This window comes from Cocleimonas flava, assembly GCF_004339015.1.
In the GTDB taxonomy this organism is placed as follows: domain Bacteria; phylum Pseudomonadota; class Gammaproteobacteria; order Thiotrichales; family Thiotrichaceae; genus Cocleimonas; species Cocleimonas flava.
Genome location: NZ_SMFQ01000003.1, coordinates 461,371 through 519,041 on the forward strand (window position 1 = coordinate 461,371; position 57,671 = coordinate 519,041).

Sequence of the window (57,671 nt, forward strand, 5' to 3'; positions counted from 1 at the left end):
TTTTGATGCGGGCTGCTGCTTTTTCTAAAGCCGTTCTTTGCTCTGCGGTAATATTTTCAAGTGCTTCCTGTAAGCGAGATTGTGGAATCTCTAACTCTGCAAATGAGGTTGCCTGCATGCGATCAAATTTATTGGTGTATTCAATGACTGCTTTATCACCATTAGATTTAACATCGGCCAAGATTCCGTTAACCGTTTCGATAACACTATGATCAGACTCACTATCCCATGCCAGACGCTTATCAAGCTTCTTCCAGAAATCAGTTTCGTTTGTGTTTAATCGTTGGATATCCATAATATTTCTTCTGTTTTATACGTTTCAGTATGTATTTTTACTGACTCAAGCTACGACGCTTTGCAACAGCTTCTGCTAACTCACGCAATACTGCTTCAGTCGTATCCCAATTAATACAAGCATCTGTGATGCTTTGTCCATAGGTTAGATCGTCGAGGTTTTTGCCTTCGCCGTTCTGATTACCTTCAACCAAATGACTTTCGATCATCACACCGCAGATTCCATGCTCTCCACGAGCAATTTGTCCGGCGATATTATGCGCAACCTTTGGCTGATTATTGAAGTCTTTATTGCTGTTAGCATGACTAAAATCAACCATGAGTTTTTTGCTCAGACCCGCTTTCTCTAGTTGGCCTAGTGCTTCTGAGACACTCACCTCATCATAGTTCGGACGGCGACCGCCACGTAAAATGATATGACAATCATCATTACCTTTTGTGGTAAAAATCGCTGAATGCCCTGCTTTAGTCAAAGACATGAAGTGATGCGAATGCGAAGCTGATTTAATTGCATTAATAGCAATATCTAGATTACCGTAAGTGCCATTCTTGAAACCGATTGGACAAGACATACCAGACGCTAATTCACGATGACCCTGTGATTCTGTAGTACGTGCACCGATAGCGCCCCATGAAATCAAATCCGCCACATATTGTGGTGAGATTAAATCCAGGTATTCTGTCGCAGTTGGCATACCCTGCTCTGCTAGATCTTTTAATAAACTACGCGCAACACGTAAGCCTTTATTGATATTAAATTTACCTGTTAAGTCAGGATCATTGATCAAACCTTTCCAACCGACACTGGTACGAGGCTTCTCAAAATAAACGCGCATCACAATGTGCAAATCATCGCTTAATTCTTCACGCATTTTTGCCAGGCGTGCAGCATATTCCAACGCTGCTTTAGGGTCATGTATAGAACATGGACCAACCACTACCAGAACACGATCATCTTTATCATGCAAAATATCATGAGTCATATTACGCGCGGTAAAGACTGTTTCTGCTGCTTTATCTGACAGAGGATAATCCTCTAATAATGTCGCCGGAGAATGTACTTCTGTTTCGCCCATAATACGTAAATCGTCTGTTTGGTATTTAGTTTCTGTACTCATAGTGATAGTTTCGCTTAAGTAATTTGTATGTGTGTGGTTCTGTATTCTTTGTGTATTGTTTCTGTTTCACTTGTCTTTAATTCAACGAATAATTTAACGGATATTTCAACGAAAAATTTGCTAACGCGTTTAATTAACCGCTTGTTTCAACTGATCAAGCAAAGTGCTTAATCTTTGGTGTTTGGTTTTCATCGATGCTGTATTAACAACGATTCTAGAACTGATATCAGCCATGTGCTCCAACGGCACTAAACCATTCGCTTTTAAGGTATTACCAGTATCAACAACATCCACGATAATATCTGCAAGACCAACGATCGGAGCGAGCTCCATAGAACCGTAAAGTTTGATCAACTCAATTTGACGACCTTGTTCAGCAAAATAATTACGTGTGCAATTCACAAATTTAGTAGCTACTTTTAATTGACCTTCAGGTAACGGTTTATCTGCAAAACCTGCCGTCATTAATTTACAACGCGCGATTTTTAAGTCGAGCATTTCGTATAATCCTTCACCACCGTGTTCCATTAACACGTCTTTGCCTGTAACACCTAAATCAGCGGCACCGTATTGTACATATACTGGTACATCGGTAGCTCTGATAATGACTAACTTCACATCATCATGATTGGTATCCAGAATCAGCTTACGGCTTGTTTCCGGGTCATCCAGTGCTTGTATACCAGCGGCTTCTAAAAGAGGCATAGTCTCTTTAAAAATACGGCCTTTGGATAGTGCTATTGTTAAGGTTTCTTTCATGAGATGAATTATATCTATCTAAATTTAAATAAAGGTTACTAACTTCGCTTGATCTTGGCGCCGATCTTGGTCAACTTTTCTTCAATCTTTTCATAACCACGATCCGTATGATAAATACGATCAACGATGGTTATGCCTTTAGCCGCCAAACCTGCAAGAATTAAACAGGCAGATGCACGAAGGTCAGTAGCCATTACCGGAGCGCCTCTTAATGAAGGCATGCCTGCAACTATTGCCGTATTTCCTTCAAGGCGAATATTTGCCCCCATACGCATAAGCTCTGCAACGTGCATCATTCGGTTTTCGAAGATGGTTTCTACTACCACTCCAATTCCTTCTGATACACAATTCATTGCCATGAACTGTGCTTGCATATCGGTAGGAAATGCCGGATGTGGTTCAGTTCGAATGTCTACAGCTTTTAATTTGCGGCCGCGCATGTCTAATTCAACCCAGTCTTTTCCGACTTCGACACTTGCGCCACATTCTCTAAACTTTTGTAAAACAGCATCCAGTGTTTCAGGCGCTGCATTAACACATCTAACTTTGCCACCAGTAATGGCTGCAGCTGCCAGATAAGTACCTGTTTCAATTCTATCTGGCAGTACCGAATACTCGATACCTTTTAATTTCTTTACGCCTGTTACTGTAATAGTATTTGTGCCAGCGCCAGATATTTTAGCGCCCATGGCGATCAAACAATTGGCGAGATCTACAACTTCTGGCTCACGAGCTGCATTTTCAAGAATAGTCGTACCTTCTGCGAATACTGCAGCCATCAACAAGTTTTCAGTACCTGTTACGGTAACGGCTTCCATCACAATGGTTGCGCCTGTTAGCTTATCCGCTTTAGCACGGATGAAACCTTCATCGACAGTGATCTCAACACCCATAGCCTCTAAACCAGTCAAATGGATATTGACCGGACGACTTCCGATGGCACAACCACCTGGGAGAGATACTTCAGCGTAACCGTATTTAGCAACGAGTGGTCCAAGTACCAAAATAGAAGCTCGCATGGTTCTGACGAGTTCATAAGGAGCAACCTGGTTTTTAATCGTAGACGTATCAGTGGTGATATTATTGTCTTTGTCGATATTGACCGTGACGCCCATACCTTCAAGCAAAGATGCCAATGTAGCAACATCCTTTAGACGCGGAACATTTCGAATTGTCATCTTGCCATCGGCTAATAATGCAGCTGCCTGTAAAGGCAAAACAGCATTCTTTGCACCTGAGATTACAACTTCACCTTCTAACGGTGTACCACCTTCAATCTGGAAAACCTGCATGAACGTATCAGCCCTAAAACCAAAAGGGTGCATAATAACGAATTATGTACATTAAATGCACCTTTAATACGTGATTAATGCGTTAAAATCCGTTATTAAATAGAGGTAATTTAAATTCTGAGTATTGTAGGGAACTGTTTTGGCGAAATGCCAGGAGATATTCTATTGAAGTAGTTTTTCCAAACGGTAAGTTTCGACCAATGATTTGGCCTGATCTGGGAGATTTGTCAGTGAAAACTGCTTATTATTCTGATCACAGGTTCTTTTCCATTCGACTAACAAGGCTATACCCGCGCTATCAATACGTGTCACTTCCGAGCAGTCAAAATTAAAACTTGTTGCTTCATTTTTAAACTGGCTTTTCATTAAGCGCATACTTTTTTCTAGTAATGAAGAAGCACTTGAATAAACAAGTGCTCCTGTAATTTTGAAACCATTATCGCTGCTTACTATTTCTGATACTTTTTCTGATACTTTTTCTGATGATTTGGTATCTATAGATCGATTATTTTGACTATTCATAGCTCGTTTATTTTTTCGTATTCAGAAAATAATAACTAAAATGATTTTTAGCTACCGCTTTTTTCGATTCTAGCAATAAGTGATTCTAAACCTTTAGTACTGGCTTCACGTGTAAAGTTTGTACGGAAATTAGTGATTAAATTAATACCCGCAATTTCTACATTATACGCTTTCCAGATACCATCCACTTTACGTACGCTGTAATCAGCCTTAATTGGAGCAGCTCCTTTAGGCGTTACCACGGTACGCACAAGCACGTAACCAGGTTTACTATTTGGCACAGAGTTTACACCCTTAATAGCGGCACCTTTGTATTTAAGCATCGACTTGGCATAGCTCTTTACTAGCATTTCACGAAACGCATTTATAAAACGCTGACGTTGTTGTGGTGTTGCCGTTCTCCAGTGTTGACCAAGCGTTAACTTAGACATCGCTTCGAAATCGATTAAAGGTAAAATTTCTGTTCTTACCATCGCATTCAGCGCATTGATATCACGGCTGTATTGTGCGTCGTTGACTTCGAGCAAATGAACAATTTTACTTGTTACATCAACCACTTTTTTCTCAGCCACATCAACATCATTCGCCCATACTGAGGTCGTGAAAGTGACAAGCATTAGCAACATTGTTATTTTCTTGGTTTGTGCCATAACTTGCTTAGCGATTACATTAATCATTAAATTTTTCCTATTTATATTCGGTACTTATTAGTTTCTATACAGAGACTAAAGTTCACCAATTATTCTTTAGTTACAAAAAGTTACATTAATTGACATTTATTTCGTTGTCAGACTAACCAGAACTTTTCCAATTATTTCTTCCAATACTACGGCTGATTGTGTCAATTGGATCACACTGCCTTCTTTTAATGATACTTCTTCAGCACCAGGCTCTAAGGAAACGTATTGCTCACCAAGTAAACCAGCGGTGTAAATACTCGCCTGTGTGTCTTCTGGCAAGTAGTCGTATTGCGGATCAATCGCCATAACTACTGTCGCTCTAAATGATTTTTTATCGTAAAAGATTTCTGTCACACGACCTACGGTAACGCCAGATAAAGTGACTTTTGCTTTGGTTTGTAACCCACCAACATTGCCAAACTTTGCGGAGACATTAAACCCCTTTTCGGCACTGAAACTGGATAAGTTACTAACATTCATTGCCAATGCAAAAAGCGCCAGAATGCCTAGTACAAACAAAGCACCTACTGTTATTTCAGCTGTTCTTGAAGAACCCATAATAAAACCTATCAATAATTATTTTTTTAAAAATTCGAAAACATTAGCGCTGTTAAAACAAAATCTAACGCTAATACTGCTAAAGCTGAATAAACCACGGAGTTTGTCGTCGCTTTACTCACACCTTCCGATGTAGGCATCGCATTATACCCCTGGAAGACCGCAATCCATGTCACTACGAATGCAAATACAACACTCTTAATAATTCCATTCACAATATCGTGTCTAAATTCTACCTTATGCTGCATCTGTGACCAGAACGATCCTTCATCAACACCTAGCCAAACGCTACCCACGAGATAACCCGAATAGATACCGACCGCCATAAAGATAATCGTTAAGATCGGTAAGGTAACCAAACCCGCAAAAAAACGTGGGGCTATAATTCTTCTCACCGGATCAACCGCCATCATTTCCATGCTGGCAAGCTGTTCAGTGGCTTTCATTAAACCAATCTCGGCGGTCAATGCTGACCCTGCTCGTCCTGAGAACAACAAGGCACTCAACACTGGGCCTAATTCACGAATTAGAGATAAAGATACTAATAATCCCAGTGACTCTTCCGCACCAAAATCTACCAGGGTAATGTAACCCAATAAACTCATTACCATCCCTACAAAAATCGCAGAAAATATAATGATGAGCATCGACAGTACACCAACCGAATAAAGCTCACGTATAAATACTTTAGGTCTGAGCAATACGTCTTTTAAACCCAGTAACACATTAAACAGAAATATCGTGGCGCGTCCAAGACTGGAAACCGTATTGATAATATGAGCGCCAAATCTTTGCAATAAATCTAACATTAGGAGTCTCCTCCCAATAAATCTTTTGTGTAATCACCCGCTGGGTAATGAAATGGCATCGGACCATCAGGTTTACCATTTACAAACTGTTGTACAAATTCAGAATCAGAGTTCATTAATTCATCAGGAGAACCGGCAGCTACTACTTTTCCTTCAGACAAAATACAAACATGATCTGCGATAGAGAAGGTCTCACCAATATCATGCGAGACAATCACGCTGGTAAGGCCGAGGGATTCGTTTAGCTCTTTAATCAACGTTACAATCGTACCAAGGGTAACAGGGTCAAGTCCGGTAAATGGTTCGTCATACATCATAAGCAATGGATCTAATACAATTGCTCTTGCCAAAGCCACACGACGTTTCATGCCACCTGATAGCTCTGAAGGCATTAAATCTCTAGCGCCTCGTAGACCTACAAGCTCGAGTTTCATCAAAACCAAATCACGTATCATCGATTCAGTGAAATCATAGTGTTCTCGAATCGGGAATGCGATGTTTTCAAAAACACTCAAATCGGTAAGTAAGGCACCAGATTGAAACAACATACCCATGCGTCTACGAGCTTTATAAAGCTGCTCTCTATTAAGCTCAGGGATTTCTTGACCAGCTACTTCGACATTACCGCTACCTGGACGTAACTGACCGCCAATCAAACGCAACAAGGTAGTTTTACCTGTGCCACTTGGTCCCATGATGGCAGTAATTTTGCCTTCTGGAATTTCCAGACTGACACCCGAATATATTTCACGGCTTGGGTTCCATGAAAAATGAACATCTCGAATGCTGACTAACGAATCTGACACAGTATATTGCCTGTTTTGACTATTTAAATAGTAGTGTTTACGTAAAACAAAAAGCCATATAAACAACTATTTATATGGCGATATCAATTTTTTCGTGAATGATACGGATATTTATCATTTTTTACCAGACAGCGTGTAATAAATATGACATTAGGCATTGAAACCATTCATTTAATACACCCCCCTACTTATAGCGACTTTTTTAAAGTACTTAAGCTCTATTCATCAAAATCTCTTTTACACCTGGCTTATTTTCAAAGATTTCTTCTTCGGTCAATCCCTGTAATTCATGCGGAAAAACGAGCCATTCTTCTGTTTCATACAAAAAATAGTCAGGAACGCGGTCGGTTTTATTGTTATTGGGCTTATACCAGGGTGTGGCAATACGTATGTCTTTAGGTGTATTACGTCTGGATTTTTTATCTAAGGTATCCACAATCGCCTGAATGCTGCTGCCTGAATCAAATACATCATCGACAAGCAATAACTGATCTTCGTAGTTGATGTTTTTAATGATGTAATCGAGACCATGCACTCTGACCTTTTTTTTCTGCTTACCAATTCCATAATAAGAAGATGTGCGGATCGCGATGTGATCAGATGGAGAACCTAAATACTCAAGCACTTCTTGAACGGCTATCCCTACTGGTGTTCCACCTCGCCAAACACCTACAATAAAATCGGGTCTGAAACCGCTATCAAAAATTTTGGCACCCAGTTTATAAGAATCCAATAAAAGTTCATCGGCGGAAATGTAATATTTACTCATGGAATTGCGGCTCGTTTAAGGCATTTGATGTTACGACAAACACGTTGTCATAGTAATTCAGGAACAAAATAGCTTAGAAAAAAGCGAATAATAAGATAAGAAAGACCAAATAGCGATTTTTAGACTGTGATATTACATAAAGAGCCAGACAGAAGGAGTTCGACTCTTTGTTTAAGGACTAAATATGAGTTGAGATGTAATAAATCACCTGCAAACATACTAAAGCATAAATACCGGCCACAATATCATCGATCATGATACCCAAACCACCTTCAACTTTTTTATCCAGAATGGATATCGGCCAAGGCTTCCAGATATCGAACAGGCGAAACAAGGCGAAACCAATGACAATCCACAACCATCCTGCGGGTGCTGCAATCATCGTCACAAAGAACCCTGCAAACTCATCCCAGACAATACCCGAGTGATCATGCACTCCCAGTAATGCAGACGATTTATCACAAATCCAGACACCAACAACACATACAACCGCCAAAATCGCCAAGTAGATGGGAAGCGATTGAGTTTGTAGTAACAAATAAAGGGGAATCGCCATTAAAGTACCAAACGTTCCTGGTGCAAAAGGCGCTAAACCACTACCAAAACCAAACGCTAAAAAATGCACAGGATTTGTCATCACTTTGCGGTTTAAAGCAGGTATTTTGGGATTTTTACTGGTCATGTACTGGTTATTGCTTCCTGTTAATTTCTCGTATCGCTGTTTATTTTGACTAAGAACCGTCATTCACATCGTCATTAAAATGATTGTATCCATTGCCACGTAGATTAAAGCCTTGTGGATCTAGAATAACACTACTCTCTTGCTTTTCATCGACAGAATTGGAAGTGATTTCTCCAATCATGGTTACACGGGTTGTTATTTTTTCACTGACTGCCTGCATAAAAGTTTCGCATTTATCGACGGGAACAGTAAACAGTAGCTCATAGTCATCGCCACCATTTAATGCATAGTGGATGGCTGTATCTTGCGGCATTTTTTGCAGACTTTCTGACAGTGGTAATTGTTTTGGATCTAAAACAGCAGACACTTTGGATTTTTTTAAAATATGCCCCAAGTCTTGCAATAAGCCATCTGAAACATCAATACATGAGGTTGCATATTCCTTAATGATTTCACTTTCTTTGAGTCGCGCCGTCGGATAATTCAATCTTGCTTCACAAATGGTTTTATCTTCGCTCGACAAGATCAGATTATCGCTATCTAAGACGCCTTGAATTGAAGCTAGACCCACAGCCGCATCTCCAGGTGTTCCTGTGACAAATATTTTGTCATCTGCCTGCGCACCACTGCGAAGTAAGGATTGATTATTTTCTATCGTACCCATGACTTGAATACTGATTGCGAGAGGACCACGGGTAGTGTCGCCACCCACCAGACTCACAGAATGTTGATTGGCTATTTTTTTTAACCCCGAGCTAAATCCCTTTAGCCATACATGATCTGTACCTGGAAGTGTTAAAGCCAGGGTAAACCATTTTGCTTTGGCACCCATCGCCGCTAAATCACTTAAATTGACCGCAAGTGCTTTATGACCAATTGCTTCTGGTGATGTTTGTTCGGGAAAATGAACACCCGATATGAGTGTATCTATAGAGGTAACTAATTGATGATTGTGTTCTAACTGAAGGACTGCCGCATCATCGCCGATACCGATTTTCACACCGTTATCTTCTACATTAGAGTTGTCACTGAAACTACCCTCTTCGCTGGCAAAATCTGATTCATTATCCCAGCGAAAATAGGTTTCAATTAGATCGAACTCACCCAAGGATTAGTTTTCCTGTTGGCGAAGTTTGTTTCCCAGCTTATCCAAAACACCATTGATAAATTTATGTGCCTGATCTGCACCAAACTTTTTGGTTAAGTTTACAGACTCGTTAACTACCACTTTATAAGGTACTTCTGGCTGATTAAGCAATTCACACGTTGCTATACGTAAAGCTGCTTTTTCTATCTGGTCGAGGTGATCTGCTTCCCTATCAAGGAAAGGACTGAACTCGCCATCCAGTTTCTCACTGTTTTCCATGGTGTATTGCACCAGAGACTGGAAATACGCCATATCTGCTTTGCGCATATCTTTTGATAGATCTTTATCTTCCTGCAAACCCAGATAAATATCTTCATACGAATTCTGAGTCATCTGCCATTGATAAACAGCGATTAGGGCTAATTTCCGTGCTACACGACGCTCAGAAATATATTGGTTTTTCTTATCAACAGGCATTATTACGACTTCATTTATTATTTAAAAGAACATATCAAAGTAAATTAGAGACTACCTTGATTACAACAGAAACATTGTAACGCACATTGTACAGAACATTGTTTACTGTATTAACTAGCCACTCTGATTGTTAAACATTCAAGAGTAACTAGCCTTTCATAAGTTTGATTTGCAGTTATTTAAACTTCTTCAGTAAAGAAGTCATTTCGATAGCAGTAACTGCGGCTTCTGCACCTTTATTACCTGCTTTGGTACCCGCACGCTCGATGGCTTGCTCGATAGAATCAGTGGTTAAAATACCATTGATAATCGGTAAACCTGTATCCAGTGCGATTGTTGCTAAACCTTTTGCTGACGCATCAGCCACAATATCGAAATGAGGTGTACTGCCTCGAATGACCGCACCTAAAGCAATCACTGATTCGTATTTTGCGCTGTTCGCCATTGCCTGAACCATTACTGGCAATTCGAATGCACCCGGCACGCGAACGATTTCAATATCTTTGTCTGCAACACCGTGGCGTTGTAAGGTATCAACTGCACCTTCGACCAGACTTTCTACGATAAACGAGTTAAAGCGTGCAACGGCAATACCAAACTTAGCTTTCCCAGGGTTGAAGTCACCGGCAAACTCTTTAATTGAACTCATATTTTTGATCCTATACTTTTATCTTATTCATTCCCTACTTCGTGCAGACTTATAATAACCTAAAAAAAGTGCCTATAAGTAGGGGGGTGTGTTTTGTTTTAGAGCGTATTCTAGCAGTTATAATAAATCTGCTTTACTCAGATACATACTCAACGATTTCTAGGCCAAATCCAGCCAGACCATGGAAATGCTTAGGCGCGCTCATTACGCGCATTTTTGTCACGCCCACATCACTTAAGATCTGTGCGCCAATACCAAAGGTTTTTAATGCGGTAGGCGATGATTCATCGTATTCAGCTTGTTGCTCATGATTGATATCGATTTCTCTTAGACGATCAAGGAAGCTCTCTGACCCCGTACCACGAAGCACAACGATTACTCCCTGCTCTTCACGTTCCATAATTTGCATCACATCGCGTAACGGCCATGAACAGCCTTCTTCCTGAAGTGAGAGCATATCGCATAAGGTATCTTCTACATGTACACGCACCAATACTGGTTCATCTTCTTTGACTTCACCTTTTACCAAGGCAAGATGTGAACGTTGGCTTGCTTCATCCTGATACCCAATAACTTTGAACTTTCCAAACTCTGTATTCAATTCTGCTTCGTGCTTACGTACGATGGTTTTTTCATTCTGCACGCGGTAACGAATGAGTTCTTCGATGGTGCCAATTTTTATATTATGCTTTTCTGAAATTTTAAAAAGATCATCGCGGCGCGCCATGCTACCGTCTTCATTCAAAATCTCAACAATGGCAGCTGCAGGTTCCAGACCGGCTAATCTCGCCAGATCAACACCGGCTTCAGTATGACCCGCGCGCGTTAACACACCGCCGGGTTGTGCCATTAATGGAAAAATATGACCAGGTTGCACAATACTCTTACTGGTAGCATCAGGTGCTACTGCTGCACGAATTGTTAAGGCACGATCGTAAGCTGATATACCGGTAGTAACGCCTTCAGCCGCTTCAATAGATACGGTAAAGTTGGTGCTGAATTCTTCATTATTTTCAGCAACCATCAACGGAAGTGCCAACTGCTTACAACGCTCTGCGGTAATAGGCATGCAGACTAAACCACGCCCATAAGTGGCGAAAAAGTTGATATCTTCCGTTCTAACTTTAGAAGCAGCCATTAAGAAGTCACCTTCGTTTTCACGATCTTCATCGTCAACGATAATGACCATTTTGCCTTCGGCAAGGTCTTCTATTATTTCTTCTATGCTATTAAAATTCATATAATTAACTTCGCGCTACAAAACCGTTTTCGGCTAAATATTCTTCTGTAATAGTTGATCCTTTTGCACTTCCTTCATTCAGCGCGCCGCCTTGTAACAAACGCTCTAAATAACGGGCAATAACATCAACTTCTAAATTAATTTTGGTGCCTGCTTGATAATCACTGATAACAGTTTCTTGCAAGGTATGTGGGACGATATTGATTTCAAAATAAACACCATCAACACGGTTCACAGTAAGGCTAACGCCATCAATGGTAATTGATCCTTTGGCGGCAATATAACGTGCCAGATCATCGGGAGCTTTGATACGAAAATGCTCAGAACGACCATCATTTCGTCGAGATTCAACTTCGCCCAGACCATCCACATGCCCACTAACCAGATGGCCACCCAAACGGGTATTCAGGGTTAATGCCTTTTCCAGATTAACTGGAGAACCTTTTGATAAACCACCCAATGAAGTCAGTGAAAGTGTCTCTCTAGAGACATCCGCCGTAAAACTATTTTCAGTCATAGCAACTGCTGTTAAACACACACCGTTGACGGCAATACTATCGCCTAACTCAACGTCGCCCATATCCAGCTTTCCGGTGTTTACAACCAGAGACACATCGCCGCCCTTAGGCTGAAGATCTGAAATAGTACCGATTGATTGAATAATGCCTGTAAACATGAGTTTATTTTTACTTCCTAAGAATGATTTCTTATGATTTAAAAAGGTTAAAAATCGCGTCAAAATGCGAGGGTGAAGTATTATCACCTAGCTAGATTAAGATAGAAAGCCCGAGAGATGACTATTTAGCAATAGAATGCCTTAAAAGTGATGCAAATTTTAATCAATGAGGTGAATTGAATTCATTTGATTAGTCAGGCTGGAAGGGAATTAGGTGACTAATAGAGGGGTTGAATAAAGCGCTAGAAGACTAAAAAACGAATTGAAAAAAGCGAAAAGAAAGAAGAACAAACAATCACTTCATTTTTTTGTAAAGATGCGGCGCCAAAGTGCGATTGAACTGCCAACCATGTCTACCCGGCTTTGCGCCTAATTTGGGTGGTTGGTAAACAGCCTTTACTCTTTTTTTATCAAAATCGGGATTGAGCACAGCATAGATCCTAAGCACATTCTTCACGTATTGCTTAGTCTCTTTATAAGGTGGAATTCCGTTGTATTTATCAACCGCGCCTTCACCCGCATTGTATCCTGCTATGGCTTTCTCAATATTGCCTTTATACCGATCCAGTAAAAATCTCAGATACTTAACACCAGCGCGAATATTCTGTTGCGGATCATAACTGTCGGTAACACCAAAACGATCAGCCGTATCGGGAATTAATTGCATCAGGCCTTGAGCGCCCGCTGAAGATAATGCCTTACGTTTAAAACACGATTCAGCTGTAATAATCGATTTGACTAAATTGGTATCCACATTATGCTTTTTCGCATACTTTGTAATGTGTGTATCGTATTGATCGGCTTTTGCATGAACCTGTCTTGCATTCCAGCTAATGCAATTATCCGGAAATGTCAGTTTGGGTTGAGCCTTTTTGACGATCTTTTTAGAATTATTCTTAGCTGGTTTCGCCGCTGCCGCAGGGTGCACAACAGCATTATTGCGGGTTAAATTTAACATCGCCAATTTCATGTTTTTATCTATAACAGGCTGTTTAGCAGGATTTGCACCCACAGCTGGAAGCATGCTAACACTCATCAGCAATGCAATAGATAACTGTTTGTAATACGTTAAAAACATGAATATTTAGGGCTGGGCTCGTTTATGAATTAGATTACTTGGTTTGGGTTTGTTGATTTAGCTAAATTAGGGGGTACTTATATTATAGTGTACTTTGGCCATAAAAAGTTCGTTTAGTCAGTGTTTCACATCCCGCCAAGCTAAAATATAAACCCCTATTATTCAAAACTTCCTATTTCAGCCAATACAGATGTTGCGTAGCAACCGGCTGGTAGAGCAAAGGATAATTCTACCGTACTCCCTGCTTCATCACTATCATTGTGGCTATTACCATCTTTATCAAGATACGCATAAGTTAGGTTTTCTACGCTAATTCGCATCGCGCGTCTTTCCTGTTTTAAGCCATTTCTTTCCAATCCATCACACAGGCTTTTAAAAGTATCTGCAATTTCTGTTTCTAAACCTAAAGTTTCATCATGAGTTGCTAAACGTCCACGTCCCCACAATGCTGCGGTAGGATGCAAATCGTGTTTATCAACCCGTTGAATAATCTCATCGCTCAATGCCTCATAAAAGCATGATTTAGAACCATTCAACATGTACACATCACCTTCAACAGCTTTGTTCCAGTTATCAGCCTCTATACGCGCCGAAAGAATATGATTGAAAATCCACGAACGCGCTGAAGATAAATAAATACTACGTTTAGCGCGGTCTTTAAACTTAAATTCACCCGCAAACCATTTTTCAGCTCTTTCGATATTGTAATTATTATGACCAAAGCGTTGAGCACCAAAATAATTAGGCACTCCCTGTTGTTTGATACGCTCAATGGTTGCTGCTAACTCTGATTCTTCGCCTTTGAAATCGCTTAGCTTCAAGGTGAATTTATTACCAATCAACGCCCCACGCTTGAGCTTTTTATCATGACGTTTCTCTGCTAATACTTCTACCGATTCTGGCAGTAACGCCTGCCAATCAGGCGCTTCTCGTCCCGGCATTTGCACACTAAACCATTGCGTTGTTACCGCATTGCGATCTTTTAAACCTGCATAACTCACATCCCGACGTGGAACACCAGCCGCTTTCGCTAACAAACCACCCACCCAGTCAGTATTCTCACCAGTTTTTTTGATGTGCAACCACACGTGTTCACCAATGCCTGACGGTGAAAATTGCTGAATCTCATCCACTTGAAAATCAGACGCAGTACTGCGAATAAGCCCGGAAAGCGTGCTGTTTTTGTTAACCTTGTTAAAGGAAATTTTATCTAAGTCAGTCATGGGCGGGGAGTATAAAGTGATACGGCCGTTCTTGATAACTAATTGATAACTAATTAATAGCTTATTTAACTGACAAATAGTGAAAGGCACCCCACTACTTTGAGGCACTTTTTTAATATAAACCGAGAACTGTTAATTTATTAGGAATCCCGTTACTCAACTCTAAAGCGTTTATCAGGTTTGCTCAATACTTTGATTCTTAACTTCTTCCAGTAGCTGAGGAAAGAAATCCAAATAAACATCTTCTATCTGGTTTTTATGTATTTTTAACTCATCTATTGATCCAGAGAAATCATTTTTAAAACGAATACGCTCTGAGATACGATCAAGCGCATAACCAACCCCATCTAATTCTGAATACGCAGAAAACCAATCATTCTCGATTAAGTTAGTAGTGACGCGTTGCATACGATCAGGCATCAGATGATTACCCGCCGCTAAGTCTCGATAATAAATGTTTCGACGATTTTCAAAACTTAGCACATCGAAACGTTCCCAGTGCACAATCAAGAAATGATCAAACACCATATCAAGCATAATGCCGGCAAAACGTCTTCTTTGTGGAGAAATTAAGGCTTTTAAATCGAGAACCTTGGGATGACTATCAGTAAACCGATCGACCAGTCGATGATTGTCGTAACCTAAGACAACTTTACTTGGCAAAGCCTGAATATCAACTCCTTTACGAAAGTCACCTAATAGATTTCCAACGCGCGATTCAATGGTAGGTTGAGACAAAAATAAATGAGAAAGGTAATTCATTGCTGTAGTTTACAGAAGCTGTAACAGGCTTGTAAGTTATGTTCATGAAATATGATAGGGAAGATTTATAACATATCAATTGCCACCCCCTACTTTGAATGAGTTTTTTAATGATATTGAATTTTTGCTCAGCTAAGGCAGTAGATAGCCCACCATATATTCCTGCACTTCAGAAAGCGCACCATGCAAATAGATACTTTCTATTTTTTTGCATGGTGCGCTTTAAATTATTTTTATTATTTTATCTTTTTAGGTTGAAAATGATCACCCGGTAATAAATTTCTTTTTGGATTAACAAGCTTGGGATTACTTAATTTTGGATTTGTTACTGAATCTAATCTGGAATTAGGTAGCTTTAAATCGCTCTTATTATTACAACCAGCAGGTACAAAAACACAATCGCTTCCACCCGCTCCGTTTGATGTACATTTTAACTCGCATTTAACTTTTTGTATGAATGGGCTATGTAACAAGCCGCTATATTCAGCAGCATTCATTGAATTAAACATAAACATGCATGCCAGGATTGCCCCCACCCCAAATTTGCTTACATTAACGTTTTTTTCTGGAATACAACCTTTAAACAATTTCATAATAAGTCTCCTCGTATAATGAAAAGTGCTTATAGCTTCCTGAAGAGTTATTCAACTATTCTACTAACTTTTACTCAATATGCTTACACATGTAGTTTGCTGTTAATACTAATTATATCGTTGCTTATTCAAGCGACAAAATCACCCGGCTGCTCTCAAGAGATTAACCGTTACACACAAACTTTAGGGAAGCCATAATGCTATTGCTGTAAAAATATATTGTTTACTTTGCATAACGTAAACTCGATTTTTTTCAAAGAATCTAATCAATCGCACTGTAAGGATTCATTGATTAGGTTATTGATACTAAATGAACGCCTCAATATTTTCTGTGATTAAATTCACAAAAAGTAAAAACATTTGATGACATATTAGTTTTATTAAAAGTCACCCCCCTACTTTGGGCCAATTTTTTAATCTGCTTATTTTCTATAGTATGATGCGATTAATCTTTTAATAAAAAAGTGCCTATAAGTAGGGGGGTGACCTTCACTCTATTAGCCGTTCATTGTCTGTATTTGAGATAATCTTAAAACGAGATATTTATGCAAATTTATCTATTATGGTTAGCTGTTGCTGTCAGTTTTCTTACATTTACAATCCATACTTTTGTAGGTGGTCCACGTGTAGCAAAACCATTATTAGAAAGTAAAGAACTTCCCATAGCATCAAAGTGGCTTAACTATTACACTTGGCACATCACTACCATTTTCACTTTGTTAATGGGGGGCGGATATGCTTATGTGGCATTACACCCAGACAAACCAGAATTAGTTGTATTTTTAACAATTCTTACTGGTGCCTTTTCCCTGCTAAGTGTTAGTGTTGCCATTAAAGGAAAGATAAACCCGTTTAGATTTCCATCCACGTCTCTTTTTGCAGCTGTCTGCTTATTAGGTTTAGCGAGTTTGGTCATATAAAAATAATCTACAAGAAATTGTTGAAGACTACAACACCAGAAATACAACATTACAAGGAACCAGAATGCTTAAATCTTTCGCTAAAAAGTTATTGAAACTTATTGGCTGGAAAATTGATATTGTTTTACCGAAAGAAAAAAAATACGTGTTGATTGGCGCACCTCATACCAGCAACTGGGACTTTCCGTTGACTATGCTGACCTTCTGGACACTCCATTTAAAAATTCACTGGGTGGCTAAAATTCAAATGTTTTGGGGACCCTTTCATTACTTGTTTACTGCACTTGGCGGGATACCGGTAGATCGCAAAAGCTCGAAAGGTTTCATCGAACAGATTACCACCAGATTCGACGAAGCGGATGAGATGGTGCTTACTATTTCACCAGAAGGCACCCGTTCTAAAACAGATCATTGGAAGAGTGGTTTTTATCATATTGCACAATCGGCAAATGTGCCGATTTGTATGGCTTATATCGATTACGAAAAACGCACTATGGGGTTTTCTCAGGTTTTATATCCAAGCGGAGACATTGATGCCGACATGAAAATTATCGCTGAATTCTACAAAGATATTAAAGGTAAACGACCTCAGAATCAGGGCCCTGTTCAACTGAAAAAAGAGTAAAGCCACCCCCCTACTTTGGGGCATATTTTATTTGTCTTGCAGATAAGATTGAATACGATGCCAACTGGATTCACCCGCGAGTTTCATGACGTTATCCTGCATCCCAAACCAACCTTGCAAGCCGCCGCTATGCACCATGGTAATGGATGTTCCCCTGGCAAATTCGCAGGCAACTATTTGTTCGACTAAACGCCGGCACATTTTGCTGGTATAAATCGGATCTAATAAAATACCTGTTTGTTCTAACCAATCAAGAATAAACACAAGATGCGTATCATCAAATTTTGCATATCCACCATAGTCTGCCTGCACGATTGAATACCTATTAAAATGTGTAGCCTCTGCATTCTCAGCCGCAATGAATGATGCGATGCGTTCCTCGAGTGATTGATCTTTTAAAACGGCATAGCCAATAGCCTGTTGTGTTTCTTCTAGACCACAGACCAAACCCGCAAAACTAGCTCCCGTACCACTGGCAATAGTCAAAATATCACTTTTATGTTGTGCGTTGATGTCTTTGCTTAATTCTGTACAACCCGCAACAGCTAGAGGGCTACTTCCACCCTCAGGAATAATCAACGCTTGTGGAAATCGTTTGCCCAATGCAGTTAAATAATTTTCATCATCACGAAGCTTATAGTTTTTTCGGGTGACAAATTCCAAAGTCATACCCGCATTTCGCGCTGCGGTGAGCGTTGGGTTTTTTGCGTATTCAGCCTCACCACGAATAATTCCCATGCTCTGAAAATCATATTCATTAGCCATCAATGCCAAGGCATGAATATGATTAGAAAAAGCGCCACCGAAACTAAGGAGTTGTTCGATACCATTCTTTCTAGCGTAATCAAAATGCGGTTTTAACTTATAAAACTTATTTCCACTGGCAAGCGGATGAATTTCATCTGCTCTAGCCATAAATAGCTCTACTCCGGCATTTTTTGCAACGTCCAGCGCCACACGCTCCACACGCAAAGGACGCTTATACATATCTAAACTGGTCATTAAAATAATTAATTAAAATACCTTTCATTTTATTATGGGATTTGACAGTGCTAATAGATTACGTATTTTAACGGTATTACAAATAGAAAATATCGCTAATTTACCATGCTTAATCTCATTCATTAATCGCTACTAAAATTAGAAACAGGAGACTGCTTTATGCAAACAACAACGATCAAAACCATCCTTTTAAGTACATACACTTTGTTATCTGTTAACGCTTTTGCCGCAGATGATGCAGGTAAGAAGACCTATGACGATGCATGCAAAGTCTGCCACGATGCGGGTATTGCGGGTTCCCCTAAATTTGGAGATGCAGAAGCCTGGGCACCGCGCATTGAAACCGGAATCGAAGCGCTATATACCACTTCATTAAAAGGGAAAGGAGCGATGCCGGCTAAAGGTGGACGTGCTGATATCTCTGATGATGATGTTAAAGCTGCGGTTGATTATATGGTCAAAAACGCATCTAAATAAGCCAGTTACCGTCAAAGCCCATATTATTTTTTTATAATCCAGACGTTCTTTTCACAAGCAGTAAACATCATTAAGGTTAGGTGTTTACTGCCTACTATAAATAGTTAGGGTGTGAAAACAGTATCCCCAAAGGCGAATACACAGTTGAAAAATTATCAGATAGAGTCAAACTACAGGTATTAACATTAATCGCTTCATATAATACTTCATTAAACACAAGGAACCTTTTATGGCACGTCAAACAGACCTCATCGCACCTTCTATTCTGTCAGCAGATTTTGCTCGTTTGGGAGAAGAAGTCGATAACGTCATTAAATCGGGTGCTGATGTGGTGCATTTTGATGTGATGGATAATCACTATGTGCCTAACCTAACGATTGGTCCCTTAGTCTGCGACGCGCTGCGTAAACACGGCGTGACTGCTGACATAGATGTACACCTGATGGTTAAACCGGTTGATAGAATCATTCCCGATTTTGCAAAAGCGGGCGCAACGTATATTTCATTTCATCCAGAAGCATCAGAGCACGTCGATCGTACCCTGCAAATGATTCGTGAATTAGGTTGTAAAGCAGGTTTGGTTTTTAATCCTGCAACGTCTTTAGACGTTCTGGAATACGTGATGGATAAAGTCGATCTGATTTTGTTGATGTCAGTAAACCCGGGCTTTGGTGGTCAGAGCTTTATTCCTTCAACGCTGACTAAACTTAAGCAATGCAGAAAATTAATCGACGAGTCTGGTTACGATATCCGTCTTGAAGTGGATGGTGGTGTTAAAGACAACAACATCAAAGAAATCAAAGAAGCCGGTGCGGACATGTTCGTCGCGGGTTCTGCGATCTTCGGTGCAGCTAATCCGGATGATGCCAATGATTATGAAACAATCTGTGGCAAGTTCCGCGAGCAATTAGCTGCAGCTAAGGTTTAAAGCACAAATTATATTCTTTTAAGTCACCCCCCTACTTTTAGCCACTTTTTATCTAAACAGATTGAAAGTGGCTGCATTAAACATTAGCAATCATTAGCCAATATTTGTAAACACTAGCGAGTTTCACTATGAGTAAAACATTTTCACCTGAATTAATCATGATTGATGTTGATGGCACATTGGTAGATTCAGTGCCTGACCTCTCATGGTGTCTCGATGAAACGTTAAAAAAAGTAGGACTTCCACCACGCGGTGAAGCGGCCGCACGAAAGTGGGTGGGTAATGGCGTTATCCGAATCGTTGAACGTGGTATAGCCAATGATTTAGACGCACCACATGATGAAGCTATCTTCAAAGATGCGATGCCCATTTTCAGAGAACTTTACGCAGAAAACACCTCGAAACGCAGCAAGCTCTATCCCGGTGTTCGCGAAGGTGTCGATTACTTAAAATCTACCGGCATCAAAATCGGTTGTATCACTAATAAGGACGAACAATTCACTCACCCTATTTTAAAAGACTTAGGACTGTGGAATGATTTTGAAATCGTTATCAGTGGCGATACCTTAGAAAAGAAAAAACCTGATCCGCTACCACTATTACATGGCGCAAAAATGCTCGGGGTTAAACCAGAAAATTCCTTGATGTTAGGTGATTCAACTTCAGACGTAAAAGCGGCTCGCGCTGCCGGTTTTGAGATTATCTGTATGTCTTATGGTTATAACCACGGCGATGATATTCGGGATTCGAACCCTGATGCGGTGATAGACTCGATGACCGAGTTACGCGACATGATAAAACCTCGGTAATCCAGTCTTTTCTGGTCTGAAACTCATCACTACGTTTACTAACTTTTCACTCAGCCAATCCTTTGGCTGTTTACTACTTGCTGATTGATTAAAAAGCGAGTTAAAATACCCCCATGTTAAATACCTCTATAAATCGTAACTGGCTTTGGATATAGCGTCTTTTGAAAAAAAGACAGTTGTACGCTTATTTATTAGTAATAAATTAATACCAATGCAAAAACATTTATATCAGGTTTAACCATGAACAAATCACAATTCGAAGCTTACCTTTCTGAAGGTTACAATCGCGTACCTCTAGTTCGCGAAATACTCGCTGATCTCGACACCCCTTTAAGTACCTATCTCAAACTCGCCAATGGTCCGTATTCTTATTTATTTGAATCCGTTCAAGGTGGAGAGAAATGGGGTCGTTATTCAATTATCGGCCTACCCGCCAAAACGATTATTAAAGTCACAGATAGAGATATTGACGTTATCACCGATGGTGAAACCGTTTCCTCTGAAACTGTCAGTGATCCTCTAGAATGGATTGAAAACTACAAAGACAGCATCAAAGTCCCTGAAATCGAAGGCATGCCGCGTTTTAATGGTGGTTTAGTCGGTTACTTTGGCTATGAAACGATTCGTTATATCGAGCCAAAACTATCCGGTGTAGAAGCAGAATCAAAACCCGACCCGATTGATACTCCCGATATTCTTCTGATGCTTTCAGAAGAAGTAGTCATCTTCGATAACCTGAATGGCATTCTTTCGGTAATCGTACATGCCAGTGATGGAGAGTACGAAGAGGCAGAACGTCGACTCGATTACTTAAGCAATAAACTGCAAGAACCACTAACTTTATACAATCCTGTAAGTAATCCCAAGACCATTACCGAAGATGATTTTGTCTCTGGCTTCACCAAAGAAGGTTTTGAAGAAGCCGTTGAGAAAACACGTGAATACATCAAAGCCGGCGATGCCATGCAAGTGGTGCTTTCACAACGTCTGAGTATTCCCTTTGAAGCTCCACCAATAGATTTATATCGTTCCTTACGATCGTTCAATCCATCCCCTTATATGCACTTTATGAATCTGGATTCTTTTCAGATTGTGGGTTCATCACCGGAGATTTTAGTACGCCTTGATAATGGTGAAATCACTGTTAGACCGATTGCTGGTACGCGTAAACGCGGCCACGATAAAGTCAAAGACCTGGCTATGGAAAAAGAATTACTCAATGATCCTAAAGAACTCGCCGAACATTTAATGCTGATTGATTTAGGGCGAAATGATGCGGGCCGAGTAAGTCAGACTGGATCTGTGCGCCTCACCAATAAAATGGGCATTGAGCGTTATTCTCACGTCATGCATATCGTTTCAAATGTAGTCGGTAAATTATTACCAGACATGTCAGCGATTGACGTGCTTCGTGCGACATTTCCTGCTGGTACAGTAAGCGGCGCACCTAAAATCCGCGCAATGGAAATCATCGATGAATTAGAACCCGTAAAACGTGGCATTTACTCAGGTGCTATTGGTTACCTGGCATGGAATGGTAATATGGATACTGCAATTGCAATCCGTACTGGTGTGATTAAAGATGAGACCTTACACATTCAGGCAGGTGCTGGCATAGTTTATGATTCTGTTCCGGAAATGGAATGGATGGAAACCATGAATAAAGCACGCGCCATTTTCAAAGCAGTCAGCCAGGCAGCTGCTGGTTTAGACAGACTTCACAAGTAAGGAGAACGACATGATTCTAATGATAGATAATTACGACTCCTTTACCTATAACCTGGTGCAATACCTAGGTGAATTAGGTGCTGAAGTCGTTGTAAAACGCAATGATCAAATCACCATTGAAGAGATTGAAGCACTCGCACCAGAGAGAATAATGATTTCCCCCGGTCCTTGTACTCCAACAGAAGCCGGTATTTCTCTAGCTGTCATCGAACATTTCAAAGGCAAGCTACCAATTTTTGGCGTATGTTTAGGTCATCAATCAATCGGTCAGCAATTTGGCGGCAACATTATTCGCGCCAAAGAAATCATGCACGGCAAAACCTCGGATATTTATCACAAAGGCACGGGCATTTTTAAAGGCCTACCGAATCCATTCAAGGCGACGCGCTATCACTCTCTGGTTATCGAAAAAGAAACATTACCCGATTCGCTAGAAGTGATTGCATGGACACAGGATGATAACGGGGAACTTGATGAAATCATGGGTGTGCGACATAAAGAACTCGCAATTGAAGGCGTTCAGTTCCATCCAGAATCTATTCTGACGGAACATGGTCACGATATGTTGCAAAACTTTCTTAATATGTGATTGATACTATTTAGAATGCCTGAAACAAACTTATCATCACCCGCAAAAATACGATCTCGTCTATTAGCTATATTTTACGATAGCTTGATCGTATTTTTCGTTATCATTATTTCAACCTTGATCATTCAACAGATCATTATCAGTTCTGGCCTGGTTAACTTACAGCAAGTGCAGATCAGTGAGACTGAGGCCATCAACACAATTCCAGCCACTAGTCCGGTTAACCTCTTCTTAAAAAGCCTATGGCTGATTGTCAGCTTTCTGTATTTTGCCTATTTCTGGACAAAACGCGGACAAACACCAGGCATGAAAGTCTGGAAAATCAAACTCGTGAATAACAATAATGCGCTCGTATCCTGGTCACAATCCTTGATTCGCTATATCACTGCGTTATTTGGATTAGGATTGCTACTGATACCTTTTAATAAACCACGTCATGCGATTCAAGATATCCTAAGTAAGACTTCACTTGTACACACGCAGTAAGCCACAGCATTCCTATGCTTCAAGACACAGGCAACAACTCTAATAACGCTAATCAGATACCTAATCCCTACTGGAATGTCTGGGCAACCTTAGCCTTTACCATTCTGGTATTTATCTTATTTTCCGCTTTACAGTCATTCTTTCTTGTCGCTTACATGTTTTCTCAAGAGAGCATGACAATTAGTGATGCACTAAATCCTAATTCCGCCTCAGGCTTTGGCGCACTACTTAATAACTATGCTTTTAATGGTGATGCCATTAGCGTATCGCAAATTCCTGCAGCGATAATAGGCACAGCCTTAATATTTTTTATTATTGCCAAACGTAAAACCTTAAGCATAAAAAACTACCTTGAATTCTATCCACCCAGATTAAAATATTTACTCGTTTTTCTGGGGCTTATGATTCTGGGCATGATGCTAATGGAAGGCGTCAACATCTGGTTAGATCGCCCTACACCTGAATTCATGACCAAGGTCTATTTGAGCGCAACTAATCTACCTTTATTATGGATAGCCGTAGGCATTTCAGCGCCATTTTTTGAAGAAATTTTATTCCGTGGTTTCTTTTTTGAAGGCTTGCGTAAAAGCGCTTTCGGTACTTTAGGCGCGGTACTCCTGACCTCTGCCTGCTGGGCAATCATTCATGTCCAATATGGCTGGTTTGAGATAATAAGCATCTTCCTCATTGGCATACTCTTGGCTATTGCCAAACTCAAAAGCAAATCTCTGTATGTACCAATAGCGATGCACATGCTGATGAATCTAACTGCCAGTCTCGGTATGGAATTAAACTTATAGCCAAAACCTCTGTTACATAAGCGCCTCTAATTTACCAAGACTGGTTTTATGTTAACCATTGGATAAAAAAAAGAATATCCACCAAGTTCTTTCTACTATAATTGACCAGATATTGATTTTTTATGGGTGGAAATAACTATGAGTGAACGCGATTCTATAGATGTTGATGTAGTCATTGTTGGTGCCGGACCTGCGGGTTTATCAACTGCAATTCGACTCTCTCAACTGGCTAAAGAAAAAGGACAAGAACTGGCTATTACCGTGCTCGAAAAGGGAGCCGAAGTTGGCGCTCATTCTCTGGCTGGTGCAATCCTGGAAACGCGTGCTCTCGACGAACTCATCCCCGACTGGAAAGACAAAGGCGCGCCAATCAGCACCGCAGTCACCGAAGATCATTTCACCTACCTGACAGAAAAAGGCTCAAAGAAACTACCGACACCACCTTCCATGCATAACGAAGGCAATTACGTTATCAGCATAAGTCGTTTAACCAAATGGTTGGGCGAACAAGCAGAAGCAATGGGTATCGAAATCTACGCAGGTTTTGCTGCAGCAGAAGTGCTTTATGATGACAACAATAAGGTTGTGGGTGTTGCTACCGGTGAAACAGGTGTGGACAAAGAAGGTAACAAAACACCCTCTTACGACCCGGGAATGGAGTTACGCGCAAAACTCACCATTGTTGCAGAAGGCTGCCGTGGTTCATTGAGTCGTGTATTAACCGATCACTATGACTTGGCGAAAGATTCTTCACCGCAAACATACGGCCTCGGCATCAAAGAAGTTTGGGAAGTTAAACCAGAAAAACACACAATGGGTAAAACATTACATACCATTGGATGGCCATTAAAGAGCGATACCTACGGTGGATCTTTCCTTTATCACATGGAAAAGAATCTGGTCGCAGTAGGATTCGTCGTCGGTCTGGATTATACCAACCCATACCTTAGTCCTTTCGAAGAATTTCAGCGCTTTAAAAGTCATCCGTCAATCAGACCACTTTTTGAAGATGGCCAACGCCTCAGCTATGGCGCACGCGCTATCGTAGAAGGTGGTTTACAATCTTTACCAAAATTAGATTTCCCGGGCGGATTACTGATTGGAGACGCTGCTGGTTTCCTCAATGTGGCGAAAATCAAAGGCATTCATACAGCTATGAAAAGCGGTATGTTAGCTGCAGAAGCGACATTTGCTGCGCTGGAAAAAGACGCGTTTGACTCTGTCTCTTATGAAGCGGCTTTCAAAAATTCATGGATGCACGAAGAACTGCACAAAGTGCGTAATATACGCCCGGGCTTCAGCAAAGGTTTACTGCTCGGTTTAGCCAACGCTGGCTTAACTGCTTATGTGACTCGCGGTAAAGAGCCATGGACGATGACCCATCATGCGGATCATCTGCAACTGAAGAAGAAAACAGACGTCGAAAAAATCGAATACCCAGCGCCTGACGGAAAAGTCACGTTTGATCGTTTGTCGTCGGTGTATTTATCCAATACGTTCCACGATGAAAACCAGCCGATTCACCTAAAACTGAAAGATCAAAAAATCGCGATTGATACCAATCTTGATCTTTATGATTCACCTGAATCACGTTATTGCCCTGCCGCTGTATACGAGATTGTAGAAGAAGAGGATGGTTCAAAAGCGTTGCTCATCAACTCTCAAAACTGCGTGCATTGTAAAACCTGTGACATCAAAGACCCAACGCAGAATATCGTTTGGACCACACCAGAAAGTGGCGGACCGATGTACAGCAATATGTAATAGCTGATTAACTAATCAGATACTAAAATGCCACAATTTTGAACATCAAGGTTGTGGCATTTTAGTATCTGGATTCGTCATTAAAACTTAGTTAGCATAAAGTCACCCCCCTACTTTAGAGGCTTTTTTTATATCCCATGGAAAAACCACACGACACCTTTTCCAAGCAACTGAATGCATTGCTAGAACCGATTACGTCAGTCAGGGATAAAGCACTAAAACTCATTATCCATGCTGGTACGCCCAAAACCGGAACCACCAGCTTACAAACTTATCTGGATAAGAAACAACGCAAACTCAGAGGTAAAGGGATTCTGTATCCGCATAACCTGCAAAAATTGCAGAATACCCATGCACCCAAACACCAATGGTTCGAGAAAAACCTGATCACTACTCATCACCAAAACTTTCTGGAAAATTTCAAAAATATTCTGTCACAGGTCAACGAAGACACCCACACCATAATCCTGTCATCTGAAGGAATTTATAATTACTGGTGGGATTTTCCCGAGGAATCCAAAGACCTTTTAAGAGAATTGAACAAATGCTTCGATGTGGAAATCTGGGTATGGTTTCGCGAGCCTCTGGCGTTTATCGAAAGTTATTACAAACAATGTATACGTAACCCGCAAATAGAGAATAACCCCTGCTATGGCAAAGACTTATCTCTATCCGAAATGTTAGACATTAATTGGTTTTCACAACATTTAAACTATCGTGGTTTCGTCTCAGATTGCCAAAGCCTATTTGGTGAAAATAATGTCTCAGCATTCAACTATGAAGGCGATGTGGTTCAGGAAGTTATTCAGAAACTTGGTTTAGCCACACCGCATGATAATCCTACACCGCGCAAAAACCAGAGTTTGAATAGTGCGTCCATAGCGTTACTTAGAACAATCAATAGCTACAACATAAAAGCAAAAGATAAAGAGTTATTGATTCCGCCTTTAAAAGCGATGAATGAAATCCTTGGTGAATATGCTTTAGGAACATTGATGGATGATGCAACCAAAAGCAAAGTCCTGAAACTGGCTCAGCCCATAGATTTTTAGTCACCCCCCTACTTTGAGGCACTTTTATTGTAGATTGTATTTTTAAACACCCACAAAATCGGCAACAACGAGAACAACAACGACAACGACAACGATTAATTAAACGCCTGTAAGTACGGGGGTGCCTTTTTCATAAAAATATCATGGCTTTTTACTTATATTTCATTGCCCGCAATCAACATTTGCACTACGCTACCCGCTTTAAAAATTATTAGATATTCTTATACTATGATCAAACGTACCCTCATCGCGACTATTTTGTTTTTTACGATAAACACGGTTGCTACTGCGAAGCCTTTTGTTTTTACCGCAATTCCTGATCAGGACGAAACAGCTTTGAAAGAGCGCTTTGATAAAGTCGCTGTATATTTGAGCAAAGCGCTTGATCATGAAGTGAAATTTGTTCCGGTTAAATCCTATGCAGCAAGTGTTACAGCTTTTCGCAATGATGACGTGCAGTTAGCATGGTTTGGCGGATTGTCTGGTGTTCGCGCACGTCTATTATCAGAAGGTTCTCAGGCGATCGCACAGGGCGCTGAAGATCCTACGTTTAAAAGTTACTTCATCGCGCATACTGGCGTTGTGAGCAAAGATAATGACAGTAAGTCAGAAAAAATGCCTAAGTCTATTCTCAACAAAACTTTTACCTTTGGTTCTAAGGGTTCTACTTCTGGACGTTTGATGCCCGAATATCATCTTCGTAAACAATTTAATAAAGCACCTGAAAAAATCTTCGAAAAAGTGGGTTTCAGTGGAAACCATTCTCGCACGATTGCGTTGGTTCAGTCTGGCGCTTACCAGGTAGGAGCAGTTAACTACAAGGTGTGGGAAAGAGAATTATCCGAAGGAAAAATTGATACTGATAAGGTTTCAGTTGTTTGGGAAACACCTGATTACCCGGATTACCAGTGGAGTATTCGTGGAGATGCAGACAAAGTATACGGCGAAGGTTTTACCGCTAAAGTAACTCAGGCGTTAATCGACATTAAAGATAAAAGCATTCTGGATGCCTTCCCTCGTTCTGGTTTCATTCCTGCAAGTAATGCGGATTTCCAACCGGTATTGGATGTTGCTAAAGAGATTGGTCTAATCGACCAGTAACACGCCCTTGTCTTTATTTGATCTGCAGGACGTAAGTATTAGCTATGACGAAACAGTCGTTTTAGCGAATCTTAACCTAACCATCCATGCAGGTGAACGAATCGCTCTTCTTGGTAAGAGCGGTTCTGGTAAGTCCACCTTACTTCGCTATCTTTACGAATTGTCTTCAGCGCAAAAAACACACAAGCCTTCCAATCAATGTGCGTGGGCGCCACAAGCACCGGCTTTGTCCCAAAGCTTAAGTGTTTACCATAATGTCTATATGGGCCGTTTAAACGAGTATCCCACGTGGCGAAATCTGTGGAATTTAATTCGTCCATTTGAAAACAATGTCACTGAAATTAAAAAATTACTGGACGTGCTTCGCTTAAAAGACGAATGCTTCAACAAAGTAAATGCCTTATCGGGCGGACAACAACAACGTACTGGACTGGCGCGCGCTCTGTATCAGGAAAAACCCGTATTATTGGCAGATGAACCCGTTTCAGCTGTGGATGAATACCAGGCAGAAGAAATCATTAAGTGCCTTCAATCCTATAGCCAAACCATCATTTTAGGCTTACATGATAGTTATCTGGCGTTAAATCATTGCGATCGGATTATCGGTTTAAAAGATGGCAAGGTTCTGGTCGACTCGCCATCGAGTCAATTAACCATGGCTGATCTGGCCTGTTTGTATCAGTAGATCTTTGCTGTTATGCAAAACCCATTGACTATCTTTTCTCGTAACTTGTCTTACCGTAACGTTTCAATACTGTTTGTTGTGATTGCACTATTGTGCATTCCATTTGCAGATTTAAGTATATACAACGTAGACCCGTGGCAGGAATTAAGGCGTTTTGGAGTAGCGATACTCAGCCCCGATATTGGTGATATCAGCATCTTGTTGAATGCATTATTACAAACGCTCAGCTTCGCATTGATTGGGGTTTTTCTTGGGGTAGTTTGTGCAATACCGCTCAGTTATTTATACCGTTTTTCGATGATTCGTGGTTTGTGTGCGTTTCTTCGGGCTATTCATGAATTGTTCTGGGCGCTCATCTTTTTACAAGTGTTTGGTCTACATCCGTTAACCGGCATTTTGGCGCTGGCTATTCCTTATGCCGCAACCTTTGCCAAAGTCTATGCAGAAATTATTGAAGAGGCTGATCACTCAGTGATCAAAGCCCTACCTTCCAACACTGGACGTTTAAATCAGTTTTTCTACGGTTTGCTCCCTGATGTTTGGCAAGCGCTAAAAACCTACACATCGTATCGTTTTGAATGTGGCTTGCGCAGCAGCGTGATTCTGGGTTTTATTGGTCTACCAACCTTGGGATTCTACCTTGAGTCATCATTCATGCAGGGAGATTATTCCTACGTCGTGGTGTTATTACTGGTGTTTTATCTCTTGATTGCCAGCATCCGATATTGGTTACGGCCGTTATTGATGCCCGTGTATTTTGCAATCGCAGCTTACACAGTATTGACTGATCAACATGATTTCAAATGGTCCAATGTGCATCGTTTTTTCACTCAGGATATCATCCCTTCACCTATTCGAGGCGTAAAAGAAGGTAGCGTTAACGATCTGTGGCACTGGTTTAGCAACATTATGCAGGATCAGGCCATACCGGGAATTATCAATACCTTACTACTGACACAAATTGCATTGGTAGTGACAGGCATTCTGACTTTAATGGTTTATCCGCTGATATCGAAACACTTTCAAAACAGGCTCGGTCAAGGTTTTGGACATGTCGCCTTAGTCATAATGCGCTCCACACCCGAATACATTCTGGCATTTATTCTATTGCAGTTTTTTGGACCGTCAATGCTACCTGCCGTGATTGCTTTAGCATTGCATAACGCGGGAATTATCGGACACTTAGTGGGTAACCAATCGAATACGTTAGATATAAGAATAGATGCACCTAAAGGCCTAAACCTTTATGCGTACGAACTCACTCCGCGAATATATGGCAACTTTCTGGCTTACCTCTTTTATCGCTGGGAAATCATCCTCAGAGAAACGGCGATCATGGGTTTACTTGGCATAGCTACGCTGGGCTTCTATATCGATAATGCCATGCAAGACCTACGCTTCGATCGCGCATTACTGCTGATTCTCATCACTGCGTTACTCAATATGAGCGTAGACGCCATCTCACGTTTGTTGAGACGCAAGAGTACCAACACGCCTAAACAGCGATCAAACCGTATTCTCGTTGACTAATAAACGTTGACTAACAGGCGCTGACTAACAGACGCCCATTCAAAGATCCCAGTTCAATTCTCAATAAAGCGAATAACTTGGCAATGAAACCAGAATAAAGTGTTTAATTCTCGAATTAATAAGCATTAAAACGAGAATATAAACAGTCGTTGTTTATTGTGAGACTACTCTACTATTGTGTAACAACTTCGACTCTAACCGTATCGCTATACATACCCGGTTCAACTTCAGCTAAATACTGACCAGTTGTATTAAATTTAATTTTTTCGGGTTTGTAATTACAAGGGACTGACATCTTTTTGTTCTGCTTTCCAGAGATATTTTTATTCCGATAATTTAATAAATAATCGGATAATTTTGTATTGCTGCTGACATGTCGCAAGCCAAAATTATTATCTGTTGAAAAGTTTAAGGTGCAATCACCACTCACATTTGAGTTTAAACCCAATGTACCTAAAGAGATTGTAGGACCGGGTTTTTGTGAGCTAGAGGGTTTAACTTGGACTTCTGAAAAATAGTGAGATGTATCAACTACTGTCCCTGAGAATTTTACATACCCGGGACTAACTACATTTAATTGAATACTTGTTTTATCTTCACCTGCAGAAACGAATTGAGTCATCACAAGTAGTGAAATGACTAGAAGCGGACTTCCTTTACGTAAATACATTTTAACAAATTTACATTGTATTAACCAAAATACAGAATTGTATCTCGGTTGGGGCAAACGCTTACCTTGTATACAATATTATTACACGGTAATAATTTTGCTTGTCTTTCTGATAAACGGTCATAAGGGTTTTGAACTTATTTTTTATTCCAGATTTGCTGCTTTTTACATAGCCGTATAAACAAAAAGTCACCCCCCTACTTTAAGGCACTTTTTTCAACGTAAGTAAAAAAAGGCTTATAAGTGGGGAGGTGACTTTTAATAGAACTAGTCGGTTTAGACTCGAGTTCTTAACCTATAAAACATCTTTTAAAGCATCATCAAGACTTGCAACCGTACGGTCAATATTTTGTAGTTTATCCAAACCAAATAAACCTAAACGGAAGGTTTGGTAATCTTCTCTCTCATCACACATTAGTGGCACACCTGCGGCTATTTGCATGCCTACTGCACCAAACTTTTTACCGGTCTGGATATCTGCATCCTGCGTATAGCTAACCACAACGCCCGGAGCTTCGAAGCCTTCGGCTGCGACACTTTTGATGCCTTTAGATGCGAGTAACTCTCTGACTTTTTTACCCAGCTCGTATTGATTTTGTTTGGCTTTATCGAAACCGTATTCGCGGGTTTCAACCATAATGTCGCGGAATGTACGCAACGCATCTGTTGGCATCGTTGCATGATATGCATGTGCACCACCTTCATACGCTTGCATAATGGTGTGCCATTGTTTTAGATTCATCGCGAAACTGGTGCTTTCGGTATTTTCCATTTTTGCGATTGCGGCATCACTCAGCATCACCAAACCTGCACACGGTGGACCACTCCAGCCTTTTTGTGGTGCACTGACTAAAACATCGACACTGGTAGCTTCCATATCAACCCAGATGGTTCCTGAGGCAATACAATCTAATACGAATAAACCACCTACTTCGTGGGTCGCATCAGCAACGGCTTTGATGTATTCATCTGGAAGAATCATTCCTGAAGAGGTTTCAACATGCGGTGCGAAAACCACTGCAGGCTTCTCAGCTTTGATGGTTGCAATGACATCTTCAACGGCTGCAGGTGCAAAAGGTGCCTGTGTCGCATCTTCTGCTTGCTGTGCTTTCATCACGATGTGTTCTGATGGAATGCTGCCCATATCGAATATCTGTGTCCAACGGAAACTAAACCAACCGTTACGAATAACCAGACATTTCTCGTTAGTCGCGAATTGACGCGCGACAGATTCCATACCAAAAGTACCACTGCCGGGCACGACGATTGCTGCTTTCGCGTTATAGACTTCTTTTAATGTAGAAGAGATATCTCTCATCACACCCTGAAAAGATTGTGACATGTGATTAAGAGCACGATCCGTATAAACTACGGAATATTCGAGTAAACCATCCGGGTCTACGTTTGGTAATAACGCGGGCATAATAATTCCTACAGTGTTAATTGATGAAAGGGGTGTTGTTATTATAGGTAAAAACACGAAAAAAGATTGTACGATAAATCTCCAGAGCTTGTTAATAACCTTTTAAAGAGAGACACCGGAAATTTAGAGATATAACACTAGAACTAGCGGCATATCGAAAAACGACTGATTGGCTTCACCCGTAAGGATCAGCCAATCAGTATGTATAGCAATGCTAAGAGTTTATTAGCTAAGCTCTAGTTTACTTTTTTAGCTCAATAGCTCGGTAAGCTCTGGAACCACATCAAACAAATCAGCAACAATACCGTAAGTAGCAATCTGGAAGATTGGTGCTTCTTCATCTTTATTGATGGCTACAATGACTTTACTCTCACGCATACCCGCCTGATGCTGAATCGCACCAGAAATGCCGATAGCGAAGTAGATATCAGGAGCAACCACTTTACCGGTTTGACCTACCTGAAAATCATTTGGCGCATAACCCGCATCAACTGCTGCACGAGAAGCACCAACTGCTGCATTCATTTTTTCAGCAAGCTTTTCGATGATTGCAAAGTCTTCTTTACTACCAACACCACGACCACCAGAAACAACGATAGGCGCTGTAGCAAGATCAGGTCTTTCGGACACTGTTACATCACGACTTACAAATGAAACGCCTTCGAATGCTTCGCCAAATGCGAGCTCTTCAACAGCGGCAGAACCACCTGTCGCTTCAACTGCATCAAATGCTGTACTACGAACAGTAATCAATTTAACTGAATCACTACTCTTCACAGTAACTAATGCATTACCTGCATAGATAGGACGAACAAACGTATCTGCAGAAACCACATCAACAATATCAGAAACCTGCATCACATCTTGCATCGCTGCAACACGTGGTAAAAAGTTTTTACCGAAGTTAGACGCTGGTGCTAATACATGAGTGTAATTAGCAGCAATGCCATTTACTAACCATGCGATGTTTTCTGCCAAACCATCAGCCAGTGCCGCATCATTCGCAGATAATACTTTGCTAACCGAAGCTATTGCAGCCGCTTCATCAACCACACTTTGTGCATCACTACCTGCAACCAAAAGGGTAATATCGCCACCAATTTTTGCCGCGGCGTTTAAGGTATTTAAGGTATTAGCGTTTAAAGCACTGTTGTCGTGCTCAGCAATTACTAAAATAGACATTATAGTACTCCCGCTTCGTTCTTAAGTTTGTCGATTAACTCTGCTGCATTCGCCACGATAACACCTGGCTTACGAGCTTCAGGAGCTGATACGCTAACGACTTCTAAACGTGGTGTAAGGTCAACACCAAAGCTAGCTGCTTCAACCATATCGATCGGCTTCTTCTTCGCTTTCATAATGTCAGGAAGTTTTGGCAGACGTGGCTCATTCAAGCGCAAGTCAGTAGTAATAATCGCAGGAAGGTTGATTTTGATTGTTTCCAAACCAGCATCCGTTTCACGTGTTAGGTTTACGCTATCTCCTTCAAACTCAGCTTTAGATGCGAAAGTACCTTGAGGCCAGTTCAATAATGCTGCAAGCATTTGACCGGTTTGGTTAGAGTCATCATCAATCGCCTGTTTACCCAGAATAACCACTTGTGGCTGTTCTTGCTCTACTACTTTGCTCAATAGTTTAGCTATGCCTAATGGCTCAGGGGCTTCTTCGGCATTGATTAGAATGGCACGGTCTGCACCCATCGCTAATGCACTGCGTAATGTGTCTTGTGACTGCTCTGTACCTACAGTTACCGCAACGATCTCAGTTGCAACACCTGCCTGCTTCATGCGTAATGCTTCTTCTAATCCATTTTCATCAAATGGGTTCATCGACATTACAACGTTATCTGTGTCTACTCCGCTGCCATCAGATTTAACGCGGATTCTCACGTTATAATCGACGACGCGTTTTACCGCGACTAATACTTTCATTTCGGTTAATCCTCTGTTGCAGAAATTTTACTAAAGCTAAGATTATAAGATAGTAGTGTACTTTTAATCGAACGACACTAAAAATCAAACATTTTCGTGAAATATTTTAGATTTTTTTCATTTTAAAATAATTTCTCGCTGAAAATTTCATATCTAAACCTCCCTCGATAATTTTCAATATCGGCCTACATCCTGCATTTTCAATAAAAAAACGCCTGTAAGTGGGGGGGTGCAAATAATCAATAAAAGAGCTAAGTCAGAGCATGAATATCAATTTACAGATAGTTACATTAGATAAAATTACCAATAAACCACGTTGCCAGAAAACCAATACTGTAGGCCAATAATAAATGCCCTGCAAAACGTGCATAACTAACAAAGCTTAATAACTCATGCCCTGCTTTACTCATGGCGATAATACCCGCAGCAGAACCTATTATGAGTAAAGAACCTCCAACACCCACGGCATATACCAGAGTAATCCATTCACCAATTTGCATCTCCACCCCTGAATGCAAAACAGCCGCTGTCAGTGGCACGTTGTCTACCAACGCAGAAAACATTCCCAATGAATAATTCGCCAGTTGAACCGGTAATACGTCATACAGTTTAATTAAATGATCGAGTGTACCTAATTGTTTGAGCATGCCAACCATCAGCAGCACACCTAAGAAGAACAGCAAGGCATCAAACTCAATTTCTCGGATATTACGCATAATGTCTTCATCGTGATTGAGGAATTGCATAATAATAAAGAGCAAACCCAGCGACACCAGGAAGGTCAAAACAGGTGGTACACCATAAAGTACGTTTAGTACCAGAATACTGATAATAGTCAGCAAGAACTGCACACCAGCCAGTATATCCATACGCGGAATTGTAGATTCAACGCGCTGGACTTCGACTTCACCTTTTAGGTTATATCCCAGTATCAACGCTAATGACATCAAGCCGATAAATGCAGGCAATGCAAGAATGAGCAGATTAAGAATAGACACTTTACCTGCCATAAATATCATCAAGGTGGTTACATCACCCGTAATCAAAGCGACTCCACCGGAGTTAACACCAAATACGATTACTGCAGCGAATCTTAAGAAGTCGGCTTTTGGCAGTTTAAGCGGCAACAGTAAACTCATACACACCAGAGTGGAAGTCACGTTATCGGCTAATGATGAGAAGATGAAAGCAAAGATCGCGGTAATCAAGAGTAATCGGCGCTTCCCCAATCGTTCTGGTAATAAGCGCATCACCAGTTTTGAAATCAAACCGCGATTATTCAGGTAAGCCACGAAGGTCATTGCCGATACCAGAAACAACCATAGCGAGGCTATTTCCAGCAGGTTTTCATCCAGCGCATGTCGTGCTTCTTCGATATCTGGATCGTGTGCTACAAAATACAAAAGCCAAACCAGACTCCCGAAAAACAAGGTGGTTTTCGCCTTATTGATGTGGGTTAAATCTTCGATAACGATGCTTATAAAGCCAAGCGCAATAAATACCAACAGCAAGGTATCCATTATTAAATCTCCAGCGCGAACGCGCTTACCTAAAGAAAGGTCGGCATTATTAATAATCTTAAGCGTAGAAATCAACCATTACTTGCATCTATTTATACTACTATCAACACTGTTTATAAGACTCTTAAATAACTATAATTGACCACTCGGGTATTGCGAGATTTCTTCCATCAATGTTGCATTTTCAAAACGATCAGGTGAAAAATATTTCAGGTATTCGGGAGTTTGTTGATTGGTGATTATCTCCGCCATTAATTCACCCGAAGCACAGCCTGCCATGGTTCCATAACCTGCAAATGCGCCTGACACATAAAGCCCCTGTTCCAGTTCACCCATTACCGGCAAATTGTCATCGGTTCTGGTGTAGTAGCCGGCGAAATGCGTCACTGATGTTGGTATCTCATTGGCGTAAGCACTGATGGCGGGAATAAAACGACTCGCGCCTTTTAGCACCACACTGACAAATTCATCATCCGCAAAAATATCCCATTGTGGTTGTTCTTGTTGCTGATTATACGCCCAACCCATTTTGATCTGGTCTTGTCCTTCTGGTTTGATATGCAGTCCAGCGGGGAATTCTTCCAGCAGCCAATGATATTCTTCGTACTCATTCATCAACTTCTCTTCATCTGGATTCCATTGAAGATACTGGCTATCCGCATAAATAGTAAACGGCATATCACGCGGTATTATTTGTTTGGTATCTTTAAAAACAAACTTTCGCTGCTTGATATTATAGATAGGAAGCTCGTAACCCAGGGATTTGGCGTGTTGTTGAATAAAGGGACCAGACGCCAGTAACAAATCTGTTGTTTCCAGTGAAGCACCCGATTCAAATGAAAGCTTGAATTGACTTGATGCCGTTCTATCGAGTTCAACAACCTCTTCTGTGAGCAATTTCACGCCATTCTGTCTGGCGAGTTTTAATAACATCGAGCCCAGTGCATACACTTCTATCGAGCCGGCTTTATTAATGTGTTCTACCGCTTTTACAGAATCATCCAGATAGGGTTTGGTTTTCTGGATTAGTTCGTGATCTTCTAATCGCTGGATATCTCCTATTTCACCAGAGTCCGTGTCGGTTAAAGGAAAGATCGAGTGATTGTCTTTATGTGTCACAAAGTCATACCCGCTGTATTTCATGTTGAAGCAGTTATCACAATCCTTACTAAAGGCTTTCATTAAATCAATACTGTGACCGATGAATCTATTCATCATGGATTGAGGCCAGTATTCCCTGAAATTTTCACCCGAACAACTGGTGGTAAACGATAGCGGCTGAAGTTTATCGATCAGGATGATCTCATCAAATACGCCCAGTTTTGATAGATAGTAAGCACTTGATACACCACTGATTCCAGCACCTAATATGGCGATTGATCTATTCTTTCTCATTAAGGGCATCCTAAAAATATAATCATGAAAGCAATCGGAATATCTTTCGAAGTCAATTCGAAGACAGTTCAAAAACTATGAATACTAGTATTTTGCCATTTCAGTCTCTAGTACCAGATAGCTTTTATCCGGTTTGATCATGGTGCCAGTCAGCTCATTTTGGGTTAATTGGAGGGATAGTTTTATCCAGACTGGCACTATACAAAAATGAGCCGTATAGACTACAGTTAGGAAATACCGTACAGAATCAATAAAGAGTATTGATAAACTGTATCTATTTACTATCTCAGTTATCTCAGAGGGAGAAAATCATGGGTAATACCAACGTTAATACCACACCAGCTACCGAAATCGACGAACTAGCAGCAAAAGATCAAAAACACGTTTGGCATCATCTTACGCAACATAAAGGCTTTGAAACAACCACGCCCATGATGATGGTTTCTGGAGAAGGTTTAAGAATAACCGACGATAAAGGCAATGAATATCTTGATGCTGTTGCTGGCGCTGTCTGGACTGTAAACGTTGGCTATGGCCGCGAGCGTATCGCCAAAGCAGTTTACGAGCAAATCAAAACCATGAACTTCTTTGCAGGTTCTATGGGTAGCGCACCTGGCGCACAATTCGCAGAAATGCTGATTGATAAAATGCCTGGCATGAACCGCGTTTATTATTCGAACTCAGGTTCTGAAGCGAATGAAAAAGCCTTCAAAATGGTTCGTCAGATTTCACACAACAAATATGACGGCAAGAAACATAAGATTCTTTTCCGTGAGCGTGACTATCACGGTACTACTATCACCGCTTTGAGCGCTACGGGACAACTTCAACGTAAAGACCAGTACGGTCCGTTTACACCGGGTTTTGTTGAATTCCCACACTGTTGTGAATACCGTTCGCAGTTTGAAGATACGACTGACTACGGTGTAAAAGCAGCACTGGAAATGGAAAAAGTAATCCTCGCTGAAGGCCCAGATACAGTCGGTGCCGTTATTGTAGAGCCAATTACAGCAGGTGGCGGCGTAATTACACCACCAGCTGGATACTACGAAAAAATTCAGGAACTTTGCAAAAAATACAACCTACTATTAATTGTCGATGAAGTGGTTTGTGGTCTTGGACGCACAGGAACATGGTTCGGTTACCAGCATTTCGGCATCAAGCCAGATATCGTAACAATGGCAAAAGGCGTTGCTTCTGGTTATGCAGCTATCTCTTGTACCGTAACGACTGAAGAAGTCTTCAATATGTTTAAAGAAGACCCAAGCGATAATATGAGCTACTTCCGTGATATCTCTACCTTTGGTGGTTGTACTGCTGGTCCGGCAGCGGCTATCGAAAACATGAAGATCATCGAAGAAGAAAACCTACTTGAGAACGTAACCAAGATGGGTGAGTACGCGATGGATAGAATGCTTGCGCTGAAAGAAAAGCATGCAATGATCGGTGATGTACGTGGTAAAGGTTTGTTCTTAGGTATCGAGCTCGTAAAAGATCGCGAAACCAAAGAGCCTATGGATGAAAGCGTTTCAGTAGCAATCGCAGCTGATTGTATGAAAAATGGCGTTATTATCGGCAGAACAAATCGTAGCTTTGCAACATTGAATAACACGCTATGTCTTGCACCTGCTTTAATCGCGACAAAAGATGATATCGATGAAATTATGGATGCGATTGACGCTGCAATTACTCGATTAAGTTAACGCTAAGCGATTAATTTATAACAAAATGCCTAAAATTGGGTCACCCCCCTACTTTTAGGCATTTTTTTTGGCTACACTTATAGATGCAACCAAACGTTAAACTAATTTAGATTTCCCTCACAAATTAGACATTAACTAAGTTGTAAGAATCTGCCATCACTCTCCTTAGGGAGTTAGTGGTGGTGGATTTTTATTTTTTTAAATTCCTTTTTCTAAACTATACTGATTCTCATAGAATAAATATAAGAGATGGATCTATCGCTGGGTCCGATATGGGATCAGAATAATCTATATAAAAAGAGACAATCGAGTTTGACTGAATATCTATTTCAACTATCAGAAACATCAACTGGGACGCTGCAATCCCGTATCCAGGAAATGATGGTGTCAGCGATCGTCAATCGTCATGTAAGGCCCGGCATGCCATTGCCTTCGGGACGAAAATTAGCGGATCAATTAAAAGTCTCTCGAAATACGGTAGTACTTGCCTATCAAAACCTAGTGGATGAGGGTTTTATCGAAACGCGTCAACGCAGTGGCTATTACGTTTGTGAAGATGTGCTATCGGGTTATGCAAATACAAAACCACAAGACACAGAAACCAAAGGAAAATCCAGCTTAGACTGGAAACAGCTCTTCAGTATTCAACCGAGTAAATTTGTTACCGCAAGAAAAGAACAAGACTGGCAAAACTTTCCCTACGCTTTTTTATACGGTCAATACGACAAAGAAATATTTCCTATCTCAGACTGGCGCGAATGCTGCCGTGATGCCGCAAGTATCTCTGCTATTTACGACTGGGCTTCTGATCATATCGATCAGGACAACTCAGAACTAATCGATCAAATCCATAACAAGCTATTACCTCGTCGTGGCATATTTGTTGAACCGGATGAAATACTGGTAACACTGGGCGCACAAAACGCAATTTTTCTCGCAGCGCAGCTTTTACTCAACAAAGACAAAACCATCGGCATTGAAAACCCCGGTTATGTCGATGCAAGAAACACCTTTCTTACCCAAACCGATAAGGTTGCCTGCCTTGATGTGGATGAAGATGGTTTAGTCATCGACAAAAAACTGGATAACTGTGATTGCGTGTATATTACGCCGAGCCACCAATACCCAACCACGGTGACCATGCCGCAAAAACGTCGAACTCAGCTATTACAGAAAGCGAAAGATGAAAACTTCATTATCATTGAAGACGATTACGAAGCAGAACTGACCTACAATAAAAAACCACTCGCCGCCCTGAAAAGTCAGGATTCCGACGGGCGCGTGATCTACATCGGCAGTATTTCAAAAACACTGGCGCCAGGTATTCGTTTAGGTTTTATGGTGGCACCCAAGGAATTTATCGAAGAAGCCCGCGTGTTAAGGCGCTTGATGTTGAAACATCCGCCGAGTAATAATCAATTTATCATCGCGCGTTTCTTACAACGCGGCTATCACGACTCCTTGATTCGTAAACTCAGCCTCACGCTATATAAGCGTTCCAACACGATGCGTGCTCAGATAGATGAGAATTTCCCCGGAGAGGCATTAGAGTCACAACACGGCGGTTCTGCACTCTGGATAAAAGGCCCCAAAGGATTAGATTCTCGCAAGCTCGCTGAAGAGCTTTTAAATGAAGGCGTTCTGATTGAACCCGGTGATGTGTATTTCTACCCGAAAAAAGATAAGTGCGAATATTTCCGTTTAGGGTTCTCTTCATTACCAGAAGAAAAAATTGCCACAGGTATCGAAAAGATCGTAGAAAAAATTAAGCAATTAACTTAAATAATTGCTGTTGCCACCCCCCTACTTTGGAGGCTTTTTTTTCTTACATTTCAACTTTCTATTAAATGGTAGCTAAGTACAAATACCAAACTAAATAGGGTATTATGGCTAATCTTTGCTAGTAAATACAAAAAACCTATATGGCCGATTCCGACGATAAAAACTCAACGACCAATTCAACCTTACTTCGTGGACTTTCGATACTTCAATCAGTATCGAATTCAAGCCGGCCACTTTCAATCACTGACTTAGTAGCAGAGCTCAATTTAGCAAAACCAACCGTTCACAGAATTGCAACGCAACTCGAAGCGAATGGTTATTTGCAAAGAGATCCGATTGATAAACGCTTTATCATTGGAGACGAATTACAGAGTTTATCGCTGAAAATTATTTCAAATGCTTCTCTAGGTGCGCCCCGACATGCCATTCTTGAAGCCCTTTCAGAAGAAGTTGAAGAAACGTGTAATTGCACCATGCTGGATGGCAATCACATTGTTTATTTTGACCGTGTTGAATGCAATTGGCCGATTAAAATCAATTTGCGACCCGGTTCACGTTTACCACTTCACGCCACATCCAGTGGCAAACTATTTCTTGCTCACATGAAACCGAGAGAGAGAAAACGTCTGTTAAATGCAGCGCAACTGTCGCAAAATACAGAGCAGACAATGGTTTCGCCTGAAACGCTAGAAGTCGAATTAAAAAAGATTAAAGCGGAAGGTGTTTCTTATGACAACGAAGAATTACTAAAAGGCATGGTTGCAATCGCTGTACCAGTGTTTAATAACGATAATAAAATCTGCTTTACCGTAGCGATTCATGCGCCTACAACCCGTCATTCTATAGACAGTCTGCGCCAATTCATTCCCGCATTGAAACGAGCGTCAGCGGCATTGGCATCTAGTTATTGTGATAGCCTTAGCGATAACAATGAATAACAAAGTATAAATACGACAAGACTGAAAGCGAAATAAAGTCACCCCCCTACTTTGAGGCGTTTTTTTATTTACACCTAAACGAACTAATTATTAAACAAGGGTAACTATAGATAACTACCGAGCTTTAAGAATAGCGAGTGCTTTAGAGTGATATTCACGACGGTATAGAATAATCACAACCCACGTTGACGATAATATAAAAGCAAACGGATGGAAGAACCAACTTAACTCGGCCAACGCAAAATAATATGCGCGTAACCCGTCATTAAAATGATTCGCTGCAAGGCTACTCAATTGCGCAAGTTGTCTGGATTTTGCTTTAGCATTTTCTGTTTCGCACTCTTTGGCAGCTGGAATAGAACCCAGAAATGTTGAACAGTAAGAATGTTGCCTAATCGACCAGGTAAACTTAAAGAAAGCGAACATAAAAATAACGATCAGCACCAATACTTTTAACTCCCACAATACTTTTGATGTGGTTTGAGAAAACGGAATATTCTGGAACACTTTTAATACGTCATCACCGGCACCAATCAACGCGAGCGAACTGGCTATAATCAACATAGTGGTTGATGCGAAGAAGCTTTCTTTACGAATTAAGCCATTGATTACCTGACTATCCATAATACGGTTATCGCGTTTAATCAGCTCCGAAGCCCATTCATTCCGGACAACGTTCATTTCAGCTAATAAGCCTACTTTGTGTGTATAAAACTTATAACGGGTAAATCGAATATAGACTATCCATATTATGATAAACCACGACAATGCGATTAAATCGAGAGATGAAATCCCTACATTACTTAACGCTGCTAACACGATAAATTGACCATAATGATGAAATCCGCTTTTTTACTCTATGTCTTGTGAGTGCTTGTTAAATAAATATATGAGTGCAATCTCAAACGTTACAAATAAATACTGTTAAAACTACCTGTGAACTATACCCGATAAGTAATCATCATTCCCAATACCACGATAACTTTTTTAAACGTATTATCTTATTACTATCAATAAGGTAAGCGTATTTTTGACAAACGTAACCCGTGGCGTGATGCTAAAAACATGGCGTGATACAAAGAGACGGGATGTTCATTAAAAATGCTAAAACCAATTCACTGATTTAAGTAAACACGCCTTGATACGATTTCTGTATAAAAAAAGGCCGCTAAAAATTAGCGGCCTTTTTTATCTATAAGCTAAATGCTATTTAACTCAAACCTGCAAACTGTAACAGAACCAATGATAGTGGCGGCCAGAAGGCAATAATTATCCAGACAATAGTCAACGCTAATAAGTACGGAAGCACATGCTTAACGATTGAGAAGTATGGAATACCAGTGATACCACTCGCAACGTAAAGGTTTAATCCGTATGGAGGCGTAATAAAACCAATCGCATCACCCACTAGGAAAATAACCGCGAAGTGTATTGGATCAACCCCTGCGGTATAAGCAATAGGTGCCAAAATAGGCGCAAGAATAATGGTATTAGGTAAACTTTCTAATACTGTTCCAGCGGCCAACACCAATAACATACAAGCAAGAAGTATTATCGTTGGATCACCCAAACCTGTGATAAGTGAACCGATCCACTCTCCGGCTCCTATCAAAGATAGAATCTGCTGCATCACAACCGATACCGCAATTAACGGTGCCAACATACCTGTGATATGACCTGATCTCATCAAGATTTTTGGAAGACTCTTGAATTTGATTTCTCGTGTAATAAACAGACCTGCTATCACACTAAAACCAACGGTCACACTTGCTGCTTCTGTCGGTGAAAACAATCCAGAATAGATACCATAAACAACAATGAAAATCGCAACAAAACCAAGGTAGGCCCTAAGACCTGTTCTCATGATGCGTTTTGGTTCCCACTTTATGATATGTCCCCAACCATTCTTACGGCTAATGAGGTAACAGGTGAACATCATCGCAACCACCATCGCCAAACCTGGCAACATACCCGCGATGAACAATTCACTTATCGGTAAATTAAGTAAGAAACCGTAAACGATAAAAATAATACTTGGCGGGATGATGATTCCAACCGTACCACCTGCGGCAATGGTTGCTGCTGCAAAGGTTTTGTCATATCCACCCTTAGTCATTTCTGGGTGCATAATGCTACCGATGGTTGCCGTCGTTCCCGAGTTTGACCCAGAAATTGCCGCAAACATCCCACAGGCACTAATCGACGCCATGCCCAAACCACCTCGAATAAAACCTAGACATGAATATGCAAAGTCAGACAATCGTTTGGCGATACCTGCTGCATTAATCAGGTCACCCGTCATAATAAATAAAGGTAGCGCAAGAAGCCCAAAGAAACTCAATCCTTCAAATAAGGTTACACCTACGTTAGCCAGGGTAAAGTCGATAACTAGACTGACACCAACCACCCAAAAACCAATCACTAAAAATATCGGTACACCGATAATAAAGAAAAACGTAACTCCGAGGGAGATAAGCGTTATTAACATTCCATCTGTCATTTTATATCTCCTATTACTCGTTTAAGAGGCCTTGTAAAACAAAAGGCTCACCCGTTTTATAGACTCTAAGGTCTTCCAAGAATCGCTGAATCACACGGAAGATAATCAACGTCCATGAAAGCGGTGTCGCAAGATAGAACCACCATTGCATAACATCGTTAGTACCCCCGACAATCGCAAAGTTATCGTAAGAACTATGCACTTGAAGAATGGTGTAATAGATGACCACACCTGCAAAAACGATCCACAAAATTCCGTCTAGTGCTAAAGCGGCAAATTGCAATTTATAAGGTAACCGAGCGCGCACCTCTGTTAATGCCAAATGTGTGCGTTTCTTGATGTTGTAAGAACAGCCAAACCATGTCAGCCATAAGAATAAAAGAATGGGTACAGTCGTACTCCAAGGTGCTTGTAGATTGAAAAAGAATCTGCGAATAACTTCGACAAAGATAATGCCTGCCATGGCTGTATATGAAATTACAATGACGACTTTTTCTATATTTTCATCTAGCCAATTAAAAAGTGAACGGAGTATTCCCATGTATATAACCCTGTAATTTGATGGATAATCAGATGATTTAATTTAAAAGTAACTGAATAAAAGCACTAGGAGCACCTTTGAAAAAGGTGCTCCTAGTCATTTACAACGATAAAAAACTAAGAGATTAAGCTCTCCACCATCTGTTAGGCTTGACGTTAACAGCGTGTGTATCTTTTGGAATTTCACGAGCGATATCATAAATTTCTTTATAGGTATCATGTCCGCCAGACCACTTATTCAAACGCTCACGCCACTGCTCCCAAGGCTCAGGAACATATTCAGGTGAACACATTTTTTCAGCTTTTAATAATTCTTCATCAGATAAAGTAATTACACGAGTCTTGTTTTTAGCAAACAGACTATTTGGGTTTTGCGGATTAGTCGCACCAGTGATTTCATACATGCCTGCTTCATTCATACCTTGAGTAAAGATTTGAGCAGTATATGCAGATTCCATCACATCATCTTGTAAGTCAGATCCCAACTTATCAAATACAGGTACTGTTATTCCGGTAAACTCTGTTCCACAGAAGAACTTCAGATCTACTGATTGCGAAACTACTGGTGACATACCCGCGTAAGCAACTGCAGATGCCCAGGTTTCAGCACCATCAATAAGACCCGTTTTTAATGCATCTAAGGTTTCAGACCAGGCAACTGGTACTGGGTTAAGTTTCATTAAGTCCATGGCAATACGACCTAATTGAGTACCCGTTACACGATTTTTAGTACCTGCCAATTCATCAATACTAGTAATGTCTGGCTTATCAGCGTATTTCAGACCCATTTGTAGGCCGCGTAACTCACAGTGTGTGAATAAGAAATGCAGTTTATGCTTGTCTCTTAATGGCTGGCGAAATAATTTTTCACTTTTGTTACTGTAGAAAAAGTGGAATTGCGCAGCTCTTGAAGGGAACATATAAGCATAATCAAGAACATTGAGATAAGGCGCTGCACCTGCTGAGTTTTGTGTTGAAGCAGAAACCATATCAACGATGCCTTGTTGGGATTTCTTAACACAGCTAGTTTGACCACAAATTGCATTGTTGCCGATAAATTCTACTCTGATTGCGCCATTTGTGCGTTCTTCAAGATCACGCGCGAAGAATAATTGTCCAGACTTTTGAATGTCTAATGCTGCCTCACTAAAACCTGAAGCACCAAATTTTAATTTAAACTTTGGTTCAACGGCGTAACGTTTTTTATCTGTTTCTTCAGCGGCCTGGGCTAATTGAGTCAGAGACGCAGTTGCAGCGATACCACCAGCTGCCATCAATGTAGAACTCATACCATAACGACTGGCAACTTTCATAAAGTCGCGACGAGATACTCCTTTTTTACTATCCATATTACATCTTCCTCCGGTTTAAATTTATCAGCATTATTTTTTGATATGCCTGATCTTTTTTTTAGATAAAAGAACATGACAAATATAAAAACTGCTCATTTTAATAAAGCTTTGTAGCTTATTTGCTTTCACATTTAGAAATGCCCCTTCATTACGGAAAGCAAATTAATGCGGGGTTTAAACAGTGACAGAGTTAATAAAACTATAGTCACCTTTTAAATATATTTCTGAGCTTTATTTATTATTGTTGTTGAAGTTAACACTTAGAACCAGTTCTTTGACGCTTAGATTTTGCCGAATATATATCCGTAAAAACCTGTGTATTAAGATCAAAAAACGCTATTCATATTTTTAAAATTGATGATGCGGAAGCACTACAAAAACAAGATTGAGTTTAAAATTAAACTCTCAAAAACCCCTGCTTGTAAGCGCTTACATCAGTATAGTTCAAAATCTAATTATTACAATTGGAAAATTAAAACTATGTTTTGTTTCATCATATGAAATCCCTAAGTTGGTCTAAATATATCCATACACATTACTAATATCAACCATTTTTTAAATAAAATGAAACTAATTGTTCCAAAAAATGAAAATAATGATTAATATAAGCCGAGATTTGTTAAATTCGGGAGATAAAAAATGACATCAGCAGTAAATAGTGCGCATTCAAATGAACAAGAATTTGACTATATAGTTGTTGGTGCTGGCTCTGCCGGCTGTGTATTAGCCAATAGGCTTTCTGCCGATCCTGCAAATCGCGTATTATTGCTAGAAGCAGGCACTAAAGACTGGAACCCATGGATACACGTACCAGTCGGTTACTTTAAAACCATGCACAACCCTGCCACAGACTGGTGCTATATGACCGAGCCAGATGAGGGTATTGCTGGACGACAACTACAATGGCCTCGCGGCAAAGTATTAGGCGGTTCGAGTTCTCTGAATGGCCTTTTATATGTTCGCGGTCAAAAAGAAGATTACGATCGCTGGGAAGAATTGGGTAATAAAGGCTGGTCATTTAGTGATGTTCTCCCCTATTTCAAAAAATCCGAAGATCAGGAACGCGGCGCTAATGATTATCATGGTGTTGGTGGTCCGCTAAAAGTGTCTGATTTACGTTTGCGCAGACCTATAGCAGATCTGTTTATCAAAGCCGCCAAACAAATCGGTATACCTTTTAATGAAGACTATAACGGTGAAAAACAGGAAGGCGTTGCCTACTTCCAGCAAACGGCTCACAAAGGCTTTCGCTGGAGCACAGCTAAAGGCTTTTTGAAGCCTGCACGTAGTCGCAGCAATTTGACCGTGATGACGCATGCACACACCTCGCGTATTTTATTTGACGAGTCTGGCGAGACACCTAGAGCTATAGGCATCGAGTTTTTACGCAAAGGTGACTTGCAAACAGTAAAAGCCTCTAAAGAAGTCATATTGGCTGCAGGCGCTATTGGCTCACCACAGATATTACAACTCTCAGGGGTTGCTTCCTCAGAGCTATTGAGCAAACATAATATTCCGGTTGTTAAAGAATTACCCGGCGTTGGACAAAACCTGCAAGACCATCTGCAAATACGCCTAGTCTATAAGACCAAACAAAATACTCTGAATGACGAACTAAACAGCTATTTCAAACAATTTAAAGTGGGATTACAATACTTCTTTAAACGTACCGGTGCATTAACCCTGGCCGCAAGCCAAATCGTTATCTTTACTAAAACAAAGCCCGAATTAGAACGTCCTGACATTCAATTTCATTTTCAACCACTGAGTGCTGATAAGCCTGGTGATGGCGTGCATCCTTTTTCTGCCTTTACTGCATCTGTTTGTCAGTTACGCCCTCATAGCAGTGGTCATTTAGAAATCACATCAACGGATCCACTAAAGTACCCCGCAATTCATCCCAACTATTTATCGGATGACCGAGATGTTCAAGTGGCGATTGAAAGTATTAAAGTTGCCAGAAAAATAGCTGAAGCACCTGCGTTAGAAACCGAGATTCTTGATGAGTATGTTCCTGGACGTCAATTCCAGACCGATGAAGAATTACTGGATGCCGCACGCAAATATAGCCAAACCATATATCACCCAACCAGCACCTGCAAAATGGGTAATGATGAGATGGCGGTGGTAAATGATCGTTTACAAGTTCATGGTATACAAGGATTGCGCGTTATAGACGCATCTATCATGCCAGAAATAGTCTCTGGGAATACCAATGCTCCGACTATTATGATTGCAGAGAAAGGTGCGGATATGATTCTAGAAGACAATAAAAGCTAATACTCTTCAGCTTAATCATAAGCCACCCCCCTACTTATGAGGCCTTTTTGTTCATGTGATACTAAAAGGCGTGTAAGTTAGTCTAGATGCTTCTATAACAATAAAATTAAGAGCGAAAGTACAGGCAGGATAATCTAAGCCTCATCATACTCCGCAGACTCAAGCTCTGAGATCTTGGTGGCCGCCTTATTAAGTTGAGGAATGTATTCTTTAAGGTCATCAAGACTTATGCGCGCGCTAGGTGCATGAACCGCTATTGAATAGCACACATCACCCTGCTCATTTTTTACAGGTACCGCCAAAGCAATCATACCATCAAGATATTCACCCTGATCAAAACCGACTTCTTCTTCAGCAATCTGTCTTAATTGTCCGCGGAGCTCTTTGACACTGGTGATTGTTTTATCGGTATGCTTTGAAAGACTCGCCGCTTTTAAATATCGTTGCTGCCATGCCGTATTCATATTCGCCAGAAATAACTTTCCTGCAGCGGTGCAATGTAATGGCAAATGCGAACCTACGGGTAAATGGATGCGATACGGCCAGTTACTTTCAATACGATCCAGATAGATGATTTCATTACCGTCTAATGCAGTCAGGTTCACCGTTTCATTAATGCTTTCAGACAAGCTTTGCAAGATCAGGTGTCTACTGGCCGTCATGACAGAATTAGATAGCACAGCAGTTGCGAGTTTTCTTAAACGTAAGCCACCCACAAACCGTTTACCGTTGGGCTCACGTTGCAATAAACCCTCTTCTTCCAGTTGTTGTGCAATTCTGTGAACCGTCGCTTTTGGCAAATCCAGATCTTCCGCAAGGTATGCGCTGGTCAGTGGTTTATCTGCCTTCATGATGGTTTCTAGCAACATAAATCCGCGTATTAATGTCGATTGGGTGGCGTTATCACTACTCATATTGACCTTTTGTCCTATAGTTTAACTCTAAAATACACGTTTAAAATACCGATGTACACAAAAATGAGATTATTCATCTCATTTAGTGAAAATAATGATTGACTTAAATTAATGAGACGATTAATCTCAATTTTCTTAACACAGCTACACATTACTGTTACACAATACTATGTAACAGCTTTACTACAGAGGAGATCGAAATGGCTAAAATGACGCCAAGTGAAGCATTCGTAGAGACTATGGTCGCGAATGACGTAGACACCATATTTGGAATTATGGGTTCTGCATTTATGGATGCGATGGATATCTTCGCACCAGCAGGAATTAGTTTGATTCCGGTTGTACATGAGCAAGGTGCAACGCACATGGCTGATGGTTACTCTCGCGCTACAGGTAAGCACGGTGTAAGTATCGGACAAAATGGTCCTGGTATTTCTAACTCTGTAACAGCAGTTGCAGCAGCATACTGGGCACACACACCATTAGTAATGATTACTCCTGAAACAGGAACCATGGGTCAAGGCCTTGGTGGTTTCCAGGAAGCTAACCAGCTACCTATGTTCGAAGAGTTCACTAAGTACCAGGGTCACGTATGTCACCCAGCTCGTATGGCAGAATTCACGGCACGTTGTTTTGACCGTGCAATGTCTGAAATGGGTCCTACACAATTAAATATTCCACGTGATTATTTCTATGGTGAAATAGACGTTACGATTCCTAAGCCTATGCGTTTAGATCGTGGACCAGGTGGAACACACAGCCTTGATGAAGCAGCAGACTTGATTGCAGATGCTAAATTCCCAGTGATCATTTCTGGTGGTGGCGTTGTAATGGGTGATGCAGTTGAGCAATGTAAAGCGCTTGCAGAACGTTTGAATGCACCTGTTGTAAACAGCTACCTTCACAATGACTCATTCCCGGCAAGTCACCCACTATGGTGTGGTCCACTAGGATATCAAGGTTCTAAAGCTTCAATGAAGCTTATCGCACAGGCTGACGTTGTTATCGCTTTAGGTTCACGTCTTGGTCCATTCGGTACATTGCCACAACACGGCATGGATTACTGGCCAACTGAAGCAAAGATCATCCAGATCGATGCTGATCACAAAATGCTTGGTCTAGTTAAAGACATTTCTGTTGGTATTTGCGGCGACGCAGGTGAAGCAGCAACAGCACTTGTTGACCGTTTAGAAGGTCGTGATTTAGTAAGTGACGCGAACAAAGATGAGCGTACTGCAACAATGAACGCAGAGAAGACAGCTTGGGAAAAAGAGCTAACTGAATGGGTTCATGAGAAAGATGATTTCTCTCAGGACATGGTTGAAGAAAACAAAGAGTTTGGTTACCCATCTCCACGTCAGGTATTACGCGCTCTTGAAAACGCAATGCCAGAAGACGTAATGGTTTCTACAGACATCGGTAACATCAACTCTGTAGCTAACAGCTACCTACGTTTTGAAAAGCCACGTTCTTTCTTCGCAGCAATGAGCTGGGGTAACTGTGGTTACGCTTTCCCAACAATCATCGGTGCTAAGAAGGCTGCTCCACACCGTCCTGCAATCTCATACGCAGGTGACGGCGCATGGGCAATGAGCATGATGGAAACTATGACCTGTGTACGTCATGACATCCCTGTTACTGCTGTTGTATTCCACAACCGTCATTGGGGTGCAGAGAAGAAGAACCAGGTTGATTTCTACGGTCGTCGTTTCACAGCGGCTGAGCTAACAGATCAGGACTTCTCAGCAATCGCTAAAGCAATGGGTGCAGAAGCAATCACTGTTACTAAGCTTGAAGAAGTTGGACCAGCACTAGAAAAAGCTATCGACATGCAAATGAACGAAGGCAAGACGACTATCATCGAGATCTTCACAACTCGTGAATTAGGCGACCCATTCCGTAAAGATGCATTGAGCAAGCCAGTACGTTACCTTGAGAAGTACAAAGATTACGTATAATCGTTAGATCGCTTAATGATTTAGGCTAATAAAAAGCCCGTTCAACGTTTGTTGGACGGGCTTTTTTTTATGAGTAGAATATTCCTTGAATAAAAAAAGCCCTCAAAGGTGGGGGGTGCCATTTTAATAGATAGCACTGAAGAAATGAGATTAAAGAGAGAACATTGTTCGCTTGATAATGTATTCGCTTGATAATGTATTCGTTTGATAATATCAGCTAACCACTTTTGCCCTATTCTCTCCCCAAATATTTAACAGGTTCGAACTGAAAACAATAATCGCACCAACAATCACCCAAGCATTGATAGCTTCGTTATAAAAGCTAGCGCCAATCAACGCGATAATGGGTAAACGCAAAAAATCTATCGGGGACACAAACATGACTGGAGCCAGTTTCAGTGCTGATGTTATACAGAAATGGGCAAATAAACCCGCACAGGCAACCAGCACAATCAAAGGTAAGGTCGCGAGACTAGGCATCGCCACATCGCCATCGTAAGCTGCACAGACGATTCCAAGGGCCAGTTGAATCGCCGTTAACCAAAACATGATGCAGGTAATACTTTCCGTTTTAGAAAGTAATTTGGTGCCAATATACGCACCTGCAAAGGCTACCGCGCACAATGCAGCGGCTATTACTCCTGAACTTATTACGATAGTTCCCGGCTGTGCAACGATGAGAATACCTACGAAACCGATAACAACGGTAAGTAAACGAATTTTGGTTAATCGTTCGGCGAGAAAAATGGGGGCTAATAAAGCAACCCATATTGGTGTACTAAATTCAAACGCGAAAACCTGTGCGAACGGAATGATGGCTACCGCATAAAACCAAAGATTCTGACCAATGAAATGACTCACGTTTCGAATAAAATGCAACCGAAAGCGTTTTCTTGTGATGGTCGATAGCGTGCCGGTAAATCTCGCAATAATAAATACGATGATTAAACCAATCATTGAGCGATACATCATGATTTCGAAGGTATCTAACTCAACGGCCATTTCCCTGCCAGCAATTGCCATTGAGGTAAACGACATAACTGCACCCAGCATCCACAGCATAGCTTTAACAGAATTTGTTAATTTCATATTGGATTCACCAATACCAAACTTTGTGAATATCTAGATAAACTTATCGCGCCTAGTTTATAAATACCTGGCTTGAAAATTACCAAGAGAAGTTTTGGATTTTGAGGTCTTGATTATTGATCGTCACAACGCGTATAACTGCGTTTTTAACATCGATATGCCAGCTAGAACCAACACCAACACTGACTACCTTTTGTAATTCTGACCCATCTTTTTTAGATACCCAGAGGTCTGTTACCCGTTTTTCATTGTCTTTCAAACCAATCAGTAACTTATCTTTAGGTTGGCGCTCAGGGACTGAAGCATTGTTTTTAATCACGGGATTATAAGCGACTTCTGCACCGTTGAATTGAATGCTATTACCCTGATAAGCCGATTCAAAATAAACAAACGAAATCATCCTGTCACTGCTCTTATCAAACAGTAATTTATGTGTTTCAGAACGAGGGTCATAAATGGCTAAATTAGTCATTTTTCCTGATGATTTATTACTGCTTAAAATCCCCTTGCCTTCACCCACTGACACGATTGCCTTGTAGTAATAACCTGATACTGGGTCATAAGTATTTATTTCGTTATTAGCGTAATAATTTGCCTCTGCGGAGAATACGGTTAACAACAATAAGAGTGGGAGGAGAGAGATTAAACGTTTCAATGAAATATCCTTATTTTGACTGACTCAAAGCAACTGTTGAATAACATTATAGTCAAATAATACTGCTTGAGGCACCCCCCTACTTTGAGGCGCTTTTTTCTTTTTATTGTTTAAAAAAGTAAATAGAATTTATACAGCGCTATCCAGTTATTAGGCTGTCTTTTAGTAAGACGACTAAAAAAAGCCCTGTAAGTAGGGGGGTGCCATTTTGAAATTTAAGCAATCAGTTTTAAGCTTATTCGCCACAATAACTACTCTTTACTAGCCAGCTGACATAGAGACTAGCGTATTTCACGTTTATAACTAAATTGATCTGCGCGACCTCGTGTTGTTCTTACCTCAACTATTTTACTCCCGCTTGTAAATGTAGATCGATTCAAAACCACCACAGGAGAATCTATCTTCATATTCAGCTTCTCAGCGGTGTGTTTATCACAAGCTTCAGCGGTTAATGTTTCTTCCGCACGTACAATGGGAATTTTATAATGATCAACGATTAACGCGTAAAACAGGTCCGGGATGTGTGTTTCTTCTTTTTCCAGATCGGGCACCAACTCGGCAATCCACCAGGAATTTTCGATAAACGTGGGGGTGTTATCAATGGAGCCAATTCGTTCTATGAAGAGTAATTCGGTACCCTCTGCTACTTCTAGTTTCTCGCAAATTTCTTTGGGGCCTTTGCCCAACCAGCGATCGGTTGTCGATTTTCTGATTCTTACTTCGTGACCTGCAGCATCAGCGTAAGAGAAAAACCGAAACAAGCTATTGTTAAAATCGATACTCGATACAAAAGTCCCTTTACCTTGATGTCGATACAGCAAACCTTGCCAGACTAGGTTATCCAGAGCTTTTTTAACGGTGCCAATACTCACATCTAATTCCTTAGACAGACGCGGTTCGGACAGGATTAGATCACCAGGCGTGAGTTCACCCTGTTCTATTTGATGCTTAATATGTTCTTCTACTTTTTGATAAAGAGGCTGCACTTGTCTGTGATTAGCGCTTTCATCGATGTTTGGATTTTTAGTCATTTGTATGTGTATTTTGGTTTTTTAATAATAAATATTTGACAGTTAAAGAGAGTACTACTATCTTAATACCACTAACTCATATATATGAGTTGTATGACCTTCAGATTACATTAACTATAGTTCAAGTCATCTGATATTTCTACTTACAACAATAATACAAAAAAAGATAAAAGCTTTAAGAGGAGCAAAGTGGAATTCTTAAATTATTTCGGTAATGTATTTACCGTATACCATATGTCTTTACTGATAGGTGGCACCCTTGCAGGTTTAATTCTTGGTGCCTTACCCGGTTTAAGCCCTACCATGGCTGTCGCTTTGATGATTCCATTTACTTTCCATATGGAACCGGCGGCAGGTCTTATTCTATTAGGTGCAATGTATACCGCAACCGTCGCTGGTGGAGCCATTAGTGCGATCTTAGTAAATGTGCCCGGAGCACCCGCTAATATTGCCACCGCTCTAGATGGACATAAACTGGCGGGGCAAGGACGGGCTGCTGAAGCACTCTTCTATTGTTTTACCAGTTCATTTGTTGGTGGAATAATTGGCATTATCATCCTGATCTTCTTCACCCCCCCACTTGCAAAACTTGCGCTTAAATTTGGACCTACAGAGTTATTCTGGATTGCAATTCTGGGGATAACAATCATCGGCACAATTGGTAGTAAATCAGTCGTCATGGGGTTGCTCTCAGGCATTATAGGTATTGCGCTTTCTACCATTGGTGCGAATCCAATGCTCGGTGAAGATCGTTTCGTATACAACGAACACCTTGAAAGTGGCATTCATATTGTCGCTGCGTTGATTGGTTTATTTGCCATTCCTCAAGTATTAAATCTTATTGAGAAATCTCGAGACGCCAAAGATGCCGCCATCCACGATTTGGGTGAATCCAATGTATTAAAGGCTGTTCTATACAACCTCACTCGCATTAAAGCGCTGTCTATTGGTTCAATTATTGGGGTGATTGTCGGCGTTATACCCGGAGCTGGTGGACAAATTGCGGGCCTAGTTGCTTATGATCAGGCGAAGAAACTCAGTAAAAATCCTGACAAATTCGGCAAAGGTGAACCCGATGGTGTTATCGCGGCAGAATCTGCAAACAATGCGATGGTAGGCCCTTCACTCGTGCCTTTACTGACGCTTAGTATTCCTGGTAGCCCAACCGCCGCGGTGTTACTCGGTGGATTATTGATACATGGTTTATTTCCTGGCCCGACCTTATTCACAGAACACGCTGAAGTCACCTGGACTTTTATTAACTCGTTACTTGTTGCACAAGTCTTCATGTTAATCATTGGTCTAATACTCAGCAGGCACAGTGGCTGGATTATGAAAGTCCCTGCTCACTTTATGGCGGCGACCATATTTATCTTAGCGGTATTTGGTACTTACAGTATTCAATCGAGTTATTCAGATGTATTGATAATGGCTACTCTGGGTGTGTTTATGTACTTTGGTAGCAAGCTTGGTTTTAGTCCTGCACCTGTTGTTTTAGGCATTATTCTTGGGCCGATTGCAGAGGACAATTTCTTACAAGGAAAATTGATTGGAGAAGCCAGTGATGGTGTCTTCAATTACTTCACTTCTGGTGTGTTGAATATCACGATGATCACGCTTGTGGTTCTATCAATTGGATACAGCGCTTATTCAGAAGCAAAAATGAACAAATTAAAGCAGAAGATATTGGCCGATAAAGAACGAAATAACAGTAACACGCAGAAAGACAATAACACTCAAGGAGCAGTTTGATGATTTGGTTTAAATCTAAAGAACACATAGCCGCACTTGTAACAGCTGGTATCGCTACACTTGCCCTTATTACCTCTTTTTATAAAACAGATGCTGAAGTCTATTTATTTCCTAGAATTGCAGCAGTCATTATTACTTTATTAGCCGTTACGCTGATTATTAAAGTCATTAAGAATACGGCAAAAACGGTCAATTTCTCTGACAGTTTACCTAAGCTTATCAAGTGGAAAACACTACTACCTGGCTTGGCTGTGGGTTTTATCTATCTATTTTTATTAGAAGTTGTCGGCTTCTATGTCACCTCATTTTTCGCTTATTTCTCAATCTGCGTGATTTACGGCAGATGCGATATGACAAATCGTAAGCGAGGAATTTTTAAACTTGTTGTTTCAACAATTTTCATGATAGTGCTGTTTTTACTGTTCTGGAATCTCTTGCATGTACGAACACCAACAGGATGGTTGATATAACTATTCCAAGAAAAAAATAAAAAGACATGGAGTCATTTTACACATGCGCAAATATCCTAAGGAGGAATTACGATGTATCAACGAACAAAGACGTGCCAACTAACAAAGATGTGCCAACGAATAAAAGTGTACCAACGAACTAAAAAATACCAAAGAAAAAGTAAATTTACCAAGCTAGGCATCATGCTAGGCACCAGCCTGTTAACCATAGCCGCTACCACAAATAGCTATGCAGAAGGTTACCCAGAACGCCCGATTGGGGTGATGGTGGCTTATAACCCGGGGGGTGCTACTGACTTTCAGGCACGTATTGCCACGTTAGCATCCGCCAAGATGAAAGACGACAAGCCTATTTCAATAGGCCAACCGATCTATGTCACTAATAAACCAGGCGCTGGTGGCCGAAAAGGCTGGAACTGGTTTGCAGATAAAGCGCCCAAAGATGGTTATATGATGGCGGCGTATAACGTGCCTCATTTCATTGCTCAATCGATAGTCTATGACACTAAATACAACATCAACAATCTGGAACCGGTAGGAAACTGGGGTGCTGACCCAGCAGTGCTTATCGTGGGCAAAGACAGCCCATTCAATACTGTTGCAGATTTAGTTGCTTTCGCAAAAGAAAATCCCGGAAAAATCACCGTAAGTGGTGCGGGTAAATTTGTAGGACATCATATCGCGCATTTACAACTCGCAAAAGCAGCCGGAATAGATATTAAATACGTACCGGGTAAAGGCGGTGTTGGCGCGATGAAACTGGTAAAAGGTGGACAGGTTAAAGCCGGATTTAATAACCTATCGGATGCCGCACGCGCTTCTGAAGACATCAAAATCCTCGCGGTAGCTGATCTTGAAAGACATTCATTCTTACCCGATGTTCCTACGCTTAAAGAGTCTGGTATTGATGTTGATAATTCGAGTGTAAACTTCCGTGGTTTGATGGTTCCTAAAGGAACACCTCAGGATGTTATCGATTATTTAGCAAAATCAGTCCCTGTCATGTTTGAAGACTCAAAAACTATCGGGAAAATGAAGCAAACTAATTCTCCTGTAAAAATAATGAGCCGAGATGAAGTCGTCGCCATGTGGGCAGAAAGACAGACTGCACTCTCTGCATTACTGGAAGGTTTGAAATAACCTTTATTACACGTTAGGCCGATGGATACACAGTATTCATCGGTCACCATTTTTTAAA

57 protein-coding genes (1 of these 57 running past the window's edge) are annotated in these 57,671 nt (G+C 40.8%); 22 read left to right on the forward strand and 35 right to left on the reverse strand.

What is annotated here, in order from left to right; genetic code table 11:
* The 20 genes from hisD to EV695_RS08165 all read right to left on the reverse strand — a co-directional run.
* Positions 1-298 carry the beginning of a histidinol dehydrogenase gene (gene hisD, locus EV695_RS08070; RefSeq protein WP_131905432.1) on the reverse strand. Its footprint begins 1,001 nt before the window's first position, so only the first 298 of its 1,299 coding nucleotides appear in the window; its start codon is at positions 296-298; its stop codon lies off the left edge, out of view.
* A 34-nt stretch (positions 299-332) separates the two neighbouring features.
* Positions 333-1,412, reverse strand: a complete 1,080-nt coding sequence (locus tag EV695_RS08075) for a 3-deoxy-7-phosphoheptulonate synthase (RefSeq protein WP_131905433.1) — start codon at positions 1,410-1,412, stop codon at positions 333-335.
* A gap of 129 nt (positions 1,413-1,541) precedes the next feature.
* The gene (gene hisG, locus EV695_RS08080) at positions 1,542-2,171 is read right to left on the reverse strand and encodes an ATP phosphoribosyltransferase (RefSeq protein ID WP_131905434.1); all 630 of its coding nucleotides are present in this window, start codon (positions 2,169-2,171) and stop codon (positions 1,542-1,544) included.
* Between the two features lie 38 nt (positions 2,172-2,209).
* Positions 2,210-3,463: a UDP-N-acetylglucosamine 1-carboxyvinyltransferase gene (gene murA / locus EV695_RS08085; RefSeq protein ID WP_131905435.1), complete on the reverse strand. Its 1,254-nt coding sequence runs from the start codon at positions 3,461-3,463 to the stop codon at positions 2,210-2,212.
* 162 nt (positions 3,464-3,625) lie between these two features.
* Entirely contained in the window at positions 3,626-3,985 is a 360-nt protein-coding gene (locus EV695_RS08090) for an STAS domain-containing protein (RefSeq protein WP_131905436.1), read from the reverse strand.
* 47 nt (positions 3,986-4,032) lie between these two features.
* Positions 4,033-4,662 carry an MlaC/ttg2D family ABC transporter substrate-binding protein gene (locus EV695_RS08095; protein WP_131905437.1) on the reverse strand — a complete coding sequence of 210 codons (630 nt, stop codon included), beginning with the start codon at positions 4,660-4,662 and terminating at the stop codon, positions 4,033-4,035.
* 99 nt (positions 4,663-4,761) lie between these two features.
* A complete protein-coding gene (gene mlaD / locus EV695_RS08100) occupies positions 4,762-5,223 on the reverse strand; it encodes an outer membrane lipid asymmetry maintenance protein MlaD (RefSeq protein WP_131905438.1) in 462 nt (153 codons plus the stop codon).
* Positions 5,224-5,249: 26 nt separating this feature from the next.
* Positions 5,250-6,032: a lipid asymmetry maintenance ABC transporter permease subunit MlaE gene (gene mlaE / locus EV695_RS08105; RefSeq protein WP_131905439.1), complete on the reverse strand. Its 783-nt coding sequence runs from the start codon at positions 6,030-6,032 to the stop codon at positions 5,250-5,252.
* On the reverse strand, positions 6,032-6,838 hold the full coding sequence (locus tag EV695_RS08110; protein WP_243651536.1) for an ABC transporter ATP-binding protein: 807 nt from the start codon (positions 6,836-6,838) through the stop codon (positions 6,032-6,034). Before EV695_RS08110 ends, mlaE begins: the two co-directional genes overlap by 1 nt.
* Before the next feature lie 211 nt (positions 6,839-7,049).
* Positions 7,050-7,607, reverse strand: coding sequence for a phosphoribosyltransferase (locus tag EV695_RS08115; RefSeq protein ID WP_131905440.1), 558 nt, complete (start codon positions 7,605-7,607; stop codon positions 7,050-7,052).
* Positions 7,608-7,785: 178 nt separating this feature from the next.
* Positions 7,786-8,352, reverse strand: coding sequence for a phosphatidylglycerophosphatase A family protein (locus EV695_RS08120; RefSeq protein ID WP_341539029.1), 567 nt, complete (start codon positions 8,350-8,352; stop codon positions 7,786-7,788).
* Positions 8,339-9,397, reverse strand: coding sequence for a thiamine-phosphate kinase (gene thiL / locus EV695_RS08125; RefSeq protein WP_207907011.1), 1,059 nt, complete (start codon positions 9,395-9,397; stop codon positions 8,339-8,341). Before thiL ends, EV695_RS08120 begins: the two co-directional genes overlap by 14 nt.
* A 3-nt stretch (positions 9,398-9,400) precedes the next feature.
* Positions 9,401-9,853 carry a transcription antitermination factor NusB gene (gene nusB, locus EV695_RS08130; RefSeq protein WP_131905441.1) on the reverse strand — a complete coding sequence of 151 codons (453 nt, stop codon included), beginning with the start codon at positions 9,851-9,853 and terminating at the stop codon, positions 9,401-9,403.
* 175 nt (positions 9,854-10,028) lie between these two features.
* Complete coding sequence (ribH, locus tag EV695_RS08135) at positions 10,029-10,502, reverse strand: 6,7-dimethyl-8-ribityllumazine synthase (RefSeq protein WP_131905442.1); 474 nt, start codon at positions 10,500-10,502, stop codon at positions 10,029-10,031.
* 133 nt (positions 10,503-10,635) lie between these two features.
* Positions 10,636-11,742 (reverse strand): bifunctional 3,4-dihydroxy-2-butanone-4-phosphate synthase/GTP cyclohydrolase II, encoded by a 1,107-nt coding sequence (gene ribBA, locus EV695_RS08140; protein ID WP_131905443.1) that lies wholly within the window; start codon positions 11,740-11,742, stop codon positions 10,636-10,638.
* 4 nt (positions 11,743-11,746) lie between these two features.
* On the reverse strand, positions 11,747-12,418 hold the full coding sequence (locus EV695_RS08145) for a riboflavin synthase (protein ID WP_131905444.1): 672 nt from the start codon (positions 12,416-12,418) through the stop codon (positions 11,747-11,749).
* A 295-nt stretch (positions 12,419-12,713) separates the two neighbouring features.
* A complete protein-coding gene (locus EV695_RS08150; RefSeq protein ID WP_131905445.1) occupies positions 12,714-13,496 on the reverse strand; it encodes a lytic transglycosylase domain-containing protein in 783 nt (260 codons plus the stop codon).
* 158 nt (positions 13,497-13,654) lie between these two features.
* A complete protein-coding gene (gene truD / locus EV695_RS08155; RefSeq protein WP_131905446.1) occupies positions 13,655-14,719 on the reverse strand; it encodes a tRNA pseudouridine(13) synthase TruD in 1,065 nt (354 codons plus the stop codon).
* A gap of 174 nt (positions 14,720-14,893) precedes the next feature.
* Positions 14,894-15,481 carry an acyl carrier protein phosphodiesterase gene (locus tag EV695_RS08160; RefSeq protein ID WP_131905447.1) on the reverse strand — a complete coding sequence of 196 codons (588 nt, stop codon included), beginning with the start codon at positions 15,479-15,481 and terminating at the stop codon, positions 14,894-14,896.
* 236 nt (positions 15,482-15,717) lie between these two features.
* Positions 15,718-16,074: a hypothetical protein gene (locus tag EV695_RS08165; RefSeq protein ID WP_131905448.1), complete on the reverse strand. Its 357-nt coding sequence runs from the start codon at positions 16,072-16,074 to the stop codon at positions 15,718-15,720.
* Between the two features lie 545 nt (positions 16,075-16,619).
* Between EV695_RS08165 and EV695_RS08170 the strand changes: the two genes are divergently transcribed.
* Both EV695_RS08170 and EV695_RS08175 read left to right on the forward strand, forming a co-directional pair.
* Positions 16,620-16,994: a hypothetical protein gene (locus EV695_RS08170; RefSeq protein ID WP_131905449.1), complete on the forward strand. Its 375-nt coding sequence runs from the start codon at positions 16,620-16,622 to the stop codon at positions 16,992-16,994.
* 64 nt (positions 16,995-17,058) lie between these two features.
* Complete coding sequence (locus EV695_RS08175; protein ID WP_131905450.1) at positions 17,059-17,619, forward strand: lysophospholipid acyltransferase family protein; 561 nt, start codon at positions 17,059-17,061, stop codon at positions 17,617-17,619.
* Between the two features lie 27 nt (positions 17,620-17,646).
* On the opposite strand, the gene EV695_RS08180 is transcribed toward EV695_RS08175, so the two are convergent.
* On the reverse strand, positions 17,647-18,606 hold the full coding sequence (locus EV695_RS08180) for a 1-aminocyclopropane-1-carboxylate deaminase/D-cysteine desulfhydrase (protein ID WP_207907012.1): 960 nt from the start codon (positions 18,604-18,606) through the stop codon (positions 17,647-17,649).
* A 174-nt stretch (positions 18,607-18,780) separates the two neighbouring features.
* Here EV695_RS08180 and EV695_RS08185 point away from each other — a divergent pair, with 174 nt between their 5' ends.
* From EV695_RS08185 to EV695_RS08240, 12 genes are all read left to right on the forward strand, one after another.
* Positions 18,781-19,098: a c-type cytochrome gene (locus EV695_RS08185; RefSeq protein WP_131905452.1), complete on the forward strand. Its 318-nt coding sequence runs from the start codon at positions 18,781-18,783 to the stop codon at positions 19,096-19,098.
* A gap of 229 nt (positions 19,099-19,327) precedes the next feature.
* Positions 19,328-20,026, forward strand: a complete 699-nt coding sequence (gene rpe, locus EV695_RS08190; protein ID WP_131905453.1) for a ribulose-phosphate 3-epimerase — start codon at positions 19,328-19,330, stop codon at positions 20,024-20,026.
* A 128-nt stretch (positions 20,027-20,154) separates the two neighbouring features.
* Complete coding sequence (locus EV695_RS08195; protein WP_131905454.1) at positions 20,155-20,835, forward strand: phosphoglycolate phosphatase; 681 nt, start codon at positions 20,155-20,157, stop codon at positions 20,833-20,835.
* Between the two features lie 240 nt (positions 20,836-21,075).
* A complete protein-coding gene (gene trpE, locus EV695_RS08200) occupies positions 21,076-22,563 on the forward strand; it encodes an anthranilate synthase component I (protein ID WP_131905455.1) in 1,488 nt (495 codons plus the stop codon).
* Positions 22,564-22,573: 10 nt separating this feature from the next.
* Positions 22,574-23,152, forward strand: a complete 579-nt coding sequence (locus EV695_RS08205; protein ID WP_207907013.1) for an anthranilate synthase component II — start codon at positions 22,574-22,576, stop codon at positions 23,150-23,152.
* A gap of 15 nt (positions 23,153-23,167) precedes the next feature.
* On the forward strand, positions 23,168-23,638 hold the full coding sequence (locus EV695_RS08210; protein ID WP_131905456.1) for an RDD family protein: 471 nt from the start codon (positions 23,168-23,170) through the stop codon (positions 23,636-23,638).
* 14 nt (positions 23,639-23,652) lie between these two features.
* Positions 23,653-24,438 (forward strand): CPBP family intramembrane glutamic endopeptidase, encoded by a 786-nt coding sequence (locus EV695_RS08215; RefSeq protein ID WP_131905457.1) that lies wholly within the window; start codon positions 23,653-23,655, stop codon positions 24,436-24,438.
* A gap of 138 nt (positions 24,439-24,576) precedes the next feature.
* The gene (locus tag EV695_RS08220) at positions 24,577-26,202 is read left to right on the forward strand and encodes an electron transfer flavoprotein-ubiquinone oxidoreductase (RefSeq protein ID WP_131905458.1); all 1,626 of its coding nucleotides are present in this window, start codon (positions 24,577-24,579) and stop codon (positions 26,200-26,202) included.
* A 137-nt stretch (positions 26,203-26,339) separates the two neighbouring features.
* Positions 26,340-27,254 (forward strand): sulfotransferase family protein, encoded by a 915-nt coding sequence (locus EV695_RS08225; protein WP_131905459.1) that lies wholly within the window; start codon positions 26,340-26,342, stop codon positions 27,252-27,254.
* Between the two features lie 228 nt (positions 27,255-27,482).
* Positions 27,483-28,355: a putative selenate ABC transporter substrate-binding protein gene (locus EV695_RS08230; RefSeq protein WP_131905460.1), complete on the forward strand. Its 873-nt coding sequence runs from the start codon at positions 27,483-27,485 to the stop codon at positions 28,353-28,355.
* Positions 28,356-28,362: 7 nt separating this feature from the next.
* Complete coding sequence (locus EV695_RS08235; RefSeq protein WP_131905461.1) at positions 28,363-29,040, forward strand: ATP-binding cassette domain-containing protein; 678 nt, start codon at positions 28,363-28,365, stop codon at positions 29,038-29,040.
* Between the two features lie 24 nt (positions 29,041-29,064).
* Entirely contained in the window at positions 29,065-30,570 is a 1,506-nt protein-coding gene (locus EV695_RS08240; RefSeq protein WP_207907014.1) for a PhnE/PtxC family ABC transporter permease, read from the forward strand.
* A 172-nt stretch (positions 30,571-30,742) separates the two neighbouring features.
* Here EV695_RS08240 and EV695_RS08245 read toward each other — a convergent pair whose 3' ends face one another.
* The 6 genes from EV695_RS08245 to EV695_RS08270 form a co-directional block, all read right to left on the reverse strand.
* Positions 30,743-31,192: a hypothetical protein gene (locus EV695_RS08245; RefSeq protein ID WP_131905463.1), complete on the reverse strand. Its 450-nt coding sequence runs from the start codon at positions 31,190-31,192 to the stop codon at positions 30,743-30,745.
* 343 nt (positions 31,193-31,535) lie between these two features.
* A complete protein-coding gene (locus tag EV695_RS08250) occupies positions 31,536-32,663 on the reverse strand; it encodes an aminotransferase class V-fold PLP-dependent enzyme (RefSeq protein WP_131905464.1) in 1,128 nt (375 codons plus the stop codon).
* A gap of 249 nt (positions 32,664-32,912) precedes the next feature.
* A complete protein-coding gene (locus tag EV695_RS08255; RefSeq protein ID WP_131905465.1) occupies positions 32,913-33,845 on the reverse strand; it encodes an electron transfer flavoprotein subunit alpha/FixB family protein in 933 nt (310 codons plus the stop codon).
* A complete protein-coding gene (locus EV695_RS08260; RefSeq protein ID WP_131905466.1) occupies positions 33,845-34,594 on the reverse strand; it encodes an electron transfer flavoprotein subunit beta/FixA family protein in 750 nt (249 codons plus the stop codon). The genes EV695_RS08255 and EV695_RS08260 overlap by 1 nt, the downstream gene beginning before the upstream one ends.
* 290 nt (positions 34,595-34,884) lie before the next feature.
* Positions 34,885-36,114, reverse strand: coding sequence for a sodium:proton antiporter NhaD (nhaD, locus tag EV695_RS08265; RefSeq protein ID WP_131906148.1), 1,230 nt, complete (start codon positions 36,112-36,114; stop codon positions 34,885-34,887).
* 132 nt (positions 36,115-36,246) lie between these two features.
* Positions 36,247-37,509, reverse strand: a complete 1,263-nt coding sequence (locus EV695_RS08270; RefSeq protein WP_165874654.1) for an NAD(P)/FAD-dependent oxidoreductase — start codon at positions 37,507-37,509, stop codon at positions 36,247-36,249.
* A gap of 311 nt (positions 37,510-37,820) precedes the next feature.
* Between EV695_RS08270 and EV695_RS08275 the strand changes: the two genes are divergently transcribed.
* The 3 genes from EV695_RS08275 (at position 37,821) to EV695_RS08285 (ending at position 41,932) form a co-directional block, all read left to right on the forward strand.
* Positions 37,821-39,212, forward strand: coding sequence for an aminotransferase family protein (locus tag EV695_RS08275; protein WP_131905468.1), 1,392 nt, complete (start codon positions 37,821-37,823; stop codon positions 39,210-39,212).
* A gap of 312 nt (positions 39,213-39,524) precedes the next feature.
* Positions 39,525-40,994, forward strand: a complete 1,470-nt coding sequence (pdxR, locus tag EV695_RS08280) for a MocR-like pyridoxine biosynthesis transcription factor PdxR (RefSeq protein WP_207907015.1) — start codon at positions 39,525-39,527, stop codon at positions 40,992-40,994.
* Positions 40,995-41,134: 140 nt separating this feature from the next.
* Positions 41,135-41,932 carry an IclR family transcriptional regulator gene (locus EV695_RS08285; protein ID WP_131905470.1) on the forward strand — a complete coding sequence of 266 codons (798 nt, stop codon included), beginning with the start codon at positions 41,135-41,137 and terminating at the stop codon, positions 41,930-41,932.
* Between the two features lie 114 nt (positions 41,933-42,046).
* Here the strand turns inward: EV695_RS08285 and EV695_RS08290 are convergent, their stop codons facing one another.
* From EV695_RS08290 to EV695_RS08305, 4 genes are all read right to left on the reverse strand, one after another.
* The gene (locus EV695_RS08290) at positions 42,047-42,751 is read right to left on the reverse strand and encodes a DUF599 domain-containing protein (protein ID WP_165874655.1); all 705 of its coding nucleotides are present in this window, start codon (positions 42,749-42,751) and stop codon (positions 42,047-42,049) included.
* Positions 42,752-43,142: 391 nt separating this feature from the next.
* A complete protein-coding gene (locus EV695_RS08295; protein WP_131905472.1) occupies positions 43,143-44,432 on the reverse strand; it encodes a TRAP transporter large permease in 1,290 nt (429 codons plus the stop codon).
* A 13-nt stretch (positions 44,433-44,445) separates the two neighbouring features.
* Positions 44,446-44,973: a TRAP transporter small permease gene (locus EV695_RS08300; RefSeq protein WP_131905473.1), complete on the reverse strand. Its 528-nt coding sequence runs from the start codon at positions 44,971-44,973 to the stop codon at positions 44,446-44,448.
* Between the two features lie 124 nt (positions 44,974-45,097).
* Positions 45,098-46,321, reverse strand: coding sequence for a TRAP transporter substrate-binding protein (locus EV695_RS08305; protein ID WP_207907016.1), 1,224 nt, complete (start codon positions 46,319-46,321; stop codon positions 45,098-45,100).
* Between the two features lie 642 nt (positions 46,322-46,963).
* Here EV695_RS08305 and EV695_RS08310 point away from each other — a divergent pair.
* On the forward strand, positions 46,964-48,604 hold the full coding sequence (locus EV695_RS08310) for a GMC family oxidoreductase (RefSeq protein ID WP_131905474.1): 1,641 nt from the start codon (positions 46,964-46,966) through the stop codon (positions 48,602-48,604).
* A 134-nt stretch (positions 48,605-48,738) separates the two neighbouring features.
* Here EV695_RS08310 and EV695_RS08315 read toward each other — a convergent pair whose 3' ends face one another.
* Positions 48,739-49,518: an IclR family transcriptional regulator gene (locus EV695_RS08315; RefSeq protein ID WP_131905475.1), complete on the reverse strand. Its 780-nt coding sequence runs from the start codon at positions 49,516-49,518 to the stop codon at positions 48,739-48,741.
* 200 nt (positions 49,519-49,718) lie between these two features.
* Between EV695_RS08315 and xsc the strand changes: the two genes are divergently transcribed.
* Positions 49,719-51,476: a sulfoacetaldehyde acetyltransferase gene (xsc, locus tag EV695_RS08320; protein ID WP_207907017.1), complete on the forward strand. Its 1,758-nt coding sequence runs from the start codon at positions 49,719-49,721 to the stop codon at positions 51,474-51,476.
* Between the two features lie 213 nt (positions 51,477-51,689).
* On the opposite strand, the gene EV695_RS08325 is transcribed toward xsc, so the two are convergent.
* The 3 genes from EV695_RS08325 to EV695_RS08335 form a co-directional block, all read right to left on the reverse strand.
* Complete coding sequence (locus EV695_RS08325; protein WP_207907018.1) at positions 51,690-52,565, reverse strand: DMT family transporter; 876 nt, start codon at positions 52,563-52,565, stop codon at positions 51,690-51,692.
* 79 nt (positions 52,566-52,644) lie between these two features.
* Positions 52,645-53,220, reverse strand: a complete 576-nt coding sequence (locus EV695_RS08330; RefSeq protein WP_131905476.1) for a hypothetical protein — start codon at positions 53,218-53,220, stop codon at positions 52,645-52,647.
* A 281-nt stretch (positions 53,221-53,501) separates the two neighbouring features.
* Positions 53,502-54,251 (reverse strand): GntR family transcriptional regulator, encoded by a 750-nt coding sequence (locus EV695_RS08335; protein ID WP_131905477.1) that lies wholly within the window; start codon positions 54,249-54,251, stop codon positions 53,502-53,504.
* A 189-nt stretch (positions 54,252-54,440) separates the two neighbouring features.
* On the opposite strand from EV695_RS08335, the gene EV695_RS08340 reads away from it, so the two are divergent.
* The 3 genes from EV695_RS08340 (at position 54,441) to EV695_RS08350 (ending at position 57,613) form a co-directional block, all read left to right on the forward strand.
* A complete protein-coding gene (locus tag EV695_RS08340) occupies positions 54,441-56,003 on the forward strand; it encodes a tripartite tricarboxylate transporter permease (protein ID WP_131905478.1) in 1,563 nt (520 codons plus the stop codon).
* On the forward strand, positions 56,003-56,473 hold the full coding sequence (locus EV695_RS08345; protein WP_131905479.1) for a tripartite tricarboxylate transporter TctB family protein: 471 nt from the start codon (positions 56,003-56,005) through the stop codon (positions 56,471-56,473). The genes EV695_RS08340 and EV695_RS08345 overlap by 1 nt, the downstream gene beginning before the upstream one ends.
* 126 nt (positions 56,474-56,599) lie before the next feature.
* Complete coding sequence (locus tag EV695_RS08350; RefSeq protein WP_207907019.1) at positions 56,600-57,613, forward strand: Bug family tripartite tricarboxylate transporter substrate binding protein; 1,014 nt, start codon at positions 56,600-56,602, stop codon at positions 57,611-57,613.
* Positions 57,614-57,671: the final 58 nt, after the last annotated feature.

Bases quoted from the DNA above. Each gene is read 5' to 3' on its own strand.
- EV695_RS08075 (WP_131905433.1), bottom strand. From the start codon at position 1,412: ATGAGTACAGAAACTAAATACCAAACAGACGATTTACGTATTATGGGC.
- hisG (WP_131905434.1), bottom strand. From the start codon at position 2,171: ATGAAAGAAACCTTAACAATAGCACTATCCAAAGGCCGTATTTTTAAA.
- murA (WP_131905435.1), bottom strand. From the start codon at position 3,463: ATGCAGGTTTTCCAGATTGAAGGTGGTACACCGTTAGAAGGTGAAGTT.
- EV695_RS08090 (WP_131905436.1), bottom strand. From the start codon at position 3,985: ATGAATAGTCAAAATAATCGATCTATAGATACCAAATCATCAGAAAAA.
- EV695_RS08095 (WP_131905437.1), bottom strand. From the start codon at position 4,662: ATGATTAATGTAATCGCTAAGCAAGTTATGGCACAAACCAAGAAAATA.
- mlaD (WP_131905438.1), bottom strand. From the start codon at position 5,223: ATGGGTTCTTCAAGAACAGCTGAAATAACAGTAGGTGCTTTGTTTGTA.
- mlaE (WP_131905439.1), bottom strand. From the start codon at position 6,032: ATGTTAGATTTATTGCAAAGATTTGGCGCTCATATTATCAATACGGTT.
- EV695_RS08115 (WP_131905440.1), bottom strand. From the start codon at position 7,607: ATGAGTAAATATTACATTTCCGCCGATGAACTTTTATTGGATTCTTAT.
- EV695_RS08120 (WP_341539029.1), bottom strand. From the start codon at position 8,352: ATGACGGTTCTTAGTCAAAATAAACAGCGATACGAGAAATTAACAGGA.
- nusB (WP_131905441.1), bottom strand. From the start codon at position 9,853: ATGCCTGTTGATAAGAAAAACCAATATATTTCTGAGCGTCGTGTAGCA.
- ribH (WP_131905442.1), bottom strand. From the start codon at position 10,502: ATGAGTTCAATTAAAGAGTTTGCCGGTGACTTCAACCCTGGGAAAGCT.
- ribBA (WP_131905443.1), bottom strand. From the start codon at position 11,742: ATGAATTTTAATAGCATAGAAGAAATAATAGAAGACCTTGCCGAAGGC.
- EV695_RS08145 (WP_131905444.1), bottom strand. From the start codon at position 12,418: ATGTTTACAGGCATTATTCAATCAATCGGTACTATTTCAGATCTTCAG.
- EV695_RS08150 (WP_131905445.1), bottom strand. From the start codon at position 13,496: ATGTTTTTAACGTATTACAAACAGTTATCTATTGCATTGCTGATGAGT.
- truD (WP_131905446.1), bottom strand. From the start codon at position 14,719: ATGACTGACTTAGATAAAATTTCCTTTAACAAGGTTAACAAAAACAGC.
- EV695_RS08160 (WP_131905447.1), bottom strand. From the start codon at position 15,481: ATGAATTACCTTTCTCATTTATTTTTGTCTCAACCTACCATTGAATCG.
- EV695_RS08165 (WP_131905448.1), bottom strand. From the start codon at position 16,074: ATGAAATTGTTTAAAGGTTGTATTCCAGAAAAAAACGTTAATGTAAGC.
- EV695_RS08170 (WP_131905449.1), top strand. From the start codon at position 16,620: ATGCAAATTTATCTATTATGGTTAGCTGTTGCTGTCAGTTTTCTTACA.
- EV695_RS08175 (WP_131905450.1), top strand. From the start codon at position 17,059: ATGCTTAAATCTTTCGCTAAAAAGTTATTGAAACTTATTGGCTGGAAA.
- EV695_RS08180 (WP_207907012.1), bottom strand. From the start codon at position 18,606: ATGTATAAGCGTCCTTTGCGTGTGGAGCGTGTGGCGCTGGACGTTGCA.
- EV695_RS08185 (WP_131905452.1), top strand. From the start codon at position 18,781: ATGCAAACAACAACGATCAAAACCATCCTTTTAAGTACATACACTTTG.
- rpe (WP_131905453.1), top strand. From the start codon at position 19,328: ATGGCACGTCAAACAGACCTCATCGCACCTTCTATTCTGTCAGCAGAT.
- EV695_RS08195 (WP_131905454.1), top strand. From the start codon at position 20,155: ATGAGTAAAACATTTTCACCTGAATTAATCATGATTGATGTTGATGGC.
- trpE (WP_131905455.1), top strand. From the start codon at position 21,076: ATGAACAAATCACAATTCGAAGCTTACCTTTCTGAAGGTTACAATCGC.
- EV695_RS08205 (WP_207907013.1), top strand. From the start codon at position 22,574: ATGATTCTAATGATAGATAATTACGACTCCTTTACCTATAACCTGGTG.
- EV695_RS08210 (WP_131905456.1), top strand. From the start codon at position 23,168: ATGCCTGAAACAAACTTATCATCACCCGCAAAAATACGATCTCGTCTA.
- EV695_RS08215 (WP_131905457.1), top strand. From the start codon at position 23,653: ATGCTTCAAGACACAGGCAACAACTCTAATAACGCTAATCAGATACCT.
- EV695_RS08220 (WP_131905458.1), top strand. From the start codon at position 24,577: ATGAGTGAACGCGATTCTATAGATGTTGATGTAGTCATTGTTGGTGCC.
- EV695_RS08225 (WP_131905459.1), top strand. From the start codon at position 26,340: ATGGAAAAACCACACGACACCTTTTCCAAGCAACTGAATGCATTGCTA.
- EV695_RS08230 (WP_131905460.1), top strand. From the start codon at position 27,483: ATGATCAAACGTACCCTCATCGCGACTATTTTGTTTTTTACGATAAAC.
- EV695_RS08245 (WP_131905463.1), bottom strand. From the start codon at position 31,192: ATGACTCAATTCGTTTCTGCAGGTGAAGATAAAACAAGTATTCAATTA.
- EV695_RS08250 (WP_131905464.1), bottom strand. From the start codon at position 32,663: ATGCCCGCGTTATTACCAAACGTAGACCCGGATGGTTTACTCGAATAT.
- EV695_RS08255 (WP_131905465.1), bottom strand. From the start codon at position 33,845: ATGTCTATTTTAGTAATTGCTGAGCACGACAACAGTGCTTTAAACGCT.
- EV695_RS08260 (WP_131905466.1), bottom strand. From the start codon at position 34,594: ATGAAAGTATTAGTCGCGGTAAAACGCGTCGTCGATTATAACGTGAGA.
- nhaD (WP_131906148.1), bottom strand. From the start codon at position 36,114: ATGGATACCTTGCTGTTGGTATTTATTGCGCTTGGCTTTATAAGCATC.
- EV695_RS08270 (WP_165874654.1), bottom strand. From the start codon at position 37,509: ATGAGAAAGAATAGATCAATCGCCATATTAGGTGCTGGAATCAGTGGT.
- EV695_RS08275 (WP_131905468.1), top strand. From the start codon at position 37,821: ATGGGTAATACCAACGTTAATACCACACCAGCTACCGAAATCGACGAA.
- EV695_RS08285 (WP_131905470.1), top strand. From the start codon at position 41,135: ATGGCCGATTCCGACGATAAAAACTCAACGACCAATTCAACCTTACTT.
- EV695_RS08295 (WP_131905472.1), bottom strand. From the start codon at position 44,432: ATGACAGATGGAATGTTAATAACGCTTATCTCCCTCGGAGTTACGTTT.
- EV695_RS08300 (WP_131905473.1), bottom strand. From the start codon at position 44,973: ATGGGAATACTCCGTTCACTTTTTAATTGGCTAGATGAAAATATAGAA.
- EV695_RS08305 (WP_207907016.1), bottom strand. From the start codon at position 46,321: ATGGATAGTAAAAAAGGAGTATCTCGTCGCGACTTTATGAAAGTTGCC.
- EV695_RS08310 (WP_131905474.1), top strand. From the start codon at position 46,964: ATGACATCAGCAGTAAATAGTGCGCATTCAAATGAACAAGAATTTGAC.
- EV695_RS08315 (WP_131905475.1), bottom strand. From the start codon at position 49,518: ATGAGTAGTGATAACGCCACCCAATCGACATTAATACGCGGATTTATG.
- xsc (WP_207907017.1), top strand. From the start codon at position 49,719: ATGGCTAAAATGACGCCAAGTGAAGCATTCGTAGAGACTATGGTCGCG.
- EV695_RS08325 (WP_207907018.1), bottom strand. From the start codon at position 52,565: ATGAAATTAACAAATTCTGTTAAAGCTATGCTGTGGATGCTGGGTGCA.
- EV695_RS08335 (WP_131905477.1), bottom strand. From the start codon at position 54,251: ATGACTAAAAATCCAAACATCGATGAAAGCGCTAATCACAGACAAGTG.
- EV695_RS08345 (WP_131905479.1), top strand. From the start codon at position 56,003: ATGATTTGGTTTAAATCTAAAGAACACATAGCCGCACTTGTAACAGCT.